Raw genomic sequence first — 57,671 nt, 5'->3', positions numbered from 1 at the left:
CCAGGCCGAGAATCAAATTGCCCCTGCGCCAGTGGCGGCGGGTTGCCATCGCCGAGGTGACAATCATCACGCAGGTCGAGGTCGCCACCGCAATGTGCATTGCCGCGTGGCCTATCGGGCTATCTGCGCCGTAGAGGGTAAGCAAGGTGCGATACAGCAGCGGCACGATGATGAAGCCACCGCCAAAACCAAATAATAGCGTGGTGATCCCGGCCAGAAAGCCGAACAGCGCCAGCGTGAAGTACAAGGTGAACATGAGGATAAGCCCGAAGTTGATAAACAGGCCTTACTTTAAGCAGTCGAGTCTTGTCCTGCTTTCGTTACTCAGTCAATAATGTTTGTGTTTCAGCCAATATGAGAACTCTGCGTGCACAACGTTTCGATTAATCAGCTGGATGCCACTCCGCGCCCGGTGGTTGCCATCCGCACAGACTACGCCTACGGTACTCAACTGGCCTGGCACAGCCATCGCCGTGCTCAGCTGCTCTACGGCGCGCCGGGCGTGATGGAGGTCTCTACGCAGATCGGTAGCTGGGTGGTGCCGCAGCAAAGCGCGGTGTGGATACCCGCCGAAACGCCACACAAAGTGGTGATGCTCGGCGTTAGCACGCGCAGCCTGTATATCGAACCTTCCGCCGCCCCCAGAAACGGCGAGCAGTGCGAAGTGATCGCCATTCCCCCGCTTTTGCGCCAGCTGCTATTGGATGCCGTGGATATGCCGTTGGAATACGCCACCTCTGGCCGGGACGGTGCGCTGGTCAACCTGATGATGCATGAGATCACTCGTGCGCCCACCCTGCCGCTGCATATCCCCTTTCCGCGCCAAACTGCGCTAGCGAAGCTGTGTCAGGGGTTTCTTCAGCAGCCGAATATCCACACCCTTCCCAGCCACTGGGCAGAGGTGCTGCACATCAGTGAGCGCACCTTTAACCGCCAATTTCGGGCCGAAACCGGCATGTCTTTCCTGCAATGGCGACAGAGGGTCTGCGTGGTGTTGGCACTTTCCAGGCTCGCCGCGGGAGTACCCATTACCACTATTGCGCTAGACATGGGTTATGACAGCCCGGCGGCTTTCTCAACCATGTTCCGCAAAATGCTCGGTCAGCCACCCTCGGCGTTTAGCCAGTTCTCTGGCGCGGTGTCGAAAACTTCAGGATAAATCACCCGATTATCTGGCTCATTTCTTAAGCTGTGCTAAACCTTATACAGACTTAACAACAAGGAGTGAGTTATGAAGAGACGTTATCTAGTTGCATCAGCGTTAGTTCTTACCGCCTTACTCGCAGGCTGTTCTAGCAATTACGCCATTCAAACCAACGATGGGCGAACGATAGTCAGCGAAGGCAAACCAAGAGTTGACCGGGATACCGGGCTAATCAAGTACAAGGATGCCTGGGGGAAAGAGCGCCAAATCGCCCAGACCGACGTGAAAGTCATGTCAGAAATTGGCAAGTAGGTTGTACTGAGTCTTAAAAAAAACCCGCTTCGGCGGGTTTTTTTGTGGATTTATGGAGAAGATAGCAATTTGGTAGAAAGTGTTTCTTTTTGGGAAACAGGTGTCATCATAGCCATTCTGGAAAACTTATTTTAAAGGATTATCACTAATGGCTATGCTCACCCCTCCGCATCCGGGCGGCTTGATCACTGAATATCTTGAGGATTACGGGATCTCGCTTCGCTCATTGGCGAAAGATTTGGGCGTATCTCCCTCAGCCTTGAGCAAGGCCGCGGCGGGTAAAACAGCAATTACTCCCGAAATGGCATTACGACTCGAAGTGGGGCTAGGTATCGCGGCCCGCCTTTGGCTGGCAATGCAGGCAACGTATGACCTCAGCAAAGCCCGGGAAAGAGTCGATCTTTCAAACGTTGTGCCGTCGTCCCACACTCAGGCGCAGACGGCACATTAGAAACAGCCCCCCAATGGGGCTGTTCTCATCACCAACCTTGAAGAGGGCTGCTCTGCTCAACCATGATCTTATGAAAACGATGGCCCGTCCCTGCTTTTAACGTGTACTACAATATCTCTACAGTTTTCATAAATAACCTTATCCCTGATTAGATGGCTGAAAGGAGAATCTATCAGATATGAAACACCCGCCCCACGCCTTCAGGCAATTCAACGGTCAGGCTCAACTTTCCGCCCATGGCCTCAATATATCGTTTGAGAGTAGCCAGTTTTACGTCATTACCTCTTTGCTCTATCTGGGTTATGGCGGGCTGACTGACGCCCATTAATTCCGCCAGTTTCTTCTGTGAGACCTGCATCTCTTCACGCAGCAGCTGCAAACCGGTTTCCAGAATCATTTCATCCGCTATCTCTTTAATGCGAGCCTGGCTCTCTGGCGAACGGGCAGCGATAGCTTCACGTAATGTTTTCATTTTTTCACCTCAAGGAGAGCTAAGTGGCGGTCAGCACAGGGCTAACGCTCACATTCAAAAGCAAAATATAAGCTACAACTTATAACATCAATCCTCCACTGCATAGTAAATAGACGATACTTGAAATGCGCTTTAGGTGGGAAAGCAGAATTACGAGGCAATAACTGGAGTTATATTGCTGATATTTAGCCCATTACCAATAAGGCTTGGAAATGGGTTAGGCATCAAACCTTACAGCACGTCAGTAAACAGTTGGTACATTTGAGCGAAGGCGCGGTGGGTGACTTTCTCATTGTACTGGCTCATGCCGGGAACGTTGGCGGTTGGGTCGGTGAAGGAGTGAACCGCGCCGCCGTAGTTAATGAGCTGCCAATCAACGTTATGGCCTTTCATCTCTTCGACAAATCCGGCGATCTGCTCTGCTGGGATCAGGGGATCTTCTGCGCCATTGAGCACCAGCACGGAGCCGCTGATGTTCTTCGCGCCGTCGGTGTCTTGGGTATCTAGCCCGCCGTGGAACGTCACGAAGGCGTTGAGTTTAGCACCGCTGCGGGCCAGTTCGAGCACGCAGTGGCCGCCGAAGCAGAAACCAATAGCCGCCACTTTTGCGACGTTCAATGGCGCATGTTGTTGGGCCAGCAGCGCGTCAAGCGCGCCTTGCATGCGTTGACGCTCGGCGGGCTGGTCTTTCACCGCCATCATCGCCGCGGCCGCTTCATCACCATTGGTTGGGCGAACCTTCGCGCCGTACAGGTCAGCGACGAACACCACATAGCCTTTTTCAGCCACGGATTTCGCGGCGTCGATAGCCACGTCGGCCACGCCCATCCAGTTTGGCGCTAACAAAACGCCCGGCTGGTTTTTGGCCCCTTTTGGGAACACCAGACAGCCCTGAAAATCCTGCCCTGCAACCTGATAATCGACATACTCAACGCTGATATTGCTCATTCACGACTCCAATAGATTTTGGTTTGGTTATCATTAAAAACTATCTCGCCATAAATGTATCAGTCAAATTGCGTATAAATATGAATGTCATACAGAATGTCGATGATGAAGAAGTTCCCAACCCTTCTCCCACGCCACCAGCCAATGGGTAAGTCCAAGCTGCGCCAGAAACGCCTCGTCGTGCGACACCACCAGCAGCGTTCCCTGATACTGATTGAGCAGCGCCTCAAGTGCAGCCAGAGAGGGAAGATCCAGATGGTTGCTTGGCTCGTCGAGCAGCAGGCAATCGGCGGATGGATCGGCATAAATCACCTTAGCCAGCGCGGCTTTGAGCTGCTCGCCGCCGCTGAGTTGCGCGCAGGGCAGTAGCACCCGGCTAGCGTCTAGCCCTAGCTGGGCGAGCTGCATACGCAGCTGAGATTCCCCGGCGATGCTATTCACCTCAAGTAACTGCTCGAGGATCGTTCGATGTGGATCAAGGCTGGAGAGCTGCTGGTCAAGATAAGCCATTTTCGCCCATGCCTCGCGCAGGCCAGAGACCGGCGGCAGCAGGCCCGCCAGCACTTTCAGCAGGGTCGATTTACCACAGCCATTCGGGCCAACCACGCCAATTCGCTGGCCGCCGCTAATGGCCAAGGTGATCTGGTCGAATGGCGGTGTGACAAAGGGCAGCGTGACCTCGGTCAGTGCAGCCACCTTTTGAGCAGTAGTAGCCTTGAGCGAGTCGGAATGCATGGCAATATGCGCCGCCGCCTCGAGGTGTTTCGCCGCCTCTTGGACCTGCTGGCTGAGGTGCGCCCGCGCTTCAAGTTGCTGCTTGTGTAACTTCCCCGCCGAAGCCTCGCTGCGCCCTTTTTGCCTCCCCAGCAATATCTTGGCTTGATTGGCCTCTTTGCCACGGCGATCGCCGCGTGACTGGCGTTTCTCGAGCTTTTCACGCTGGTCGCGCAAGGCCAATTCCTCCCGTTTTCGCTCGACTTTGAGCCTCTCCAGCTTCTGCGCGGCGGCGGCAGCCTCCTGCGCTTTCGCCTGCTGGTAAAAGGCGTAATTGCCGCCATAGCTGCGCAAACCCAGTGAAGACAACTCGACGATGCGCGCCATCTGCTGCAGCAGCGCGCGGTCGTGGCTTATCACCACTAATCCGCCGGTCCAGTTTTGCAATTGTTGCATCAGCACGCGTCGGCTGGGGCCGTCGAGGTGGTTGGTCGGCTCATCAAGAATGAGGAAATCGGCGTCTGAGAGCGTCGCCCCAATCAGCGCTACGCCGCCGCTAAGTTGGCTGACCGGCGACTCTGGCGAAAGATAGCCCAATCCGGCGGATTCCAGCTGGGTATGTAGCCGCTGGCGGATATCCCAGTCATCGCCGACCTGCTCGAAATCGGCTGGATCGACGCTTCCCGTCTCAATACGCAGTAACGCGGCAAGGGTGTTCTCAAAGCCCGCCAGCGCCGCGACATTGGCATATTTTTCAGGGGTAAGGTGCTGCGCCAGATACCTGACTTTACCGGAACAGTGGCACTGGCCGGAAGAAGGCGCGAGCAGCCCGGCCAACAGCTGCGCCAGCAGGCTTTTACCCACGCCATTGCGCCCCACCAGCCCGGTGTGGCGGTGATCAAATTGCTCGGTGATGTCGGTGAAAAGCGGCGTGCCGTTGGGTAAAACCAAAGAGACGCGGTCCAGCGTTAGAATAGGATTCGTCATGCGATAACCTTAAAATTAATGCACCAAAACAACGCCACGGGGGAGTTGCAAGAGAGCCGCCGAGGGTGGCGGTGGGCATTAATTGCGCATTGGACGAATACCTCATTGAGATGTGAAAAGACCGGGTGACTATAAAACAGGCGGTTTTCCGCTGTCAAATCTCCCGGTCAGTTTTGTGATTTTATAACTCAGCCGCGCCGGGGTTATCAAAGCCTACACGCCCGACAAAAGGCAGGCGCAGCGCCGGAGATTTGATATCAACGCCAAGGTTCAGCCCTAGCAGATTGACTTCAACCCCCTCTTCTACCCCCAGCGTAAAGCCGAGAACGCCGAGCACTGAGACCTGCAAGCCACGCCCCGACGGCGGCAAGCCGATCGGGTTAGTCAGACCACGGTAGTCTTTGCCGATGGCATTCGACGGCATATCTAGCTTGAGCGCCGGGACTTCGCGGCCAATGTGTGCCATGAAGGTGTTGCTGTTTGGTCCCGGCCAGGCGTGATAAGTGTGCGGATAAGGGTAGCTTTTTATCGCCGCCTCAATCTGTGGGATCAGCGTTTCAGCCAGTTCTCCACGGCGATCGGCCAGCAGTTTAGGCTTAGAACCAAACCAGTAGCCGTCGGGGATCGCGTAATCGCGGCGAACCACGTTGCTGCTACCCCAGCTCACCACGTCATAACGGGTGAACTGGGTATCGCCCGCCCGTTTATAGATGATCCACGGATGCACCGCCACCAGCCCGCGCCAGCCATAGGTCGGCGCGGCGTAAATCTGGATAATCGCGGTGCTTTTCAGCTGTACCGGGTTGGGGGCAATACCCGCAGAATCGCGGCGCGCGGTAGACCAATCGCCGCCCACCGCCTGCTGCTCTTTGCCCTGCGAGCTTTTAACGTAACTGCACCCCAACGACAGAAAGAGGATGCAGACAATACACAGGGGAACCCATTTAATCACCATCATGCCTTATGTACCTGTGGAAGCTAGCCCGCGCCCTGCGGGAAATTCAGCCTGATAAATTATCACATGTACTCGCCGACGCTATTGCTCATCCTGCTGTTTAGCACGTTCGGCTCGGGCGAGCTGTCGCCCCTGACGCCAGTTCAGCAGCGGGGTGACGGTCAACCCGTGTACCAGCACGCTGGCGACAATCAGGGTGAAGGCGATATCACCCATGCGCTCCGCCTCCAGGCCACCAATGCCGTGGGTGTAGGCATAGGCGATGTAGTTGATACTGCCAATACCGCGGATCCCCAGCCAGCCAATCATCAGCCGTCGGGCGCGCGGCGCGCCGCTGCCGATGGTCGCCAGATAGACCGACAGTGGGCGGATGACCACAAACAGGATCGCCGCCATCAGCAGGCCCGCCGGGTCCCAATGCTGGGAAAGGGTAATGCCCAGCACCACGATAATCGTGGCGGCGAACAACCGCTCAATGGTATCGCCGAAGGAGAGCGCGTCGCCCACCATCAGCCCCACTGACTTGGCCGGGCCACTGTCAGAGAAGGCGTGGCGGATGTGCGGGTTCACCAACTCTTCGGCCGGGCGATAACGCTGGTCTTCATCCATATTTTCCGGCGGATGCAGGTTCACAATCCGCAGCTCGGCGGCGCGCAGCCCGACCCCAGCGGCGAAGGCGGCGAGGAAGCCTGAGGCGTCCACGCTTTGCGCCGCGGCATAGCTCAGGGCAATTAAAGACAGCGCGATAAAGTCACTCGGCGCGATATCACCCTGTACGCTTCTCAGGCGCGTGGCGAGCAGGCCAATCAAGCGGCCGAGCAGATAGCCAATACCCAAGCCGCCGAGCAGCGCCCACAGTACGTCCACCAAGGCCCAGTGGCCGATTTGCAACCAGCTCAGCGGCTCGGGTGAATTCATAATGAGTAGCGCCAGCATCAAAATCGGCAGGGCTGAACCGTCATTCATGCCCGCCTCGCTGGACAACGAAACGCGCAGATTGTCGTCATCGCTGGCGTTATTGACTGAAATCAGGCTCGCCAGCACCGGGTCAGTAGGCGCGACGATGGCCCCGAGCGCCAGAGCTATCGGCCACGACAGGCCAAACAGGTAGTGCGCCACCAGCATCACGCCCGCAACGGTTATCAACATACCGGGGAACGCCAGCCTGACGCCCATTCGCCAACCGTGATTGCGAAACGGCATGCGCAGCTTCAAGCCGGTGATAAACAGAGAGGCCGCCATGGCGATTTCGGTCAATCGGCCGGTGAGTTCTGAATGCGCCACCATATCAATGTGCAGCAAATCCAGCACCCACGGGCCGCAGGCCACGCCAGCGGCAAGGTACAAACCAAAGGTGGTCACCGGGCTGCGATGGATCCAGCCCGATGCCAATGACATTAGCAACAGCAGTCCACCCACGGCCGCTGTCCATCCTAGAAAACTCATGGACTCCTCCAGTAAAAGCGGGGTTGAGTGAAAGTTTAGAAATTTGAAGGGGATATAAAAGGTTAGACTAATTCGAAGATTCTTCAATATAATCAGATTATTCATTCACCAACGAAATATAAGGAGGATTGCCATGCTGACCCGTGAAATGTTTTTCATTTCGCTCGTCCTTAGCGATCGTCACTGCTCAAGCGTTACCGGTATCGTGCTGCGATAACCTGCTTGAGCGAAGCTAACTAACAACCTGAGAACTTCCCTCCGGCTTACCGGTTATCGTCAGCGATTTTTGACGATAGGCATTTCTATGCCTAAAAATCTGAGTAAGCATCATGAGCACACTACTTTCCGCACAATCTGTCGGCTACGACAATTCCTTCGGCCCATTGCTGGCTGAGATCACCTTTAGCCTAAAAAAAGGCGACCGCATCGGCCTGATTGGTCACAACGGCTGCGGCAAAAGCACCCTGCTGAAGATCCTCAGCGGCGCGTTATCCGCCAGCTCCGGCAGCATCACCCTTGCCAATCACTGTTTGATGGCCACCGTCGAGCAGCACTTGCCCGCCACCTTGCAGCACTCCACACTGCTTGAGGCGGTACTTAACCATTTGCCGGACAGCCTGCATCAGCCCGAGCGCTGGCAGGCCGAAGTGCTGCTCGCCACGCTAGGCTTTGATGAATCGGCGTGGGAACTGACGGCGGGAACCCTCAGCGGCGGGCAGCATACTCGCCTGCTGCTGGCCCGCGCGCTGATCCGCCAGCCGGATTTACTGCTGCTGGATGAACCGAGCAACCACTTGGACCTGCCCACGCTGCTGTGGCTCGAGCAGTTTCTGCAAAACTGGGGCGGCAGCTTTGTGCTGGTTTCCCATGACCGCAGCCTGCTAGACAGCGTCACCAACTGCACCTGGATCCTGCGCGACAAAACGCTGCAATTCATTCGCTTACCTTGCACTCAGGCGCGTCAGGCCCTTGAAGAGAAGGACGCCGCCGATGCTCATCGCCATCAGGCTGAACAGAAGGAAATTGACCGGGTGGCGAAAAGCGCCAAACGGTTAGCCATCTGGGGCAGCGTGTATGACAACGAGAAGCTGGCGCGCAAGGCCAAGCAAATGGAGAAGCAAGTGGACCGGATGAAGGATGATCAAACTCAGCTCACCGCAGGCAACCAGTGGCAGTTGAAGTTGATGGGTGAAGCCCTGCCCGCCGACCGGGTTTTGGCGCTAACCGACCTGAAAGTTCGCCCGGACCACGATGCGCCGGTGCTGTTCGAGCTGGACGAAATCCGCGTAAAAAGTGGCGATCGCGTGGCGCTGGTGGGCCGCAACGGCTGCGGAAAATCCTCCCTGCTCCGCAGCCTGTGGCAAGCCTTCGAACACCCTGAAAGCCCGCAGCCGGGGATGGTCTTCCACCCCAAGGTGCAGATGGGTTATTACGACCAGAGCCTGCATCAGTTGCGTGACGACGACTCGCTGAGTGACGCGCTGGCTCCTTTCGCCCCTCTGACTGAGGACCAGCGAAAAATGGCGCTAATTGGCGCGGGTTTCCCTTATCTTCGCCACCAGCAAAAGGTCAGCACCCTCAGCGGCGGCGAGCGTTCGCGCCTGCTGTTTATCGGCCTGACGCTGGCAAACTACTCGCTGCTATTGCTCGATGAGCCGACTAACCATTTAGATATGGAAGGCAAAGAGGAGTTGGCCGAAACGCTGAAAACCTTCGAGGGCGCTGTGCTATTGGTTTCCCACGATCGCACCTTGATTGAGCAGAGCTGCAACCGATTCTGGCTTATCCACCAGCAGCGTTTAGAGGAGTGGCACGATCTGGCCCCTGTCTACGCCATCTTGGCGGACAAGCCGGTGCCTGTGACAAGCGCGAGTGGTGATGAAAAACCAGAGGCGACACCTCTCAAAGCAGACAGCGAGGAAGAGCGCCTGCTCGCCACCCTAGTCGAACTCGAAACCAAGCTGGCCGAGGACTTGGCCCGCAAACCTAAGCATCAAAAACCCGCCCTACAGCGGGAATGGCAACAGCAAATCGAGCAGTTGAATCAGTTGTTAGATTTGGCGTAAACGGAGGGCCGCAGGGATGCGGCCTGACTTCAAGATGGGAATAAAGAGGAGTTATCTCTACAGGGAGGACTTAAAAATGCGTCCTTATTGTAGACTTAATGCCAGTCACTTAATCACATCTTGGCGCTCAATTATAAAATCCTTTTCTGCCTTTTCATGTTTTGAAAGTGAGGTCCAGCTTGGCTTAGCAGGTTGTGGGATCAGGACCTCATCATTTGGTTCATTTTTCAACTCAGTCTCGAGGTTATTACCTTTTTTGGAAACCAATAGAGTGCGCATTATATTTCTCCTTGTTTTCACTCATGTGCGCTGTGCACCGCTCTCTCCTTACCCTGACCGACCCACCAGCCCCATAATCGTCTCCACTAACTCATTCTTAGCTTCTTCGGCGCTGATTTGTTGGCGCACTGCGGCGTTGGACAGGGCTTCGGCGGCGCCGAGCATTGCCCAGAGTCCGGCGATGGAGATCGCGCCTTGCGTAACGTAGGGGCTTAAAATCCCCCGGCACTTCTCGATAAAGCCGCACTCGTATTCACATTTGATCTTTTCCAGCTCGGGCGTGCCGCTCAGGGCAGAAACGATGCCTGAAATTTCCCGTCCTTGATTCAACACGCACTCCACATAAGAGTTGGCAATCACCGCCGCTTTATCTGCCAGCTGCTCGCCGCTTTCCTCCAATGCCTTGTCCATCACCAGCGTTTGGCGGTTGTCGTAATCCTGATACAGCACCGCCAGCAGGCCGGAGCGGGTGCCAAAATGGTCATAAACTACCGGTTTGGTCACGCCCGCTCGCTCTGCCAGATAGCCGAGAGTCAGTGCCTCGGTACCCTCTTCACGAATAATTGCCCATGCCACGCTGACCAATTGCAGATAGCGGTCCTCTCTGGACAGCCGAATGCGTGGGCGTGATGAGGCCACTTCTTTCCTGTTTTCGTCGCTTGACATGCTTATATACCAAAGGTAACTTACCAATAGTATATTATTTTACAACTCACCCAGATCATCTACAAGAAGGAATTTGCACCATACACACTCTGATTGTTGTTTCACACCCGATTGCCGACTCGCTAACCCACACCCTCGCCAAGCAGATTGCCGAGGGGATCACTGGCGCAGAGGGAGGTCACAGCGTGGAAATCGCCGACCTTGCCGCTGAAGATTTTGATCCTCGCTTCACCGCGACTGATATGAATGCTTTCAATGGCAAATCCGCCTTGCCCCAGGACGTGCTGGATGAACAAGGCCGCGTTGACCGAGCAGATGCGCTCATCTTGGTTTATCCGATTTACTGGTGGTCAATGCCGGGCCAGCTGAAAGGTTGGATCGATCGGGTCTTTGCCAACGGCTGGGCTTACGAAGACGATGGCTCGGGCAAAGTGGTGAAAAAGTTGCTTCACCTGAAGGTGCATTTGGTGGCGTTGGGCGGCGCGGATATGCGCACTTTCGCGCGGCACGGCTACTTTGGCGCGATGAAAACCCAGATTGACCACGGGATTTTTGACTATTGCGGCGCGCCGGTTCTGACCTCTGAACTGATTCACACGGCCAACCCTGCAGATTTCGAGGCAAACTTAGCCTTAGCCAAAAAGCTTGGTCAGAAAGTGGTCGCCGCGCCTCAGCGCGCCGAATCACTCTGCGCATAATGGCTCATTTGCCTTAAACAAAACCCGCTTTACCCCCTTATTCCTGCGTTTGATTGCCAGCGGCTGACGGTAAAATCACCACAATCGCCGATAGAGCATTATTTTCTGCCGCTGGCACCTCTTCAAGCACCTCCAATACGGGGCAATTTTTGCGTGGCAAAATCATTTTTACGCAGTGGAAGTTTGGACGATATTCAGGCACTTGGTGAAAACGGCCAGCCGGTTTACGCCTCTGCGCTGCAAATCCGCGAAACATTACGTCTTCGCAAGCAGCAGTCGATTGCCGACGTGCTGGCCATTCCCCAACCCAACGAAGCGGGCGACCGCATTGACTGGTATTCCCCTATCGCGGGCAAAGTCACCTCGTGGTTATCCGCCAGCGACAGCGAGCGCGCCTCGGCCATTACCCAGCTCGAACAGTGCCGCGCCGTGGTGCAGACGCTGTGTCAGGCGGCGCTGAAATCTAGCAAGCCGGGCCAGCAGCTGTTTGGCACCTTGTTGGCGAAAGCCATCCAGTTTCCAGACCAAAACCACGTTTATCTGGTGAATGGCAGGCCCGTTCTGACCTTCTGGGGCTTTGTTCATCTGGATAAAAAATCCCGTATTGATGCTCTTGATTGCCTGCGCCCGCCGGTGTTTAAACCGGAAAGCTCGCTAGTTGATCTGCCGTTACCGACCGTCAAACGCACTGAGCCACTGCCACCGTTGGTGGAGCCTAAACCTCAGGTTGAAGTCAAACCGCAGCCAGAAACCGCGCCTGCCGCCGCCGTGAAAAGCCCGGCCAATCGCGGCTGGCTGCGTTTTTGGTGGCTGATCCCCGGCGCGGCGCTGGCCGCCACGCTGGTGATGCAATTTACCGGCGCATTTGCCCCCGCCGAGCACCCGGCCCCGGTGGCACCGGCAGTTGCCGAGAAGCGCGCCCTGCCTGCCAGCGATGCCCCGGTGGTCACGGCCAAGGCCATCGAGCCAAAACCTGTAGTGGAAGATAAAGTGGAAGATAAACCGGCTGCCGTGGCCGCGACGCCCGCGCCGGAAGTCATTCCTGCTAAAACCACCGAGCTGCCATTGGCTCCCGCCGTCGCCACACCGCCAGTGGCGGAACCCGCTCCGGCTCCTGCCCCAGTGGCAGCCACGCCGACAGCGCCGGAAGATAAAACCGCGCTGACCATGCCGCCGGATGCCGTCAAAGTCGGCTCTACCAAGTTCCTTAATGGCAACTGGCGCGTGGTGCTGGACATTAAAACTCCGGTCACCGGCAAGCCGCCGAGCCTGAAATACCAAATCAAAAACGGTAAAGGCACGGCAAAAATCCAATATGGCGACGGCATGAGCTGCAAAGCAGACATCAGCGCCGGGCTGATGAGTTCAGGAAATCTGGTGATTAACAGTCGATTTAAAGCCAAATGCAGCGATGGTTCGAGGTATCAAATGCCAGAGATCGTCTGTACCCAACCTCTGAACGGCACCGCCGATTGTAAAGGCCGCTACGACGCCAACACCGTCATCCCGATGACCATGAAGCGCGAGAGTAAATAACCGATGCTGGCATCTATTCCTGATTATAAACAGCGTATTACGCTGATTAAGAACAGCGGCATCCAGTTTCTGGACTTCGCCCTGACGCCGCAGATTGATGAAGATCTGCCGTCCAAATTCGTCCGCAAAAGCGCCAACGGCCCGCTGCTGCGCCTCGACCACGATCCGCTGACCGGCAAATACTCCCTGCCAGTGCCGGGTGCGCAGGTTGAAGTGGTGCGCCCTGAATCCAGTATTTCGCTGGCCCAGTCCCTCGCGCTGCTGGAGAAAATCTGGCTGCCGTTGCCGTTCCTGCGTTTTACGCCGCCGCGCAACTTCTCCGGCGGGCCGGATAACTGGGCGCGGATGCAGGTGATTGCGCTGGATAAGCCGGATAACGAAGGCCACACCCATCGCATTATTTTGGCATTTGATACCAAGGTTTATGCTGACGCCGCTGAATTGGAAGAGGGCCAACAGCCCGAGCAGCTGACGCCAAACGACAATGACATCAAGACCGGCGCCAGTTTCGCCTTAGCTTTTTACAATGATGAGCTGAGTGACTTCCTCGACCTGACCTGGGTGGACGGCTGGTTGCGCGAAGCATTCAGCCAGCAGGCGATTCAGCGCGAAAACCGCAATCCGCGTGATATCAAAACCGCCCTGCGCGAATTTGAATATCAGGCGCACTACCTGAATTTGTTGGAAATGCTGGGTACCCAGCTGTCGATCCCTGAAATCAAAATCAGCACCAGCACGCTGCAAGAACCGGCGATCAATGTGGATCTGATTCTGGACGTCGGCAACTCCCACACCTGCGGTATTTTAGTGGAAGAAAGCCCTGACGAAAGCAACGGTCTGAAGCAGACTTACGAGCTGCAAATCCGCGATTTAAGTCAGCCGCATCTACAATATAACGAACTGTTTGAAAGCCGGATTGAGTTCGCGGAGGCGCATTTCGGCAAGCAAAACTTCTCGGTGGAAAGTGGCCGCGACGACGCCTTCATCTGGCCTTCTATCGTCCGCGTCGGGCGCGAAGCCAGCCGCATGGCGCTGACGCGTCAGGGCACCGACGGCTCCACCGGGCTTTCCAGCCCGCGCCGCTACCTGTGGGATGAAGAGAGCTACGCGCCGGGCTGGCGATTCAGCCAGAGTAGCGGTCGTTCCGCGCAGGAACCGGCGGCCACCGCGCTGCCGCAAACTTTCCTGTTCAATGACGAAGGCCAGCCACTGTTCACCGTGCCGGTGGACGAGCGCCTGCCAGTGTTCTCGCCGCACTACAGCCGCAGCTCGATCATGACCTTTATGCTTTCCGAGCTGCTGGCGCAGGCGCTGATGCAAATCAACAGCGCCGCGCAGCGTATGAAGATGATCCACTCTGCCGCGCCGCGTCGGCTGCGCAATATCATCCTGACGCTGCCTTCGGCGATGCCGAAACCCGAACGCGAAATTTTCCGTCGCCGCATGCTTGAGGCGATAGGCGTGGTGTGGAAAGCCATGGGCTGGCACCCGGCTGATGAAGAGTTCACCACGGCGGCTCAACGCGCGTTAAGCCAGGTTCCGGTGCCAGAGGTGCAGATGGAGTGGGACGAAGCCACCTGCGGCCAAATGGTCTACCTGTATAATGAATCTCAGGTGAATTTTGCCGGGCGTACCGAGGCATTCTTTGCCAGCATGGCGCGCCCGGACAAAGAGTTGGCCGAAGGAGAAACCGTAGGCAAAACTCTGCGCATCGCCTCGATAGATATTGGCGGCGGCACCACCGACTTGGCTATCACCCAGTATTGGCTGGACGACGGCGTGGGCAATAACGTGAAAATCCTTCCACGTTTGCTGTTCCGCGAGGGCTTTAAGGTGGCGGGAGATGACATCCTGCTCGACGTGATCCAGCTCTACGTGCTGCCTGCGTTGCAAGGCGCACTAAAGAAGGCCGGCATCGCCAACCCCGAGCCGCTAATGGACAAGCTGTTTGGTCATGAAGGCCGGATGGACGGCCTGTCGATTCTGCGCCAGCAGGTCACTTTACAGATCTTCATGCCGGTCGGCCGCGCGATCCTCGAAGCCTATGAAAGCTTCGACCCGTTAGACACCAGCGCCGAAATCGAAACGCGCTTCTGCGATCTGCTCGAGCAGCTGCCGACGCAAAAAGTTCGCGATCACATTAACAGCGAAGTGCAGCGCGAACTGCGCAACGACGCCGCGCCATTCGACATTCTACAAGTGCCGTTAATCCTCAATCTGAGCAAGCTGCACGCCGAGTTTTTGTCGCCGCGCATGCACATCACCCAGCAGCTGCGCTCGCTGTGCGAAGTAGTGGCGCTCTACTCTTGCGACGTGCTGCTGCTGACCGGCCGCCCTTCCCGCTTCCCGGGCATTCAGGCGCTGTTCCGCCTGCTCCAGCCTTTACCGGCCAACCGCATTTTGTCCCTTGATGGTTATCACACCAGCGATTGGTATCCGTTTAACAAGTTAGGCCGAATCGATAACCCGAAATCCACCGCCGCCGTCGGCGCGATGCTCTGCCTGCTATCGCTGGACCTGCGCCTGAACAGCTTCTATTTCAAGGCGGGCGACTTCCAGCCGTACTCGACTATTCGCTATCTCGGTATGCTCGACAGCAATAACGCGCTGACCGGGGAGAACGTCTATTACAGCGATATCGACCTCGACCAGCCGGATTTCCAACTCAGCCAAGAGGTGAGTTTCCAGATGCGCGGCCCGCTGTGCCTGGGTTTCCGCCAGTTGGACAATGACCGCTGGCCCGCGTCGCCGCTCTATACCTTGTCGATTAACGATCACAAACTGGCGCGACGCATCGCCGGAGATAACGTGCTGACCCTGAAGCTAAAAGTGAGCAAGCAAGGCGATGGCGACAGCCCCGAGCAAGTGGAAATCGCCCAAGCGGCACTTCAGGACGGCACGCCGGTGCCGACCGACCATCTGCGACTGAAATTGAATACCCTGGCGGCCAGTGGCTCAGGTGCCACTCACTACTGGATCGACAGCGGGAGCGTATTTAAGAAATGACTTCAACCCACACCGAACTTCTCAACAGCCAGCTGACCCAGATCGCCAGCGGCGTCACTCAGGCCATACAGTGGATTGAGAGTAACCGCCAGCAGTCGCCGCGCCTGAATATGGAAGCCGACCGCCTGAAGCTGAAGCTGCGCCGCCAACGCCACAAGGCCGAGAATCTTGCCATCTCAGCATCACAGAATCCTGGGATTGGGCTTTATGGCTACTCCCAGGCGGGTAAATCTTATCTGCTGAATGCCCTCACTGCCGGGGAAAACGGCAGGCTGGAAACGCTGCTGGGCGATCGCGTTCTCGACTATTTCAGCCATATCAACCCCAGCAGTCAGGCCACCACGTTGGTCACTCGCTTTACGCGTCTGTCAGAGAGCGCGGACTCGCAGTGGCCGGTGCAACTAACGCTGCTTAGCGAAGCCGAGCTGATAAAAATCGCCGCGCTGGATGCCGCGACCCAAGGCCCGCACGCCGAGTGGGATCAGCAACAGATCCTGACTCACCTGCACAGCCTCTCTTTGCATCGCCAGCCCGACGCCATTGACGGCCTGACCGGCGATGACGTGGTGGCTATCTGGGACATGTTGGCGCGCACGGATGCTAAAGCCGACCGGCTGCGCGCCCTGCACTTCTGGCCTGCGGCGGTGGAACTGGCGCCTTATCTGGGCATTGACGATCGCGCCCGCCTGTTTTCCATTCTGTGGAATGAAGCCAGCCACGCCACGGCGTTTTACCGCCATTTCGCCCACGTTTTGCAACAACTGGAGGGTGCGACGCAGGTTCTGGCGCCTCTCAGCGTGCTGGTGGATGACCACCTGCTGCCCGCCGATGGGATAATGAGTCCGATCACCCTAACCGCCGACTTTGAGACGGAATCGCGAGGTCAGAGCCTGTCGGTTCGCCCGGTGCACCAGGGCGTGGCCGGGCAGCCGGTTGAGATTTCTCTGGTGGAATTGACGGTGTTGACCGCCGAACTGCTGCTGCCGTTACTGTCCGCGCCGCAGGAAGCGCTGTTTGAACAGGTTGACCTGCTGCTGTTCCCCACTCAGGCCGATGCCCGCGAGTTGGGAACCACCCACAGTCTGCTGTCGCCGGGCCTGTTGCACGCCAAAAACGCCGGAATGCTGGAGCGATATACGGAAAATCAGCAGGTCAATTCGCTATTAGTCTGCACCGCCGCCGGGAACCGTGGCGCAGTGAAAAGCGTCAGCAAAGCGCTGGATAACTGGGTGAAACAGACCCAAGGCGAAAACGCGCAGATCCGCAGCCAGCGCAAGCCGGGCCTGATTTGGGCGCTGACGCCATTCGACCAGCGCATCACTCACAGCGAGCATTTCGATGAAACAGTGCAGCGCCACGTTGGCACCCCCGGCGATGCCTGGGGCACCATGCTGGCGATGGACAAACGAGGCATTGAGCGCATGGCCAGCTGGCTCACCGCCGAGGTGACTCCGGCCAACAAACTGGCGCGCCTAGGCGAGCAGCGCGACGAACTGCGCCGCGTGCTGACCGACAACCTGCTGGGAAGCTGGCTGCCCTCTTCCAATGAGCAAGAGTTAGAGCAGAAGCAGAAAATTGCCGAAAGCTTACTCAAAGCGCTGCAAACCCGCGCGGGCGTTCATGGCGAACTGCTCGAGCGCCTGCTGCCCGCCCGCGAGGATCTGCGCCGCCTCTACTTGCAGCAGTTCGACATTCAGCCCGCCGCCAACATCACCGGCGGCGGCGCGACTGCTCCTGTTCTGACGGAAACCTTTGGTATTGGGATCAGCATCGACCTGTTCAGCGACGAACCGCTGGATGCGCCGGTCGAGGATCAGCACGCCGCCCAGCCGCCTGTGGCCGAAACCGACTTTGCGCGCCAAACCCAGCATTACTGGATTAACCACCTGCGCGGCCTGCCGGACAATGCGCCGCTGGTGGATTTGCTCGGCATTGGCAAGCCGGGGGTCGAAATGCTGGTGGAAGAGGTGATCACCGCCGCGGTGCGGATGGACGTCGCGGGCATGCTATCTGGCGTGCTGGAAGAGACTCAGCAATCCGCCGCCGCCAGCGAAAGTCAGGCCGATCGTCAGGTGTCACGCGTGCTGACGGTGATGGGTGACTTTGTGGCCTGGCTGGGCTTCTTGCAGATTGAGGAGTCGCAGCGCCCGGACAGCCGCATTAACCGTGGCCACAAGATCTTCGCCAAGCCAGCGAAAAACTGGAGCACCTCCCAACGTCTAACCAAGCTGACGCTGGCACCCGCTAATAACACCGCGTTCTACATTTACGACTGGTTAGTGGCGCTGAATGACGTGATTATCCAAAACGCCGGATACTCCGCCGGGCGCGAAATTCCGCTAGCACAGCGCGAGAGGCTGGGAGAGATTTTGCAGCAGATACGCGACGAGTAACCTTACCCAAGATAGACAAAAGGCCTGCTTTCTCCAGCAGGCCTTTTTCATTATTAACGCGAGTGACATGATCACCTGCTGGCGCTGACGTTGATAACCGAGCTTACATACGTATTGGCTGATCCTTGAAGAATTACAATGAGTGGTATAGGTAACAATATAATCCCACACTAGAATTAATGAGTGTTATATGTGACAAAAATTGAGTTTTCCTCAGTTAAAGAGCACTATACTACTCATAGGGCTTTCTGGAGATCCGTATGGAATATTTAACGCTACAAGCTTTCCTGCAAAATCAATGGGTGGATATGGCGCACATCACCTTCCCAGAAAGTGAAAACAACGCTTTTCGAATCACTGAACTCCATTATGATTCAGACTATGCCATTGAAAATCTCGGCCGCGATGATAATCACGCGGTGTCACTGAATCACCCTGTTTCTCTATTTTTTGAGAACGAAGGCCCACGCGGCTGGCTGAAATTCCTTGATGATATTATTCCAAGCGGGGCCAGCAGGCGCTATTGGGCAAACTATCTGGATCTTGAGGGTATGGCGGCCGACCAGCAGGATTTTGTATTACTGCGCCACGGCACCATGTCGCCGGTCGGCAATTTAAGGATTAAAGAGTCACTCCCCGAATATCACCCTCTGGCTGAACAGCTATTTTTTACCCTCGACGATGTGAAAAATAGAGCTTCGGATTTTCTGGATTATGCCCAGCAGCGCGGAGCTGCCGCCGGGGGGGCGACAGGCGCGGGCGGCGAAGCACCAAAACTCTTACTAAGATGCAGTCAGGAAGGGCGAATTTGGATTGATACCTACCAGAACGATTCACTCAATCGAGATACCCACTATCTGGTGAAGTTCCCGCGCGGAGGCCGCAGTGAGGTTGACTGCAATATTCTGCGGGCTGAATTCCATTTCTATCACGAACTCGCGGCAATGGGTTTTGATACCATCCCAACTCAACATATGCGTCTTGAGGAAGGTCTAACCTACCCTTCTTTATGGCTACCGAGATTTGATATTTGTTTCGTAGATGATAACCAGATCAAACGCTTTGGCATGGAATCAGTCTATTCAGCATTAAGAAAAACACCCGGCACGACGCTGTATCATGAGGAAGCCATCAGGGCGCTTATCAATAAAATCACCCACGGCGACACCGTGATTGAACAGGGATTTGACTTTGATATTCCAGCCTTTGTGATTGAATGGGTGCGCCGCGATTTGCTCAATATTATCTTTGGCAATAGTGATAACCATGGGCGTAACACGTCGCTGCTGAAGGATGAACGCAGCATTCGTCTGGCGCCGATATACGACTTCGCACCAATGAAGGCTGACCCGGAAGGGATAGCCAGAACCACTAAATGGAGTGCGCCATTAGAAATCGGTGGTGAGTATGATTTTACGGGTATAGCGGCAGCGCTTAATGACCTTGTTCCAGCGGAAACGCTGTTAGAGGCTTTGAGGGAAACGGCTCAACAGCTCCTCGGCCTTAAAGCAAGGTTGGTGGACAGAGGCGTGCCTGAACAGATTATTAACATGCCGGGGATCGGCTTTGACTTTATTGCTGAAAAACTGCGTCGTTGGGGGCTGCTATGAAGGATCATGAATCGGCCCCGGTATCAGCTAAAGAGACCATTCGCAAAATTCGGGAAAGGCAGAAGCTTTTGCAAAATGCCTCTGAATCGTCTGTCGAAAGGCCAGCGGCAATAGAAGAGAGTTCTGGGCACACGCCTTCTCGGCAAAGAGTATCTAAAAGCTCATCAGCCGTAAGCACTCAAGACAGGCAAGCCGTGATGCATGGCATCATCAAACAGCTGCTACTGGGCGAGTTAACACAGGGCGGTGCATTGAAAAAGTTGCGGATCGAGGTGTTGAACCTAAAGCAGGATGCTTATGCAAAACTGGTTTCTGTCTCAAGGAAAACCTTGTCAGACGTCGAGAACGATAAAGGGAATTATACCTCTGACATCATCAACAAATTGTTCAAGCCGTATGGCCTGCAAGTTGGGTTGGTGCCTATTTCCAAACAGCTATTAACTACACTGCTGAAATGATCCCCTGCCATAAATTTGCTCCTAAAACTAACACGCCCGGTCATGGAAGGCCGGGCGTCGTTACGCGGAGTCTTAATCTGGAGTAAAAAGTTAGCTACACATGCAGCCGCTGCGTTCTGGCTGGTTGTGGAGTGTTTTGCGCCAGTCGCCCGGAGTTTGGCCGAATTGGCGTTTGAAACTGCGGTTGAAAGACTGCTGGGAATCGAAGCCCAGGGAGATCGCAACATTGACGATTGGCTCGCCGCTGTTTGCCAGTCGCTCGGCAGAAATATTTAATTTTTTCGCACGAATATATTCGCCCAACGCCGAGCCGGTATGCTCTTTAAACATCCGTTGCAGATACCATTTTGAGTACCCTGCTCGCTCGGCGACGGTGTTGATATCCAGTCGCTCTTCCAGATTCTTGTCGATCCAGTCAGTTAAATCGTGAATAAAATCAGCCGTTTTCATGTTATTTCTCCCGTCTCTCTGACGAAATGTAGTTTCTGGTCTGTTTTTAGACTGACGGGATTTGCGGATAAATGCAAGTATTATTGTTGCATTAAATCTTCGCTTTTCCTCCGTGACCGACTTCACAGATATCCGCTTTTGAAAACAGCACATAAAGTGCAACAGTAATTCTTGCTCTTTGTTAGGGACCTCCCTACAATCCCCCCGAATTAATGTATCTTTCATTGATACTTTAAATTTAGCAACACCTCTTTTCTCGCTGCAAAATTGTGTCATTGAACGACGCAAATCGGACAAAAGCCCGCTCAGGCAAAGGACGTTACCCGGATGACAGGATCCGGTTGTATTGCCTGACTGAGCTTACTCACTGGAAATAAAAATAATGGCAAGTCTGCAAAACCCAATGGTTAAACGGGGCCGCTCACTTCGCGCGCCTCTACTCGCTTTGCAACTCTCTTTGGTTGCGATCTTGGTCACCGTGCTCAGTGCTTGCGACAACAGCGCAGCAAAAAATGGCCCGCCACCGCCTCCGGGCGTCAGCGTAGCGGATGTCGTCGTCAAACAGATTAACCAATGGGATGATTTTAACGGCCGCATTGAAGCCGTGCAGAGCGTGCAACTGCGCCCGCGCGTTTCCGGTTATATCGATAAAGTGAACTACACCGAAGGTCAGGAAGTTAAAAAAGGCCAGGTTCTGTTCACCATCGATGACCGCACCTATCGCGCCGCCCGCGAGCAGGCTCAGGCCGAGCTGGTTCATGCACGCAATCAGGCGAATCTGACCCGCAGCGAGTCAGGCCGTACTGAGAAATTGATTGGCACTCAGGCCGTCTCAACCGAGATCTGGGAACAGCGTAAAGCCGCCGCGTCGCAAGCGCAGTCCGACGTTCTTGCCGCGCAGGCTCAGCTGGATGTGGCTCAGTTAAACCTCGACTTCACTCAGGTCACGGCGCCCATCGACGGTCGCGCCAGCCGCGCCATGATAACCGTGGGTAATCTGGTGACAGCCGGTGACAGCGCGAGTGTTCTCACCACGCTGGTGTCTCTCGACAAAGTCTACGTTTACTTTGATGTAGATGAAGCCACTTTCCTGCGTTATCAGTCACTTGCTCGCGATGGCCAGCACATTGCCGCGCCTGGCACCAAGTTGCAGGTCAACGTCGGTTTGGCGGGTGAGCAAGGTTATCCGCACACCGGCTATGTCGATTTCACCGACAACCAGCTGAACTCCGGTACCGGGACTATTCGTATGCGGGCCGTGCTCGATAACAGCGAACGCCGCTTCACGCCAGGCCTGTTTGCTCGCGTGCAAATGCCGGGCAGCCCACGCTTCGACGCGGTGCTGATCAACGATAAAGCCGTGCTGACTGACCAAGACCGCAAGTTTGTCTATGTGCTCGATAAAGAAGGCAAGGCGCAGCGTCGCGATGTCGAATTAGGCCGTCAATATTCAGGTCTGCGTATTGTGCAAAAAGGTTTAGTCAGCGGTGACAAAGTCATCGTCGATGGTGTGCAGAAGGTATTTATGCCGGGCATGCCGGTGAATGCCAAGACGATTGATATGGCTTCAACTGTCGCTTCTAACTAAGCCCTGAAAGAGAATCCTGAATTATGGACTTTTCCCGCTTTTTCATCGACAGACCGATTTTTGCCGCGGTGCTGTCGATCCTGATTTTTGTTGGTGGTTTAATCTCCATCCCGCTTCTGCCGATCAGCGAATACCCGGACGTGGTACCGCCGAGCGTGCAGGTACGCGCCGTGTATCCGGGTGCCAACCCGAAAGTGATCGCCGACACCGTGGCTACACCGCTGGAAGAGTCGATCAACGGCGTTGAGAACATGATGTACATGAAATCTGTGGCTGGTTCTGACGGCGTGCTGGTCACCACCGTGACTTTCCGCCCGGGTACTGACCCGGATCAGGCGCAGGTTCAGGTGCAAAACCGCGTGTCTCAGGCGCAAGCCAGATTGCCGCAGGACGTAATTCGCCAAGGGATCACCACCCAGAAACAGTCTCCAACGCTGACGCTGGTGGTGCATCTGTTCTCCCCTTCCGGCAAGTACGACTCGCTGTATCTGAGTAACTACGCCACGCTGAAAGTGAAAGACGAGCTGGCGCGTTTGCCGGGCGTCGGTCAGGTGCAAATTTTCGGTGCCGGTGAGTACGCGATGCGCGTCTGGCTTGACCCGAACAAAGTGGCGTCGCGCGGCTTAACGGCGTCTGACGTGGTCAACGCAATGCGCGAGCAGAACGTTCAGGTCTCTGCCGGTCAGCTTGGCGCTGAGCCGATGCCGACCAAAAGCGACTATCTGCTGTCGATTAACGCCCAAGGGCGTCTGCAAAACGAAGAAGAGTTTGGCAATATCATCCTGAAAACCAGCGATGACGGCACCGTGGTGCGCCTGCGCGACGTGGCCCGTATCGAGATGGGGTCAGGTAACTACGCGCTGCGTTCCCAGTTGAACAACAAAGACGCGGTAGGTATTGGTATCTTCCAGGCGCCGGGCGCCAATGCGATCAACCTGTCTGACGCCGTTCGCGACAAAATGGCCGAGCTGGCGACCCGTTTCCCGGAAGGTATGACCTGGAAAGCACCTTATGACCCAACGGTGTTTGTGCGTGACTCCATCAGCGCCGTCGTCCATACGCTGCTGGAAGCCGTTCTGCTGGTTGTGCTGGTGGTTATTTTGTTCCTGCAAACCTGGCGCGCGTCAATCATCCCACTGTTGGCGGTGCCGATTTCAGTGGTTGGTACTTTCAGCGTGCTCTATTTACTCGGTTTTTCGCTCAACACCTTGAGTCTATTCGGACTGGTGTTGGCGATAGGGATCGTGGTGGATGATGCCATTGTGGTGGTGGAAAACGTCGAGAGGAATATCGAGGAGGGCCTCACCCCGCTGGCGGCTGCCCATCAGGCGATGCGCGAAGTGTCTGGGCCGATTATCGCCATTGCTCTGGTGCTCTGCGCGGTGTTCGTGCCGATGGCCTTCTTGTCCGGCGTAACCGGCCAGTTCTACAAGCAGTTTGCGGTCACCATTGCCATTTCAACCGTGATTTCAGCTATCAACTCCCTGACGCTCTCCCCGGCGTTGGCGGCGCTGTTGCTCAAACCGCACGGCGCGAAGAAAGATATTCCGACGCGAATCATCGATCGCCTGTTCGGCTGGCTGTTCCGTCCGTTCAACCGTTTCTTCCATAAAAGTTCTGAACGCTATCAGGGAGCAGTTTCACGCACGCTCCACCGCCGTGGGTCAGTGTTCGTGGTCTATCTGCTGCTGCTTTGTGGCGCAGCCTTTATGTTCAAACTGGTGCCGGGTGGTTTTATTCCGACCCAAGATAAGATGTACCTGATTGGCGGCGTGAAGATGCCAGAAGGTGCCTCCCTTGAGCGTACGGATGCCATGATCCGCAAGATGAGTGAGATTGGGTTGAGCGTGGACGGCGTGAGTGATTCAGTCGCCTTCCCCGGCCTGAATGCGCTGCAATTCACCAACACGCCGAATACCGGCACAGTGTTCTTTGCCCTAAAACCGCTGAATGAGCGCACCCGCACTGCGGCAGCGATCAATGCGGAAATAAACGCCAAAATTTCGCAGCTTCAGGAAGGTTTTGCCTTCTCTATTATGCCGCCGCCAATTCTTGGTTTAGGTCAGGGTTCGGGCTATTCACTGTATATTCAGGACCGCGCGGGTCTGGGCTACGGCGCATTGCAAACCGCGATCAACACCATGTCCGGCGGCATCATGCAGACACCAGGCATGGGCTTCCCGATTTCATCTTATCAGGCCAACGTTCCACAGCTTGATGCCAAGATCGATCGCGATAAAGCCAAGGCCCAGGGCGTGTCGCTGGACGATTTATTCAGCACGCTGCAGACCTATCTCGGTTCGACCTACGTTAACGATTTCAACCGTTACGGCCGTACTTATAAAGTCATGGCGCAGGCCGATGGTCCCTATCGTCAAACCATTGAAGATATCTCCAACCTGAGAACCCGCAACGATAAAGGCGAGATGGTGCCGATTGGCAGTATGGTGAACATCACCACCACCTACGGTCCAGATCCGGTAATTCGTTATAACGGCTTCCCGGCGGCGGACATCATTGGTGATGCCGATCCGCGCATGTTGTCTTCGACCGAGGCTATGACCAAGGTGAGCGAGCTGGCGGATAAAGTCTTGCCGAACGGCATGAATATCCAATGGACTGACCTGAGCTATCAGCAATCAACGCAGGGCCACGCGGCGCTGATCGTCTTCCCGGTGGCCATTCTGTTGGCATTCCTGGTGCTGGCGGCGCTGTATGAAAGCTGGACATTGCCACTGGCGGTCATTCTTATCGTGCCGATGACCATGCTCTCCGCGCTGTTCGGGGTGTGGCTCACTGGCGGGGACAACAACGTCTTCGTGCAGGTCGGGCTGGTGGTGCTGATGGGGCTGGCGTGTAAGAACGCCATTCTTATCGTCGAGTTCGCTCGTGAACTGGAAATGCAAGGCAGAGGGATTGTTGAAGCCGCGCTCGAGGCATGTCGCCTGCGTCTGCGCCCTATCGTTATGACGTCGATTGCCTTTATCGCCGGGACTATCCCGCTGATTCTGGGCCACGGCGCGGGTGCCGAAGTACGCGGCGTCACCGGTATTACCGTGTTCTCCGGCATGCTGGGGGTAACGCTGTTCGGCCTGTTCCTCACGCCGGTGTTCTACGTGGCGTTGCGCCGACTGGTGACGCGTAAAGAACGTCAGGAAACCGTGGCGGTCTAACCGTAAGTAGCGGAAAGCAAAAAGGCCGGGTGAATAACCCGGCCTTTTTTATGGCTCAGTTTCAATCAACACTGAGCACTGGTGCTAAATGAAAGCTGTCTTGTGCTTATTTCTCGGCGGAAGCTTCTTCATCCTATTCCGTGCAGGCGTTTTTCTTATCGCTGCACCAGGTGCGGGTGTCATTACATTCAAACTCACTCAACGCATCAGCCACGGTGTGGCGAGCGAGCACGGCCAGCGAGGCTTCTTCAGCTTCGCTAACGACCGATTTGAAATACCAGCAGGCGTTGGCGCTGACCAGACACTTGGCTTCCACCTCGGGGCGCGACGCCCAAATGCGTTTGTCATCAATCACCGCGGTGTAAATGTCACGCAGCGTGATTTGATCTGTCGGGCGGCCGAGCGTAATGCAGCCTGTTCGGCCAAGCGTAGACACAATAATGCCGTTACGCGTCAGCGGAACCATCAACTTGCGAATAAAACTTGGGTTAGCTTCCAGAACCTTAGCCAAAACCGCACTGGTTGCACGTACGCCGGTTTTTTCGGCCACGGCGACGCTGAGTACCATTTGCATTGCAGTCGGAAAGCGAAAATCTAACATGTCATTGTCCTGAGCGACGAAGTTCTAAAAGTATATTGGCTTTAGTGAAATACGCCAAAATCCTGAACGTCAATTGGACAATAATATAACAAACACTGCTGCAATATTGAAGTTCAGCACCCTCGGAGCGCACAGATAGACTATGTTTCAGACGTTTTTACCCCAAAGGCACGCATAACTTCTATACAGTAGTCATTGTTAATTCAGGCTAAAGGATGACAAGTTGGCGCTTTCGTGGCATCGAGCGATAAACGCACAAATGGCTTACTACGGCTAAGGTTGTTGCTGGGGTGGGGATTCGCTGAGTATGCATTTTCCTGTGCCGAGCAAGTTGGCACTGGCGACAGGCTGGAAAGCAATAAATGCGCTTTTCACCAAAGCAGGATAAAAATCAGAAAATGGTTGTTCTAAATTTTTAGCTGACTGATAAAATGAGACATCCATCACACTAATGAAGCACCAATGTACAAAACCATCATCTTCGTTTGCTCCGCCTGCTTGTTGTTAAAATTAGCTCTGGACTGGCAAGTTATTCTGCAAGTCGCTGATAGCTAAAAACATATCCTTTAATCCCATAATCCAAGAATTATATAATCACAGGATTATGGGATTTCAAAATCATGAAATCACTGAATCATAAAACCTCAAGATTCAATGATTCCCCGACTGATACAGGGTCGTCACGGCCTGCTGGTTAGCACTCAGCACCTCCTCCAACGTCAACTTACCGTCCAGAAGTGCAGAGATATTTTTACCCACGGCGTCACCCATCTGGTCAAAGCCCGGAATACTGACATACTGCACGCCCTGATAAGGCACAGGGAACAGCGTTGGCTGCTCGGGTGTGGCGGTTTCTAAAGCCTGTTTCACCCGCGCCGCGTAAGGCGCCAGCTTCTGATAATGAGGTTCAGCATAAGAGGAATAGCGGCTGCCGGGAGGAATTGCGCCCCAGCCCACTGTCTGCGCAACTTGCTGGATATAGGCCGGCGACGTCGCCCAGGTGATAAAAGCCTGTGCCTGAGCCTTTTGACTGCTACTCTGCGGCACAGCGAGTGACCAGGCCCAAAGCCAGTGCGATCCGTTAGAGGAAATGGCTACCGGTGCTGGCGCAAAGTCAACCTTGTCCGCCACCATCGAGATTTGCGGATTAGTCACCATCCCAGCCGCTACCGTGCTATCGACCCACATTGCACATTTACCTTGAGAGAAGAGCTTGAGGTTTTGCCCAAAACTGTTCGATTTTGCATCCGGCGGACCATAGTTTTGCAGCATAAACACATAATCTTTTAAGACGTTACGCCATTCGTCGCTGTCCAAATGAGGCTTCCAGTCGGCGTCGAACCATTCGGCCCCATAGGCATTGGCCATGGTGGTGACTAACGCGACGTTGTCACCCCAGCCAGCTAACCCACGCAGGCAGAGACCGTAAATCCCCTGCGACTTATCAGTCAGTTCAGCGGCAAGATTTTTGATTTCATCCCAGCTTGGGTTTTCTGGCATTGTCAGGTGCTTAGCCGCGAACAGGTCTTTGCGATAATAAGTCATGCTGCTTTCACCATAGAAAGGTAAAGCATAGAGCTTGTTCTGCCAGGAAAGAGCACTACGAATGGGTTTCAGCAAGTCATCAACCTGATATTCAGCCGGCAGATTATCCAGCGGCGTGAGCCAGCCTTTTTGGCCCCACAGCGGGACTTCATAAGTGCCTACGGTGATGACGTCGAAGTTCGCTTTTTCGCTGCTCATATCACTGAGAACCTGCTTGCGCAGTTCGCCATCATCCATTACGTGCCACTCGAGTTTGATATCAGGGTGAGCCTGTTCATAACTGGTGGAAAGCTGCTGCATAATGGTCATATCGCCATTCGAGATGGTGGCAATCTTCAAGGTGGTCACGGCATGAGCATTCAGGCTTAACGCCGCCATCGCCACAGGAAAAAGCCATTTTAGCCCTTTTAAATCAGACATTAACCGGCTCCAGCGTTGAAGCCGTCGCGGGCTGATAGGCGTCTGCCACGGGTTGCTTAGTGACTTTGTCAGGAGCGGCAGGCGGTATTTTTTTCAAATGGAAGAAAGCCATTTTCTCCACCAATTTACCGGCGTGGGCATTTACCGTCTGGCTGGCAGCGGTGGCTTCTTCAACCAACCCCTCGTTTTGCTGAATCGCGCTCTCCATCTGCACGATTGCAGCATTAACCTGAGTAATACCGCTCGACTGTTGGTTACTGGCAACGGCTATCTCAGCCACAAAATTCACCACTTTCACCAAACCCTCGTTGATTACATTGAGGGTTTCACCGGAACGCAGAACCAGTTTGCTGCCCACATCTACCTTGCTGACGCTAGCCTGAATTAGGGTCTTGATCTCCTGTGCCGCTTTAGCTGAGCGCTGCGCCAACTGGCGAACTTCAGCAGCGACCACGGCAAACCCCCTGCCCTGCTCGCCTGCGCGAGCCGCCTCGACCGCCGCATTGAGCGCTAGTAGGTTTGTCTGGAAGGCAATCTCATCAATGACGCGGTTGATATCGCCAATCTTCTTACTCGACTGTTCAATATCTTGCATTGCCGTGACAGCGTCACTTAGCACTGAACTTCCCTTTTGCGCATGCTGTCGCACGGTTTGCACCAGTTGGCTGGCCTGCGAGGCGTTGTCCGCATTGAATTTCACGGTGGCCGTCATCTGTTCCATGCTGGCGGCGGTCTGTTCGAGGGAGCTTGCCTGAGAGTGAGTACGCGCAGCTAAATCATTGTTGCCCTCTGCCATTTGCTCCGCCGCCTGGCTTAAAGCTTTGGCACTCTCGCCAACATCGCGAACGATGGATGACAGCCGCGCGTCCATTTGGGCCAGCGCCTGCATCAGTCCCCCCATCTCATCCCCTGGAATATCGCCGATGTGATGATTCAAGCCACCCGCTGATATGGATTCGGCCAGACGTTTTGCCCGACTGATAGCCGCAGTTAAAGAGCGAATAAGCAGTCCCCCGGAAATCAGCGCGATGAAAATACCGGCGGCGAGAATGCCTAACATACTGTTACGCATAGTATTAAAAGCATTAGAACTGGCACTGTAGTTGGCTTCAGCCTGCTGACGCATCAGGTTATCCAAGGCGTCGATATCTTTTTGTAGAGCAAGACTGCCGGAACGAAGGCGAGTTTCAATAATGACTAAGGCTCCCGAAGGGTTACCCGATGCCAGTAAAGAACCGGCGTCACGCAGCGCGACCTGATATTTTGCTAAATCATTGAGGAAATTCTGGCGCAAAGCAGCACTGCCTGAAACTATGGACGTCGCCTGATAGGCTTGTTGTTCAGCGACGATTTGTTTGCGGTAAGTGTCGATTTGCTGCATCCGCTGGCTCACTTCGTCGCTGTCAGTCCAATAGCGCAGTGTTTCAAAAAGCGTGGCGGACTGAAGCTGGGTCAGTCGATAAAGTTTGGCGGAGTGCTGTAGAGGAAGCAGTTCAGTACGGTAAGTGGATATGGCTCTCTGGTCGGCTGCGCGTAATCCGATGATCCCCCAACCTGTGGTGATTGCTAGCAAAATGCACAACAAACCGACGATGCCTATCAGTCGCGCGCGAATGGTGAATCGCATAACTCACTCCATAACCAAAGATAAAAGCAATGAATCCGCAGGCTATCGACATCGTAAACCCACATGATGTCACCGCCCAGAGAACAACTTATCGGCAGTTAATGGATAATCTTTATGCAGAGAAATAAATAAGCTGCGTCAGTGGAAATCCTGAGATTTTGAAATCCCACAATCACAGGATTGCAGAATTCCATGACTTTATTCTTCTAACTACGCGTTCTAGGATCCTCAAATTTAAAGATTATGGGATTATAAGATTATAGAATCCCGAGACATCAGGTGCACAAAATCATAGGATTCTAGGATTAGAATCCCCTTTAGATAAAATCTAGCACTCCCCTCCCCCGTCGCTGAGGGGTCTCATCATAATATGTAACTCATTGATTAAACTATTATGATTATGGGATTATGAAATCTCAGGATTTTGTGATGATAGGATTTGGCAAGTTAAGGTTGGAGATTTCAGCATCCTGTAATCATAAAATCTCAGGATCCTAACAAATTATATCTTAGGATTTCAGGATTTTTAAATCCTAGGATTATGAATATAACGCCGCAGCAACAGTGCCACGCCTCTTGGCTTTCCTCAAATGGAAAACTCCATTCACTATCCAAGTAATAGTGGAATCATGAGATTTTGAGATTATAGAATCCTAGCACTGCGGGGTGAACATGATGATGCAATCCTCAAATCCTAACCACCCAAGATTCAAAGATTCAGTCATCTCGAGATCCCACAATCCTAAGATAATGGGAACATCAGATGTGGTAATCTCAGAATCCTAGGATTAGGGAATTATATGATTTACAAATCCTGAGATATTGAAATCCTAGGTATTGGACATTATAGTATCCCATACTCATGAGATTCGTGGATTTTATAATCACAGAATCCTGAGATTATACGATGCCAGACTTGGATAATCTTATAATCCTAGGATTCAAAGATGGTGAAATCTTATGATTCCATAATCCATCACTAAGAGGTTGCAATGGCAGCGAAAATAATTTCCTTCCTGAACGGGAAGGGCGGGGTAGGGAAGACCACAACGTCCATTAACATCGCAACCTGTCTCGCCAGACAAGGACACAAAGTTGTGATGGTCGATACAGACCCTCAGGGCAGCATCAGCAACTGGTATGACGAAAGCAAGTGCCAGTTCGACCTTGCAGAAGCGGCGTCGGAGAAAGAAGTCTACACCGTCAGAAAACAGCTGAAGGAATATGACTACGTAGTGATCGACGGAGCTGCCGCCATATCGGCTATTTCCTCCGCAGCGGTCATGGTAAGCGATTTGGTGTTAATTCCGGTTACTCCCTCACCTTTGGACTTTGCGGCCTGTGGCGCTATCCTGGCGGTCGTAGAAGCGCGTGAAAACCTGCAACCCGTGATTGCGCGTTTTCTGATCACCAAGAAGGTCGCTTCCGCTAAAATGTTAGAAGTGTTGAAAGAGTCGATTGCAGATACTGGCGTTCCAGCACTCAGAACAGGCACCTCTCAGCGTCAAGTTTATGTCCGCACCATGATGGATGGCGGCACGGTATTTGATACCACCGACGGGAATGCGAAAGGGGAGATTGAAATTATGACCAAAGAGATCATGGAGTTGCTGAAATGAAAATGAAATTAGGCCAGCATCGACAACTCAATACGGCTCTGGAAGCTGTATCTAAACCGCCATCAAGCGTCAAAAAACTGCAAACCAATATCGACGAAGATCTGCATAAGCGCTTTAAGACCAGCTGCTTTTTGCAGGATCGTGAAATGAAAGATGTTCTAACCGAGCTTATCGAAGGCTGGTTGATCCACAACGAACGCGTTTAATCTCCGGTCTGCATGCTGATCAGCGATGGTCAGCATGATCTTCCCGCTTTTTGCCAAACCCCCGCCAGACGCCTGTTTTAAGGGAAGGATCCAAAGATCTAATAACTCTTTTGTTTCTTTTTAACTTTAAACCTTTCTCTTTAGAGCGCCTTTTTCACTTTTAGTATCAACCAGTTACGAGTCTATATGTGGAGTGATTTCATGCTTCATGTGGAGATCATTCCTGTTGAATGTGGATCCTTTTCCTGTTCCATGTGGAGTAATTTCCTGTGGATAACTTTTGGGATATCATGATCTTACTTATGTGGAGCAATTTCCTGTTGATAACTCTGGACTGTTTGAGACTTTTAGTATTTTAGCAGGATCACCGGGACTAAGCGTTATGTGTAAAGGGTTTAACTACTGCATTAGCAGGGCAGAACATCAAAGGTGGAGGAATTTCCTGTTGGTGTTGACGCCTCATATGTGGAGATTTTTCCTGTTACCGCGTCACACATGAATCCCTTACTTGAACGACTAAATGTGGAAAGATTTCCTGTACGCGTTGTCGTAACTTCATGTGGAGACTTTTCATGTTCCAGCTCTGAAATTTTCTTAAAACGTCTGCCTTATACTTTTCACTAAATCATCCACTTATGTCATGTGTGACAGCGTCACATTGTTATATGTGGAAAGATTATCTGATCATTTAACATCTCTACATACGTGGAAAGATTTCCTGTTCGATTGTCTGGATCCCTTATTGGTAGCCGTTTCTCTAACAAGGGGAGGGCGATATGTGGAGAAATTTCCTGTTGCCTCGCATCAGTCCATATGTGGAAACTTTTCATGCTGTTTGGTGGAGGCTAATGTGGAAAGATTTCCTGTAATGGGCATCGGCACAGCTAAAAACCGGTAAATTGCGAGATGAGAGCTTGATCACACAACCCAATAACCCTGTCGAAAGTTCATATGTGGAGAGATTTCCTGATCCAAACCGAAAGAAATCTCACATTGGGTTGCGCGGCGAAGTGCGATCCTTATCGCTTAATGTGGAAGAATTTCCTGTTCGCTCTGCGTCACGAATCGCCAAGGATCTTATCTTGCGAGACATCTCGAAAAATCTTATGTGGAGAAATTTCCTGATCGCACTTTTTTGGAAGCCACATAACACAATGATATAAAAGAATTAATTAGTTAGTATTTTTGCTTTACGGCAGCAATTTATATGTGGAATAATTTGTCTACATTCCACCTATGGATCCTGCGACATGGAACTCAATAAACTAACCGTTGTTCAGGGAAATGATCTTCTCGAGGGGGCGTATAGCGTAACCCTTGATGAGATGCGGTTACTCAATTTGGCTTTAGCCCAAATCGATAGCAGGAAACCACAGCCAGACACTCTTTACCGACTTTTCCCTCAGGATTATCAGCGGATCTATGGCGTGAACCCCACCAGCAGCCACAGGCAGCTGCGCGAAGCCGCTGAAAGCCTGATGAAAAAGCCGGTCACTATCTACAAACCTGATGCTAAAACCGGCAAGATCCGCACGGTTCAGCTCTCCTGGTTCTCACGACTTGAGTATGTTAGCAGCGACGATCATAGCGCCGTCGTGCTGCGTTTCGGCCAAGACGTTGCACCCTATCTCTATGAATTAAAAGAGTCTTTTACTAAACTTAATTTCGCCAACATCGCCAAGCTAGATACGCCATTCTCAGTACGGCTGTATGGCTGGTTGATCAAAGCTAAAAACCTTTACGGCCGCCGTCCCGGTAAAGCCATTGAGGTGACGCTGGATCTTAACTGGATGCGTGAGAAGGCCGGGCTGGCCGGTAAATACGAGGATTACCGCGATTTCCGCCAGAAGCTGCTGGAACCGACCATCAATCGGATCAACGCCAATACCGATATCTCAGTGGTATGGGAGCCGGTAAAAAGCGGCAGAACCGTGGTTTCAATCAAATTTGCCTACATGGACGAGTCCACGCCAGAGGCCACCAAGCCTATGCGACCACGCTTACCGCGCCGTCCTCGCGCCGTGGCAGGTTCACAGTTAGAGGGGGAGTGGGCGCGTCGCTGCATCGCTATTTTCGAAGATTATCGAATTAAATTAGCCGCTTATGATGCTGACGAGAAATCAGCAGTGCCGGATCTTCGCAAGCTGGCTGGCTGGTACAAGATCATTGGCGATAAAAACAAACAGAAAGAAGTAATGGCCGAAGTGGGTTCGCGCAGTAAAAAAGCCGCCGCTAAGTGATATCGCAGCGAATACACAACGTCTTCTAATATCAATGTAATTACGCGTAATTAACTTCTGAATAACACCTTATTTTGGCGCTCTCCCTCAGGGGAGGGCGCTTGTAATATGGCCTTGTAAGTTAGTAAGCGCTTACTGGGTGAGAGCAGGAAATCATTCCACCTTTAGCACATCCGGGTGCTTTTCTGTGGCCGCCTCGTGGAAGATGTCGCCGAGGTAAGTGGCTATCTCATGCTCTTCTATAAAGTCAGGAATAGCGACCTGATGATTAAGTGAGTACTTCCTCTCTGGCAGCGTCACGTTAAAAACCTGCCAGCGACCGTCGATTTTCTTGACGCCCAGCAGGCGGCCGAACACGTTGTAAATCATCATCGGGACACTCCTCCGTTACATTCTTCATTGATAGTCGTTTTAGGCGTAAGTATAAGCTGCTGTCTGGTTCACCCTTACTAGCAGAGTGCCAGTACAAAATTGCTATAAGCCATACTTTTTCGTTGTTAGACAAGCCGAAAACCCGACCTTACTCTTTGTCACGTTTTGTAAAATTTAATGCAAATACCTTGATGAGGAACGTCTTTTGGCAAAGTCTCTGCACGATTCTAAAACCCGCGGCCTGCCGCGCTTTACGCCACTTAAGCTGGCAGTGCTCTGTGGCTCTCTTTTATTCTCCTCTCTGTCTGTTGCTGACGAGCAGCTAAAAGAAGGCATTACGCCTGCCACCGATGCCAGCCAGATCCCCGCTGCGGCTAAGTTACGCAAAGATACCGTGATCGCGGGTATCTCTGAACCTCAGGGTATTTTTAACCCTTACTTCTTCGTAAACGGTTGGGACGAAAACGTCACTAACGTGATTTTTGCCCGACTGATCGATTTAAACAGCCACGGCGAATCTGTCCCAGGTTTAGCTGAAAGCTGGACCGTATCCCCCGATGGCAAAACCTACACCATCAAGCTTCATCCTAACCTGACTTTCAGCGACGGATCGCCGTTAACCGCTGAAGACGTGGCGTTCACTCTGACCGTACTTTATGACCCGAAATATGATGGCGACACCGACATTTCATTAGCCCATATCGTCGGCGGTGATGACTACAAAGCCGGTAAAGCAGATAGCGTATCTGGCCTGAAGGTGATCGACCCGCAGACCCTGCAAGTGACCACCACAGAGGCGGGCGCCACGACGCTGCAAAAAATCGGCGGCCCGGTTCTGTCAAAAGCCTATTACGGCAAAGGCTATTCCCGCGGCAATCTCGATGAATTGAGAACCCTGCACGGCAAGCCGCTAGGCAATGGCCCGTATGTTTACGAAAAATACATTCCGGGACAGGAGATCCGTTTCCACGCCAACACCCATTACTATAAAGGCGTGCCGCCAACGCCGCGCTTTATCTATCGCGTGACCAACCCGTCGACTAACTTCCAGCTGTTCCAGACCGGTGACACTGACTACGACGCCTTTACTTCGCGGCCAGACGATATCGAGCAGCTCAAGCTACTGGGCTTCGCCAACATCAACCTTTATGGTTCCAGCGATTACAGCAAGATTGAGTTCAACTTCCGCCGCCCGGCCCTGCAAGATGTCAAAGTCCGTCAGGCGCTGATCTACGGTCTTGATCGCCAAAAATTGGTCGACGTGGTCTATCAGGGCTACGGTACCGTAGCCAATGAGCCGATCTCGCCAATCTCTTGGGCTTACAACGCCGAGGGCGTGAATCAATACAAATACGACGCGGCCCAGGCTAAGAAACTGCTGGACGAAGCAGGTTGGAAAGTTGGCTCTGACGGCATCCGTGAGAAAGATGGCAAGCGCCTTGAACTGACGCTGCTGGTCAGCAAGAAAGTGCTGAACGACGCGCTGATCCCGATTGCCAAAGAGAACTACCGCCAGATTGGCGTGCTGCTCAAACCACAGGTATTGGACTTCAACGCGCTGATGTCCCAACGCAAGGCGGGCAACTACGATCTGGCCTCCTTTAGCACCAGTACGCTGAACGATCCGCACGACGGCGTGTGGGATTTCTATAGCAAAGAAGCCGCCACTCAGGGTGGGTACAACAACCCGCAGGTGGATGAACTGATCCATCAGGCCAATGCTGAACTGGACATTGAAAAACGTAAGCCGATTTATCATAAGTTGTATCAGGTGCTGGCCAACGATCCGCCAGTCATTCTGTTGGCAAACCGTAAAATTCTCTCGGCCAGTAGCGCACGGGTCACAGGCTTCAAACCGGATATCTACAACGGTCTGACGGGAAGCCTGCCAGATGTGAAAGTGGTTAAATAATCAGAAATAACGCCACTGCCGGTCTTTGATTGGCAGTGGCAATGAGAACGTCATGAGAAATTTCATTCTGCGGCGATTGCTGCAAACCATCCCGATGCTGTTCCTCGCCTCGCTGTTGATCTTCATGCTGTTTGCGTTAACTCCCGGCGATTTCATTGATGGCAACGTGACGCTGACGGCGCAACGTGCCGCCGAACTCAAAGCGCTTTACGGCCTCGATCAGCCGGTGTTTACCCGCTATTTCCGCTGGCTGGGCCAGCTGCTGCAGGGCAACCTCGGCTTTTCGCTGCAATACCAAATTCCCGTCAGCCAGCTGCTCAATCAATATATCTGGAACTCCTTCCTGCTGGCCGGGATCTCCATGGTGCTCTATTGGGGCATCGCGCTGGCAGTGGGCATCGTTTCGGCGTTGAAACCTTATTCGCTGTTTGATCACGTGGTCAGCGTGGTGATCTTCGCCGCCATGTCTTTCCCCACCTTCTTCCTCTGTTTGCTGCTCATCAAATGGTTTGCCGTGGACTTACATTGGTTGCCGGTTGGCGGCATGACCAATACCGGCAGCGATGCGACAGGGTGGCCCTGGGTGATGCAGGTTGCGGCACACCTGATCCTGCCGGTGCTCGCGTTGGTCATGTTGCAAGCAGGAAGCCTGACACGCTATTTCCGCGCCAGCATGCTGGATGTCATTCGGATGGACTTCATCCGTACCGCCCGCGCCAAAGGGCTGCGCGAAAGAACGGTTATCTTCAAGCATGCCCTACGCAACGCGCTGTTGCCGCTCATTACCTTGATGGGCTTTGAGCTGCCGGGGCTCTTTTCTGGCGCGATCATCACCGAGAAGGTCTTTAACTGGCCGGGAGCCGGGCATATCAATATCGACTCACTGGCCGCCCGCGATTACCCGGTATTAATGGGATTCACGCTGTTTTTGGCGGTGCTCACCATCCTTGGCAACCTGATCGCTGACGTGCTTTATGCCTGGGCTGATCCACGTATTCGGGTGAAGTCATAATGTTAATTTCTCTGTTCTCCAGCCAGCGTCGGCTGCGTAAGGCGCAAATCCCCGCGCTGGCGCAGGCCACGCCTTCACCACTGCATCAGGCGTGGAAGGCATTACGCAGCAATCCGCTGGCAATGTTTAGCCTCATTCTGCTGACGGTTATGGCGCTGTGGTGCGTGTTTGGCCCGATGTTTTCCCCGTGGCGCGATGAAGCCACTGACGCCCTGATGATCAACAAAGCCCCTAATGCCCAGCACTGGCTAGGGACCGACTTTTTGGGCCGCGATATCTATACCCGCCTGCTACTGGCCGGGCGCATTTCGCTGGTTATCGGCCTGCTGACCATGCTGCTTTCGGTGACGCTGGGCTATCTGCTCGGGGCGCTTTCCGGCTATGTCGGCGGGTTGACCGACAAAATCGTCATGCGCCTTGCCGACCTAATGATGACCATTCCCACTTTGCCTTTGCTGTTGGTAATGGGCGCGATGCTGTCCGAGCTGGATTTCTCGCCGGACTCGCGCATCTATATGGTTATCGTGATGCTGAGCCTGATCGAATGCCCGAAGCTGGCGCGTCTGGTGCGCGGGCAGATCCTCTCATTGCGCGAGCGCGAGTTTATGCTGGCGACGCAGGTGCTGGGGCTCTCTTCCCGCCGTCGCGTGTTCCGTCACTTACTGCCGAACACGGTACCGATTCTGGTAGTAATGGCCACCATGGCCGTTGCCAACGCTATTTTGATGGAGTCCGCGCTGAGCTACCTCGGTTTGGGCGTGGTGCCGCCGATGGCCTCCTGGGGCAACATGATGGATGCCGCCAACAGTCTGATCGACTTCCAGCGCCGTCCGTGGCTGTGGATGCCGCCGGGCATTGCCATCTTTCTCACCGTGATTGCGATTAACGTGCTGGGCGACGGGCTGCGTGACGCCTTAGACCCAAAAATGAAGCGGGGTTAACGCCATGACGCAACCTTTAGTCAGTTTTAACAACCTGTCGCTGTCGTTTTCCAGCGAGCAGGGCAGAGTGCGCGCGGTGCAAGGCGTGAGTTTCGACGTGATGCCCGGCCAGACGGTCGGCGTGGTCGGTGAGTCCGGCTGCGGCAAAAGCGTCACCGCCATGTCGTTGATGGGGCTACTGCCGCCGCAGTCGGCACGCATCGACTCCGGCGAGATCTGGTTCGAGGGCACCAATCTGCTGACCCTGCGGCCTTCCCGCATGGCGGATCTGCGCGGCAACGAGCTGGCGATGATTTTCCAGGAGCCAATGAGCGCGCTGAACCCGGTGCTGACCATCGGCGAGCAGCTGGTCGAACCCTTGATTCGCCATCTCGGGGATAAACCCAAAGCCGCATGGGCTAAGGCCACGGCTTTGCTGACGGAAGTCGGCTTAGCCCGCGCCGCAAGCCTGATGGAAAGCTACCCGCACCAACTTTCCGGCGGCATGTTGCAACGCGTGATGATTGCCATGGCGCTGAGCTGCAAGCCTAAGTTGCTGATTGCCGACGAGCCGACCACCGCGCTGGATGTCACCGTGCAGGCGCAGATCCTCACCTTGCTACGCGAACAGGCCCAGCGCCAGCACATGGCGCTGATGCTCATCACCCACGACTTGGGCGTGATCGCCCAAATGGCTGACCACGTGGTGGTGATGTACGCCGGGAAAATCGTCGAGCAGGGGCCGACCGCCGACGTGCTGCGCAACCCGCTGCACCCTTATACTCAGGGGCTGATTGCCTCAAGGCCGGTGCCCGGCGAACGCCGCCGCCGCTTATATTCCATCCCCGGTCAGGTGCCGAGCCTTACCGCGCTGCCGCCATATTGCGCATTTACCGAGCGCTGCGCCAAAGCCACCGAACGTTGCCGTCAGGGCATTCCGGCTTTGGTGGGGGAGACCCGTCAGGCCGCCTGTTTCTACAGTGGTTTGCCCGCCAGCGGGCTTGCCACCGCGTCGCCATTAGAGGTACAGCCGTGAACACAGAATATTTGGTCGAAGTGAAAGACCTGAAAAAGCATTTTCCAATCCAAAATGGCGTGTTCGGGCAGGTGACCGGCCAGCTTCGCGCGGTGGATGGTGTGAGTTTCAACATCCGCAAAGGCTCTATCTTTGGGCTGGTGGGGGAGTCGGGGAGTGGCAAAACCACGGTCGGCAGAACCCTGCTCGGCTTATATGACAAGACGGCGGGCAGCGTGAAGTTTCGCGGCGAAGACCTCTCGGCACTGAAGCCCAAACAGCTGAAAGCCCTGCGGCCAAAAATCCAGCTGGTATTTCAGGATCCCTATAGCTCGCTGAACCCGCGAATTCGCGTGGGTGATGCCATCGGCGAAGCGATGCTTGAGCACAAGCTGTGCGCGCCGGGCGAGCTGCGCAGCAAAGTGCTGGAGGTGATGAAGATTTGCGGCTTATCCGAGCTGCACTACAACCGTTTCCCACACGAGTTTTCCGGCGGGCAGCGTCAGCGCATTGGTATCGCCCGGGCGCTTATCCTGCAACCAGACTTTATCATTGCCGATGAACCTATCTCGGCGCTGGACGTGTCGATTCAGGCGCAAATCATCAATCTTTTTTCAGATTTGCGCGATGACCACGGTGTCACCTTCCTGTTCATCTCCCACGACCTTGGGGTGGTGGAGCACCTGTGTGATGACGTGGCGGTGATGTACCTTGGGCAGATTGTCGAAACGGCCGATCGCGACACGCTGTTCCGCCAGCCGCTACATCCTTACACTCAGGCTCTGCTGGCTGCGGTGCCGACCTTGGACCCGGGCAGCGTGCCGGTGGCGATGGCCAAGGGTGAGATCCCCGACCCGTCGCAGCCGCCGTCAGGCTGTCGCTTCAACACGCGCTGCCCGCTAGCCACCGAGCGTTGTCGCCAGGAAGTGCCCCTGCTGCGCGCCATTGGCGAAGCGGGGCATCGAGTGGCCTGTCACTTAGTGTGAATCTTGGGATGCGATAATCTCAGGATTTTGTGATTCTGAGATTTTATCGCCTCTTACCACCAGCATATAAGTCAGGGTAAATGACAGCACTAGCGCGATAGTCACCCCCATCAGGATGTAGATAAAGTAAGGGCCGATGTAGGCCGGCAGGCTGAAAATGCTCGACAGGATATAGCCATACAGCCGCACGCCGAAGAAAGCGATGAAGGCCGAGGCAATCGAACTGCTGATGGTGGTAGCGATAAAGGCTTTCTTATAGCGGGTCAGCACGCCAAACAGCGCTGGCTCGGTAATTCCCAGTAAGCCAGAGACGGCGGCGGAAATTACCAGCGTCTTCTCCTCGCGAGTTTTCACGTGGAAGTAGATGGCGAAGGTGGAACCGGCAATCGCCATGTTGGCCATGAACATCATCGGCATCAGCATATCCCAGCCCTGATCGGTGAAGTTCTGCAAGGCAATCGGCGTCATGGCATGGTGCATGCCGGTCAAAATTGCCACTGGCCGGATGGCACCGACAATAAAGCCCGCGAACACCGACGAGACGTCAAACAGCCCCTGAATGAAGAAAGCCAGCAGCTTGCCGAGGTAAATGCCCGCCGGTCCAATCACGGACAGCGACACCAGCGCGGCGATAAACAGCGTCAGCGTTGGGGTGAACACGGTCTTCAGCACGTCCGGCATAAACCTGTCTACCCAGCGGTGAATGTAGCTGAGCGCCAGAACCGAGAAAATCACCGGGATCACGCTTGCCGAGTAGTTAAACACCGAGACCGGAATGACATCCATAAAGTAAATCGCGCTGGCGGCGCCCGGCGTGTGGCTGGCCAGTGCCTTGGCGGCGTCGATAAGCGTTGGGTACATCAGGCAGGCTGCTACCGCCGCGGCTAAATATTCATTGGTTTTAAAGATTTTCGCCGCAGACACCGCGAGGAAGAAGGGCAGGAAGTAAAACACCCCGCTGGCGATCAGGTCGATAACCATCACCGTGTCGCTCTTGGCTGAAATCACTTTCAGCGCGATCAGGCCGGCCAGCAGACCTTTGATCATACCCGCGCCCGCGATGGCCGGAACGATTGGGCCAAAAACGCCGGAGACGGTATCCATAAACAGCGACACCAGCCCTTTACGCGCTTTCGGTTTATCGGCTTTTTCCAGCGTCACTGGCTTAAGATGGCTGACTATCTCCTCATACCACTCATTCACCTTCGGGCCGATGATGATTTGCACCTGCTCACTTTGGCTTTGCGCACCTAATACGCCGGGCAGGGCTTTTATTTCCTGCCACGCCACTTTATTTTCATCAATCAGATCAAAACGCAGCCGAGTCATGCAGTGCCAGACTTTATTAATATTTTCTGGCCCACCCACAAGCTGGATAATTTTCTGCATTGCTTCTGTTTTTGCCATAAAAACCCCACTGCGAACAGTTATTATTATGAAGTCGAAAATAATGACGTGAATAGCATGGAATACTAATGTTCCATGCCGACAAAAACAAACCAATAAAACATGATACAACTCACAAAACCACCCTGAACGGCGGTGATTTGTGGAGGTTATAGCAAATTGGTATGGTTTTTACTGGTCTTCGATGCTGAATGCCAAACCATTTAAAATGAATTAAATTTAAGGTTTACAACAGGGTTTAAAATAGGGTGAAATTGATGAAATCAGATTATTTCCGTCCATCATGGTTACTCGATAAATAGCTTTTTAAGAGCAGTTTTATGTGAGCCACCGAGGAATAAATTATGCAGCCCACCCTTATTACAAATATTGAATGCCAGATAACTCGCCCCGATCGCCATAATCTGGTGGTGGTGAAGATTGAGACAGATAAAGGCATTCGCGGACTGGGTTGCGCGACCTTCCAGCAGCGCCCGCTGGCGGTAAAACTGATGGTGGATGAGTACCTTAAGCCGCTGCTGATAGGCCGCGACGCCAACCATATTGAAGACCTATGGCAGATGATGATGGTCAACGCTTACTGGCGCAATGGCCCGGTGATGAACAACGCTGTGGCGGGAATAGATATGGCGCTGTGGGACATTAAAGGCCAACTGGCGGATATGCCGCTCTACCAACTGTTTGGCGGGAAATCTAAAGACGCGATCACCGCTTACAGCCACGCGGCCAGTGACACGCTGGAAGGATTGTATGCTGAAGTAGATCGCCTGCTGGCGGAAGGCTATCGCCATATTCGCTGCCAGCTGGGGTTTTACGGCGGCAACGCGCAGGACTTCCACGGTACCAAAAATCCGACCGAGGGCGCGTACTACGACCAAGATCAGTACATGGACAACACGCTGGCGATGTTCAAAGCGCTGCGCGAGAAATACGGCAATCGCTTCCATATCTTGCACGACGTCCATGAGCGCTTATTCCCGCAGCAGGCTTTGCAGTTCGCCAAACAGGTGGAAGCCTACCGCCCGTACTTCATCGAAGATATCCTACCGCCGCACCAAAACGAATGGCTGGAGCAGATCCGCAATCAAACGGCCGTGCCGCTGGCGACCGGTGAGTTGTTCAACAACCCGGCCGAGTGGAAAGATTTGGTGATCAATCGCCGCATTGATTTTATCCGCTGCCACGTTTCACAGATTGGCGGTATCACCCCGGCCCTCAAGCTGGGGAGCTTCTGCCAAAGCTTCGGCGTGCGCCTTGCCTGGCATTGCCCGCCGGACATGACGCCGATCGGCGCGGCGGTGAATACCCATCTGAACATTCATCTGCACAACGCGGCGATTCAGGAGTTCGTGGCCTATCCCGCTAACACCCAGCGCGTGTTCCCGGACGCAGTGAAACCCGAAGGTGGCTACTTCTATCCAATTGAAAAGGCAGGGATCGGCGTCGGCTTCGATGCTAAAGCCGCAGAGGAATTCCCGGTGGTCTATCGCCCACATGAATGGACCCAAAGCCGTTTGCCGAATGGCGCGATCCATACACCGTAAAGCAGAGCGGTTAAAGGCGAAAGTGAGGGTCAAAAGGCGGGAGGTTCAAGCCTGATGACTCTTCCTGCTGAAGCTATGGTTGATGGGCGATGGGCAATAATGATTCGGGTAATGTGCAGCGCTGAGATCGCCGCGTTAATACAGGCTTCGTTATCAAGATCGAGATGGCTGGTGGCTTCGTCCATAAAGAGGATGCTCGGGCGGCGATGCAAGGCTCGGGCAATCAGCAATCTCTGTTTCTGGCCTCCGGACAAACTTCCTCCCAGCTCGCCAATTAAGGTTTCATAACCCATCGGCATGGCAATGATCTCTTCGTGAATATTGGCGTGCTGCGCGCACTCTTCAATCCACCGTATATCAGCAGACGACGTAAATCCGGCGATATTTTCCGCAATTGAACCGGCCAAAAGTTTATCGTCTTGCAACACACAGGCGATGCATTTGCGATAATTATTAATACCTATGGCATGTATATCTACACCATCAACCCGCAGCGTTCCTGATGTCGGTACTAATAATCCGCACATCAATTTCATTAATGTTGTCTTGCCAATGCCCGACGGACCGATTATTGCCACGCTTTCGCCGGAATGAATATGAAAACTCATATCCCTAATTAATGGCTTTGAAATGTCGTCATATTGGTAAGACAACTGGTGGACATCGAAAGAGAGCGCTTTTCCGACATGAAATACAGCCTGGCTGGGCATCTGTTTTTCTTTATCAGAAAGCACGATGTCTGAGACCCTTTCGTTATGCAAGCTGAGCATTCGCAGGGCCAGCAGCATACCGATGAGGCTTGAGGCGCGCTCAGAGAACTGACCACGGTAGGCGTTGAAGGCCACAAACATGCCTAATGTCATCTGATTTTCAATCACCAGAGAGGCCCCTAGCCACAGAATAACCACCTGATCGAGAGTGGCTATTAGTGAGCTTATGCCGCCAAAAAGCATATTCATTTTGGTGAGTTTGATATCGGCATTCACCGTATCGGCGTTCAGGTTCATCCAAAATTGAGAGCGCGAACCCGCCAGATCCAGAGATTTAATGGTGCTGATGCTATATAAGGTTTCCATAAAATGAGAGTCAGTCTTGGCTCCTTTGACTAACTGCTCTTCTGAGAGTTGGCGATAATAGTTGTAGGTTGATAAACGTAAAATGATATAGAGGGTCGTGAAACCCAGTACCACCCACACTAACCAGCCGCCATAAAACAGCATCATGATAAATACGCCAACGGTCATGATGGTATCGATAATGCTATTTACTATGCTGGTGGTGAAAGTGGTTCTAATAATTTCCAAAGAGCCAAACCGAGAATGAATATCCCCAAGTTTGCGTTTCTCGAAATAGGAGAGGGGAAGCTTGATCAAATGGTCAAAAACACCGGCTACCCATTGGATGTCAATAACCGCATCCATCACTATTGATGTCCACGACCTCAGCATTGAGATAACAGTTCGGAACAAAATAAAAAATAGCAGCCCGATGCAAATCAGAGACAGCAGGTTGTGGTCACTCGCCAGAATCACGTGATCCATAATGAGCTGGGTGCCGACCGGCATGAGCAAATTAATACTTTCAATCACTACCGACAGCGCGAAAATCTTGAACAATGCGCCTTTCAAGCCGCCAATATTGGATAACAGAAGGCGAAAACTCAGTTTGCTCCGCTTGGTGGCGGGAGTGAATTCGCTATCTGGCCACAGCTCTAACGCCATGCCGGTGAAGTGTTTCGACACCTCCTGAATACCCAAGACTCTGCGACCAAACGCCGGGTCATGAATGACCACCCGCCCGCGACGCACGGTGATAAGCACCACAAAATGGTTCATATCCCAATGTAAAATGCAGGGGGTTTTCAAGGCATTAAGCTCTTCAAGATCAAGAGATAAAGCTCGGCTTTTCATTTTTAAACTGCTGGCTGCGTCTATCAGCATCGACATCGTGGCACCCCGAGAAGAGAGCCCAAACTGCTGGCGAAGATTGAAGAGATCGATACGCGCGCCGTAGTAGTGGCACACCATGGCCAGACTCGCTAACCCGCACTCCGCGGCCTCGGTCTGCAATATCTGTGGCACTTTGCGCCGCCAGGATAGATTCAGCTTTGCACTGAGATCGTTAAAAAAGCTTTTATCCATTTACCGGCCCAGCGACACTTTTTCGAATGCCGTAAAAGGGCGAAAACATCCATTGATAGAGCGGCCTTTTCTCCAAAAACAGGGTGGATTCGGCCTTCATGCCGCTCGAAAGCGCCAAGGTTTTATTCTGATGGCGAAAGTGAGTTTCCGTTAAAGCCACCATCACTTTGTAGTAAGCCTCGCCCTGTCGATTGGGCTGGCCGATAGGGGAGTTGCTATAGGTTGCCATCTCTTGGGCTGAAGCCGGCACGTAGGCAATGCTCTCAATTTGGCCATGAAACTGACCAAATTTCTCAAACGGGAAGGCTTCATAGCGAATATTTACGCTCTCTCCCTGCGAAATATAAGGCACGCTAGAGTTTGGCAGCCACAGCACTAAGTAGTAGGTCGAGTGGGTGCTGGGTATAAGCTGTGCCAGACTGTCGCCCAGATTGACCATCTGCCCGCGGGTTACGCTCAGTGACTCAATGCGGCCATCCGCCGGGGCTTCAATGATCCGCGTGCTGTTGGCGTCAGATTCGGCAAGTTGGCGTTGCAGGCTACTATGTTCAAGCTGGTACTGAGAGATTTGGTTATCGAAATCTGCCGCGCGCGTGACGATTTCCGTATCAAGGTTGGTAATTTGTAATGACTCTTGAATTCGCTGATTGGAGAGGTTCTGGACGCTGTTCTGCTGCTGATAATAACTATAGGTTTGCGCGCTCAGTTGGTCTTTCGTGGTAAGCCCTCTTAGATGGTAATCCGAGTAATTCTTCATGGTCTCTTTAGCGAATTGCGCGCCCTTGCGGGCATCCATGAGGAACGATAAGGATTGGCTATGGGCCAATTCGTATTGCTGTTTCTGCGTTCGTAAATTATCGACGGTCAGCTGCTTATTTTTTTGCAGTTTGTCGATAATCTTTTCTATTTGAACCAGCTGCGACTCTATTGCTTCCCGGGTCTTAATGCTGAAATTGCCACCGTGGGTAACTTTGCTAAAATCGATCTGATAGAGACGATCTCCCTTTTTAACCACATCACCGACCTTTACAAAACGGTCTGAAATAAACCCTTGCTGAGTCGCGAAAATGTTCACTGAGCGAGGTTCGCTGGTTATCTCACCAAAGACGTTTATACGGCGGGTGTAGTTGCAGAGGGTTAACGCTGCAATGAAGATCGTTAAAAAGAGAAGTGACAATCCCAAAACTAGCCAAGCTGGGGCAGAGGGGGTTAATAATGCTTTACCTATCCACTTAGTCTGCTGGTGTTCTATCGATTCCTTTCGAAAAGAGAGCTTCATTTAGTGGTCTATTCTGGTTTAACAAAGAAATAGGTTAATGTTTTGAATGCTATCCACCTTATTCCCATAAAGGAGGATGCGCTTAAAAACGCATCTGCAATGCTATTTCCATTGGACACAATATTTAAGTTTGATGCGTAGGCTAAAATAATACTCAGTGTTAAGGCGAAGATATTCGCTGCGGCGTGTATCCACTTACTGCGGGTCATCATTAGATTCCATTCTAAGTGTTAACGAAAAACCGCGCCCTTAGACGCGATTTTTCAGGCTGGAGTTAATAATATGGCTATCGACGGCATTGCCCATTCACACTATTGCTATTATTATTGCCGCCAAATGCACCTTGATTGCGGCCCCCACTTGAGCCATTTCTAGAGCAAGAAACGGCAGTCGATAAACTAGCTAATGCAGCGGCTGCCGCCATTCCAGGAGGGCCTCCTGGTATACCTGCCATTGCTCCAAGAATACCATTTACGCCTGCTTGATTGGCGCAGGTGTCAGGTGCTCCGCGACTATTTTTATTTCGATCTGAGCGATAATCACCGGTATTACCGCCACGGCCACCAGATATGTATTCCACTAATAAATTGTCAATAACTTTCATAAACGGCCCCTTGTTTTTGGAAACTGCATATTTAAATAATAATATATTTCTTATCGTGAGCTAGATCTCATTATTAAACCTGTCGTTTAATTTTTTATCGAATTTTTAGTTAATTAAATTAGTCGGGCTACTATAAAAATCACTTTTCAATATGTTGTGTTGTTTTTTTGATTTTATTTGAGATTTTTGTAATAAAACCTATTAGGAACTATGATTTTCATGAATTCATCAAGCTTCCTGCCAAACAATAATATATAAATTTCTGTTTTACAAAATAGCCTTATGATCATTAAATTCCTACCAAACACCTTCAAGCATGTCTAAGGAACCCTGTACGATGGTAATGATAAAGCGGAAAGAAAGTATCAATGAGGTAGATTGGCAGGCGTTGGTCGAGCTGATTGATACCGCCGGTCTAGGTCTACGTGAGTTGGGCGATTTAGAAAATGCCTTTCGCCACAGCGCTTTCTGCTGGTTTGGCTATGAACAGGGCAAGCTTATTGCTGTGGCGAGAGCAATCAGTGATATGACTTGGTGCAGCTATCTTTCCGACGTAGCGGTGGCACCTCATCAGCAAGGCAAAGGTTATGGTCGGCAGCTCATGGAGGCGGTGCGAGAAGAGTTGCTGCCCTTCGGCAAGATCTTCATCTATGCCGCGCCGGATAAAATAGGTTTTTACCAGAGTCTCGACTTTGAATTACTGTCGACCGGCATGGTCTGCGCCAAAGGGGAGACCTTAGATAAAATGCAAAAGCAGGGCTATATCAGGTCTGCCTAAAGGCCAAATTATCCTGATTGAAGGGGATGACATAGGTGCAGGAATAATCGATATCGACAATATCGCTGAACGCATACACCTGGCCGTCGCGCAGAATTCCACGGTTAAGGATATGCATCGCTGGCGCGCCTTTCTTACAGCCGAGCAGCTCGGCCTGCACTTTATTAACTATCACGGCGTCGTAATGGGTGAGGGAGTGGGAAATCTGATAGCCCTTGCCCAGCACATATTGTTGAATAGAACTCTCAATCACCCTCTGGTTTAAATCGGTAAACAGGCTGAAGGGCATTCTGGCCTGTTCAATCTGCACGTTGTGCTGATTCACCGCGCGCAGCCGGGTAAAAGCCCAAATAAAGTCATCCGCCGTCAGGCCAAAAATCTGCTGCTCTTCCTTGTCCGGGCGGCGTTTGTGCAGATTAAGCATGCGAAAGCTAATTTCAGCGAATTTCTTCTCGGTGATGGAGTTGTAAACCAACGGATTACTACTGATGCCGGGATTAATAAAAATCCCAGAACCCTGAACCACCCGCACCGCGCCGATATCCACCAGCTTCTCCAGCGCCTTGCGGATGGTGAAGCGAGATGCGCCGTACTCCTCGGCCAGCTGGCGTTCGGGGGGAAGCTTGGTCGGGCGTTGATCTTCCGGCAGGGCGCTGCGTTGGTAAATTTTACTCAGCAAGTCCTGAGCAATAAATTCCTTCTTTTTCATCAACAACGCCCCGATTTAATCATTCTATTTCGCCAACTTTATCATTAAACAGAGCTTATTTAGCATCATGATGCTGGGTGAAGAGCGCCAGCAGGCTGTGCGGCGCGTCCTCCCCAAAGCACAATTCTAGATTTCGCGCGGCTTCTTCTGCCGCTGCCGCGCTGCGCGGGAAGAGTTCCTTTTCATAGGCGGCCAGCGCCGCTTCTATATCGCCGAGGTGCGCGACGATGGCTTTTGCCAGTTCAGCACCGTCGAACATGGCCAGATTTGCGCCTTCACCGGCGAAGGGCGACATCAGGTGCGCCGCGTCGCCGAGCAGCGTCACGCCTGGGACCCGTTGCCACTGATGCTCCACAGGCAGTACGGAAATGGCACGTACTACGGCGTCTTTTTCGCTTTCGGTGATAAGTGCAGTAAGCTCCGGTGCCCAGTCGGCGAACTCGGCGGCCACCTGCGCCTTAGCGCTCTGCGGAACGGAAAAATCAACAGTAGCGAGCCAAGCCTCAGGCTGTCTCAGGGCCGCGTAGGCATGTAGCGTGCCATTACCTTCACAGTGCGCCAGAATGCCCCGGTTTGGTTCGAGAGCAAACAGAGTTCCGCCGCCCACGGCTGCCGCACTTTCCGGGTGATCCTCATTAGCATTGTGCAGGTAGGTTTCAATGAAGGTCACTCCGGCATAGCTTGGCTTGGCGGGGGAGAGGAGAGGGCGGACCTTCGACCATGCGCCGTCAGCACCCACCAGAATATCCGTCACCAACGTCGAGCCATTGGCGAAGGTCAGCTGATGCTGCCCAGAGCCTAGCGGCGCGACTGACGTGACTTTATGCCCCCAGCGGATCATGCCCTCAGGCAGTGAATCCAGCAGCAACTTACGCAAATCGCCGCGATGCACTTCTGGCCTGCCACCATCGCCATCGTCCGGCTCATCAAGCAGCACCTTGCCGTGTTTATTCAGCACCCGCGATGCCTGAGCGCCGCGCTGGATAATTGCCTGAAACTGCTCGAAAAGCCCCGCAGCCTGAAGCGCAAGCTGGCCATTATAGTCGTGAATATCCAGCAAACCGCCCTGCGAACGCGCATCGGCAGAGGCTTCGGCTTCAAAAACGGTGGCGTTAATGCCGTGCAGATGAAGAACCCGGGCCAGCATTAAGCCTCCCAGACCTGCGCCCACGATGGCGATTGATTGGTTCATTCTGGGTCCTTTGCAGCTAATGGCAATTGTATTAACTGGTTGTTAGCATCGCTGTTTTTCAAGCAAAAATCAGCAGAATCTTATTATGTGGGGAGATGACGTGGGATTGTACTACTCTATAGAAAAGGCCACATTTTTATGTGGCCTTTATTTAAAGGTAACTATGGATATTAGTAATGTGGGCAACCAGAGGTAATAGCTGGTGGGTTGCAAAGTTTAGGGGCGGGACTTCCCCAGCTTGGTCTCATTGGAACTTGTGGCATTTGCACATTAACGCTTCCATGTTTATAAGCTCCTTGAATTACTGTTTGTAAGGCTCCACCAGCACCGCCAGCTAAAGCACCCATCGGGCCACCTATGAGACCCATTCCGGCGCCCCAAGCAATATTACTAGAAATGTCATTTAATAATTGTGAGTTCGCATTGTTAATATCGGATTGTGCTCCAGATATAACATTAAGTTGGGACCATTCTAACTCTTTCATTTTCTCACCTTTTTATATAAATAAAGTAGTGTAATGTTAAATGCTAACGATGCTAGAAGTGTTCCTAAAAAATCGAACAAAAAAACCTTCCATAATAATGGGTTGTTATTAAAAAAAAGAACTGTAAGGGGATGGAAGAAACAAATAACAAAGGTCGCAAACAAAAGGAAAAAAAAGCAATTGATGTTGCTAAGATTCTTCCCTCTGGTTTTGAGAAATATAACATAAGACATAATACAGATAAAAAAAGACGAAAAATTAAATCCTAATGAGTCCATGAAATAGATCCTTAAGAAAATTATCCCTTGTTCTTTTAATACCTCAAATTCTTATTATACTCAATATTTATTTTTTATTATTTTGATGAATGAATTTATTTATTCCATTAGTTAAATAAATATATAAATAAAAATACGATTAATTAATCGTCAGGCGGATTACCCGCATTGAGCATTCTCTCGAACACCTTATAGGCCTCGGTTTTGGATTCATAGGCGCGTTTTGTTTTTTCATCATTCACCCACGCAAAAACAATCGCTTTGTGTTTATCACTACAACGAAAAAATAAGCGATATTGCTGAAGGAATTTAGCGCGAAACCAATGCTTGTTTTCTGGCCCTAAGGTACTTCCCTGCCTGAATTGCGCGCCCAGTGGGTCTGAAGCCACGCGCTCGATGACTTGCATAATTGCCGCCAGCAATTTCGTCGGGCGCTTGTTAAAATAATCATGCGGATTAGACGCTTTGAGCGCGTTGACTTCCTGCCGAAGTTTTAAAATTTGCTCGGTAAAACACGCATTAAAATAAATTTTCCAGCCATTAATTTCTAAAGATTCCACTGCAATCTCCCACTAATCGTCCGTAAGTGGCGCGTCCAAATCAATCTCAACGCCAGCAGTGAGTTCCTTAATGTCAGACCACAACGCCTCCGGCACAGCATGGATATGCTGCGGATTTTTCGCCATGTCGTTTTCAAGGAATGCCAGGAATTGAGCCACGACAGGATCGTCCTGATTGTCGTCCTTTCTTGATAAGATAACTTGCCCGCCGGGCAACAGGGAATACTCGATGTGTTTACCGGCTTTCAGATTCAGTGCATCACGAATCGACGCAGGGATCGTGGTCTGGCTACGTTCGGTAAGTCGAGACTCAGCACGCAGAGACACGTCAGCCATTTTCAAAGTCACCATGTTTCGTTCTCCCGCTCTCAAAGATCCGCAAGGTTGTTGGTTAAAGCATGGTCAAAGTGTAATGCACTTGCATTGTACAATGCAAACGCATTACCTTGAAATTGCTTAGTTACAACATACTAATACGTGGAAGAATTTCCTGTAAGTGCAACCTGTAAGTTTAGCGGCTGAAATAGCGCCAGAGCCCCTTTGGAGCAAGCTTTAGCAGGGCGGATGTGTTGGCGAGGCGTGGGCAGTGACTTAGCGAATAATCAGCTAAATAATTACGTAATGATCATTACGTAATTTATTGACGCTTGGCCCTGAATGCCGTTTCATAGCCCCGATATCTAGCTTCCCTCACTTTAAAACCTTCAGGATCCTTTTATGACTGAGTGCACTTCCCTGGACGCCCAGCCTAACGCTTCTGCATTTAAACGATGGTTGAGTGTTATCTCGCTCGGCTTCGGCACCTTTGTTTTGATTAACACTGAATTCTTGCCTATAGGCTTACTGACCCCCATTGCGCATTCGCTGAATGTCAGCGAGGGGCGGGCAGGGCTGGCGGTGATGCTGCCGGGGCTGGCGGCCGCAGCCTCGGCGCTCCTGTTGATACTGTTTTCCCGCCAGCTGAATCGCCGCACTCTGCTGTTGTTCTTGTCTGCGCTGGTGATTTTCTCTAACGCGGCGGCGATGCTCGCACCCTCTTTTGGAGTTTTGCTGATCGGTCGTATCATTTTGGGAGTCGCCGTTGGGGGATTTTGGTCTTTTGCCATTCCTGCGGGCCGCCGCCTAGTGCCTGAAGAGCAGGGAGCAAGAGCCACTTCGCTGATTTCGGCGGGCGTGGCGGTGGGGACTGTCGCCGGGGTGCCCGCTGGGGCATTTATCGGCGATATTCTTGGCTGGCGGATGGCATTTACCCTCAATACGGTGTTGGCCATCGGAGTCTTTCTGCTGCAATGGGCGACGCTGCCCTCGCTCCCGGCCAGACAGTCGATAAAAGCCAGCACCCTATTTAGCGTGGCGAAGATCTCCGGCGTGCGTTATGGGCTGATCATCGCGCTGTTCATGGCCGCCGCGCAGTTCTCGGCTTATACCTACCTCGAGCCGTGGCTGCGTTTTCAGCTCGGGTTATCGGCGTCAGATCTCTCTCTATTACTCATGGCTTATGGTCTTGCGGGACTGGTCGGGACTTTCCTGACGGAAGTGATGGTGAAGAGCGTCGGCGTGAAGCACACGCTTTTGGCCTGTTTGCTACTCATGGGTGTGGCGGTGGTCGGCGCTTCCCAGCTTAGCGACAGCGCGCTGACGGCATCCTTCCTGATTGTTATGTGGGGGCTGGCGTTTGGCGCTATGCCAGTATGTTTGAATATCTGGGTTTATCAGGCCGCGCCTGAGCAGTTTGAAACCGGATCCTCATTGATCGTATTTATTTTCCAGATTTCACTGGCGAGCGGCGCGTTCTTCGGCGGCGTGCTGGCTGACAGTATCGGCACCAGCAGTGCCTTTATGCTCGGCGGAGTTCTTGCCCTGCTGGCCTCGGTCATTGTGCTTTTCACCCGGCCGCGGCCCGCCGTGCGGGTCTGATAGGTCGCTGCTTGCTGCGTCAGGGGGCATCTTTTAGAATCGGAGTTATGAACACAGATAAATCTTCCACATTAAAGAAACGCGGCAGACCTAAGTCTTTCGATCGCGAAGACGTGCTGGAGCAGGCCATGCGCCTGTTCTGGCTGCATGGCTATGAAACGACGTCGATGGCCGAACTGCTTGAGGCGATGAAAATCACCACGCCGAGCGTCTACAGCACCTTTGGAGATAAAGAGCGGCTGTTTCTTGAGTCGGTGGATCGCTATATCAAAGGGCCGGGCAATTATCAGGTGGAAGCCTGTAAAGAAGTCACCGCCAAGGCCGCCATTGAGCGCATTTTACGGCAAGCCGCCGAGCGATATGTCAGCCCAGGAAACCCGCCGGGCTGCATGCTGGTGGTCTCGACGGTGAATTCCTGCCCGTCCACCTCGCCAGTACAAAGGGCTGTTAAGGCCGCGCGCTTTGAAACCGAATGCGCTCTCATAGGCCGCATAGAGCTGGGAATGGTCGACGGCGATGTGCCGAAAACTGCCGATCCCGCCGCCTTAGCCAGCTTCTTCAGCACCCTGCTGAATGGCATGTCGATCAAAGCCAAAGAGGGCGCGTCGAAAGAGGCCATGATGGCGCTGGTCGACAATGCTATGCGCGTTTGGCCCGAGTAAACTGCTGCTCAGTGATAGTGCTTCCCCACTGATCGCCTTGCCACTCTTTCGCCAGTTCAAAGCCAAAGGACTCATATAAACGCCTAGCGGCGGTGAGTTTGTTGAATGTCCACAGCTGTACCGCCGGGAAACCTTGTTCATCGCAGAATTGCATCGCGGCGGCAATCAACTTTCTACCCGCGCCGCTGCCGCGACAGCCGTCATCAAGGATGAACCAGCGCAGGTGGGCATCGTCATTCGCCAGATCTTCACCATCAATCGCCACCGAGCCGACAATGCGTCCATTTTGCATCGCCAGCCAAATCTGATTGCCCGGCTTATCCAGACGTCCGGTGAAATCCGCCAGACCCGCCGCCACTTTGGCTTCAAAAAAGCTGCCGAAATTATGTTCTCTGGCGTAATAACTGCCGTGCATTTCAGTGATGCGGCCAATCATTCCGGGCTGGTAGCCACAAATGACTTTTACCTGATCTTTGCTTTCCGGCTCGCTCTCTTGGCGACAGGCTTTTAGCGCCTCGGCATAAAATCTCAACCCTTGTGAGACGGTCTGCTGCTGGTGGGGATTCATCTTTTGCAGGGCGGCGATCACCTGTTGGCTGCCGTAACTATTGATTTTTTCGACGGTTTTCCTGCCCTGCGCCGTCAGGGTAAGCTGCTTGATCCTCGCGTCGTCGGTAGATGGCGTTTCTTCCAGCTCACCGGCGCTCACCAGCTTAGTCAGCATGCGGCTGACGCTCGACTTCTCAAGCCCGAGGATTTGCACCAGCTGCGCCGCCGTCATGGAGCCATGGTTTTCCACTTCGAGCAGGGTGTGGACCACCGACGGGGAGTATTGGGTGGCGGCCAGCGTGTTATGCATAAAACCCAACTCTCGCACCATTTTGCGGGAAGCGACGCGGATTTCTTCAACTATTTGGAGGGCTGAACTCATGGAAATCGATCTCTGAAATATGGTTGTATTATACAACCATATAGCAAAGGAGTCGTCAATATCGTTTGGGAATGTCTCACCTAAAGGCTATTGCAAATCGCACTCGGCGAATTTGAAAATCTTTTACCGTGCAATTTTTTACAATCCAGCTCCTTTTACCCGCGCCATACTCAGGTTTGCAGTTAAAAAATCACCAATAAAAACCAGAGGAACATCGCATGACGCGCATTTTAAGCCGGACTCAACCTGAACTTATCACCTGTGAAAGCCCAATCTTGCACACCGGCGAAGATGAAAAAGGGCGCTATTTTGTGGTCGAGCAGACGGTTTTTTATCCTCAGGGCGGCGGGCAGATGTCGGATCACGGCAGTGTGACCCAGCATGGCCAAAGCCATTTGGTGCGTCAGACGCTGAATCATGGCGGGGAAGTGCGCCATTACTTGGCAGATCCCCAAGTCAGTCTCGACATCGGTCAGCTCGCGACCTTAACTATTGACGCTGAGTTCCGCCGCAGGGCGTCGCTGGCCCATACGGCAGGGCATTTAATTGCCCACGTGGTGGAAACTCTGATGCCCTCTTTGGTGCCAGCTAAGGGCCACCACTTTTTGCCGGGTGCCTATGTGGAATTCACTGGAAACAGTACCTTAGCCGCCGATCAGCTGCTGGAGCAGGTGCGCAGCAAGGTGGCGGAGGCAATTGAGCAGGATTTGCCGGTTACCATTGAAAGTATGTCTTTTGATGAAATCGCCCGCCTGCGGCCAGAGCTGGCGGGGTCTATACCGCAAAACGAAGAGATGCGCATTGTGCGTCTGGGCGACTATGTGCCGGTAGCCTGTGGTGGCACACATGCCGCCACCACCCAGGCATTACGGGGGTTGGAACTGCGAAAAATCAAAGCTAAAGAGCGGATTAAAATCAGTTACGAATTTGCCTGAACACCCGTGCGGCTTGGCTTTTAGGCGTCTTTTAGTGGCTGGTGGTGAGTGTTTCTAATGCGGCTCAGGCTAACAATAATCGCCAGACCCGTGGCTATCACCGCCACCCACAAACTGAAATGAATCGCCTGAGCTTCGTGCGCCGCATCACTCAGTGAAATCGACAAAATCACGCCCACCAGTGCCGTTCCCAGACACTGCCCGAAGGTGCGCATAATCGCCAACACGCCAGAGGCGTAGCCACTGTTTTCGCGCGAGGCGTTGGCCAGCATTTCGCGGTTATTGGGGCTTTGGAAGCAGCCAAACCCGATGCCACATATCAGACTGCGCAAACAGATATCCCACATCGCCGCCTGTTCTGGCAGCAAAGAGAGCAGAATCAGTCCCAGCGCAAATATCCCCAGCCCAATGGTTGAAATTACCGCTGGCGAATGGCGGTCGGCCAGCCTCCCGGCGTGCGGCGCGGCGAGGATAATGCCAATCGGCCACGGGGTGAAAAGCAGGGCCGAGGTAAAGGCGCTATAGCCATAAACGTTTTGGAACAGAAACGGCAGGGCGACGAAGGTGATGCCCTGACTGACAAAGGACGCCAACGAGGTGAGCGCCGCCAGAGAAAAGCGCGATGAGGCGAACATGCCCAGAGGCAGCAGCGGCTTAGGTGCCCGGCGCTGACGCCAGACAAAGGCTATCCCGGCCACAATGGCGGCCACGGCGTAGGCCAAAGCGTCCAGCAGAGTTTGCGATGAAAAATGGCCGTTGTCCGCATGGGAAAAGCTATTCGCGGCCATGATCAGCGCGCCGAGCGTGATGGCAGACAGCGCCCCTCCGGCGACATCAAAGGGGTGGCGAACCGTGCTGGTTTTGCCCGGCACCACGCGCAAAGCCAGAAGCAGCGCCACGACGCCCAGTGGGATATTAATCGCAAATAGCCATTGCCAGCTTAGCGCGGCGAGGATGGTGCCGCCGAGCATCGGGGCAACGGCCGTACTGGCGGCGATCAGCAGGGCATTCGCGCCCAGCACTCTTCCCAGCAGGCGATTAGGGAACACGGTGCGCAAAATGGCCGGGCCGATACTCAAGGTGGCGGCGCCGCCAATCCCCTGTAGCAGCCGCATAGCGATCAGCATGTCCAGCGAGGAAGAGAACACGCAGCCCACCGACGCCAGCGTGAACAGGATCAGGCCGCCGCTGAACAGGGCGCGAAAGCCAATATGGCTGCCGAGGGCGGCGAAGATAGCCAGCGACATCGCCGCAGACAGCAGGTAGCCATTCGATACCCAAACGGCGGCGGCGGCGGAAACCTCGAGCGAGCGCGCGATTTGCGGCAGGGCGATATTGACCATCGAGCCGTCGAACACCACCATCGCCGCCATGGTCATCACGGTTAGCATAGCGAAGAAACGGTCGCGGCCGGGCAGGCCGTCGTCACCGGGTCGGTTGGAGAATAATTCCATAAATAGCCTTTACCACTCGTATTAAGTTGTCGATGAAGCAAATATACTCGTCGCTGAGATAAGGCGGAAGGCGCAGCATTTGCACTTATAACCTGCACCAGACGCCTTCTCACTTTGACTGACTCTGGAGTAAAACGCGCGTCATGACTGAACCCGATCTCAATTTACTTATCGCCCTCGACGTGCTGCTTAATGAAGTCAGCGTCGCCGCCGCCGCTCGCCGCCTGAGTCTCAGCGCCTCGGCGATGAGCCGCACCCTCAGCCGCCTGCGTGCCGTCACCGGCGACCCGCTGCTAGTAAGGGCCGGACGGCAGATGGTGCTCACGCCCTACGCCGAAGAGATCCGCGAACGCGCGCAAAACGCCGCGTTGGAAGCCCGCGCCGTGCTGCGCCCTGCGGCCACCGCGCTCAATGTTGCCACGCTAAAGCGTACCTTTACTCTACGCTCCAATGACGGTTTTATTACCGCGTTCGGCGCGGCGCTGATTGCCGCTGCCGCCGCAGAAGCGCCGGGTGTCTGTCTGCGCTTTCTGCCTAAGCCGGAGAAAAGCGCCAAACCGCTGCGGGAAGGGCGGGTAGATTTAGAAATTGGCGTGCTGGGCGAAATGGGGCCGGAGATCCGTTTGCAGACGCTATTTCGCGATAAGTTTGTCGGCGTGGTGCGCAAAGGCCACCCGCTGGCCCAAGAGGAGAAGATGAGCGTGGCGCGCTATGCCTCTTTCGGTCATGTTTTGGTGTCGCGCCGCGAAGGCATCACCGGGCCGGTGGATCAGGCCTTAACCGAACTAGGCTTTACCCGCAAAATTGCCGCCGTGGTGCCGGGCTTCTCCGCCGCGCTGGCGATTGCTCAGTCCTCAGACCTGGTGGCTCACGTCCCGGCATCATTCCTGATTAATCAGTCCGTTAATCAAACTGACGGCCAGCTCGCCAAACTCTGCTCTTTCCCACTGCCGGTGCAAACGCGAGAA

51 protein-coding genes (2 of these 51 only partly in view) are annotated in these 57,671 nt (G+C 53.4%); 27 read left to right on the top strand and 24 right to left on the bottom strand.

The genetic code is table 11. The features are described 5' to 3' along the window. Positions 1–256 carry the start of a sulfite exporter TauE/SafE family protein gene (locus V2154_RS23495; RefSeq protein ID WP_353504266.1) on the bottom strand. Its footprint begins 563 nt before the window's first position, so only the first 256 of its 819 coding nucleotides appear in the window; its start codon is at positions 254–256; its stop codon lies off the left edge, out of view. A 111-nt stretch (positions 257–367) separates the two neighbouring features. Here V2154_RS23495 and V2154_RS23490 point away from each other — a divergent pair, with 111 nt between their 5' ends. The 3 genes from V2154_RS23490 (at position 368) to V2154_RS23480 (ending at position 1,907) form a co-directional block, all read left to right on the top strand. Continuing rightward, positions 368–1,159 carry an AraC family transcriptional regulator gene (locus V2154_RS23490; protein WP_353504265.1) on the top strand — a complete coding sequence of 264 codons (792 nt, stop codon included), beginning with the start codon at positions 368–370 and terminating at the stop codon, positions 1,157–1,159. Between the two features lie 72 nt (positions 1,160–1,231). Next, positions 1,232–1,456, top strand: coding sequence for a YgdI/YgdR family lipoprotein (locus V2154_RS23485; RefSeq protein WP_353504264.1), 225 nt, complete (start codon positions 1,232–1,234; stop codon positions 1,454–1,456). A gap of 148 nt (positions 1,457–1,604) precedes the next feature. Further along, on the top strand, positions 1,605–1,907 hold the full coding sequence (locus V2154_RS23480) for a HigA family addiction module antitoxin (RefSeq protein WP_353504263.1): 303 nt from the start codon (positions 1,605–1,607) through the stop codon (positions 1,905–1,907). 172 nt (positions 1,908–2,079) lie between these two features. Here the strand turns inward: V2154_RS23480 and V2154_RS23475 are convergent, their stop codons facing one another. From V2154_RS23475 to V2154_RS23455, 5 genes are all read right to left on the bottom strand, one after another. Beyond that, positions 2,080–2,379: a helix-turn-helix domain-containing protein gene (locus tag V2154_RS23475; RefSeq protein WP_353504262.1), complete on the bottom strand. Its 300-nt coding sequence runs from the start codon at positions 2,377–2,379 to the stop codon at positions 2,080–2,082. A 231-nt stretch (positions 2,380–2,610) separates the two neighbouring features. Beyond that, positions 2,611–3,327 (bottom strand): dienelactone hydrolase family protein, encoded by a 717-nt coding sequence (locus V2154_RS23470; RefSeq protein ID WP_353504261.1) that lies wholly within the window; start codon positions 3,325–3,327, stop codon positions 2,611–2,613. Positions 3,328–3,414: 87 nt separating this feature from the next. After that, complete coding sequence (locus tag V2154_RS23465; RefSeq protein ID WP_353504260.1) at positions 3,415–5,028, bottom strand: ABC-F family ATP-binding cassette domain-containing protein; 1,614 nt, start codon at positions 5,026–5,028, stop codon at positions 3,415–3,417. Between the two features lie 181 nt (positions 5,029–5,209). Next, a complete protein-coding gene (locus V2154_RS23460) occupies positions 5,210–5,986 on the bottom strand; it encodes a DUF3750 domain-containing protein (protein ID WP_353504259.1) in 777 nt (258 codons plus the stop codon). 78 nt (positions 5,987–6,064) lie between these two features. Further along, on the bottom strand, positions 6,065–7,429 hold the full coding sequence (locus V2154_RS23455; RefSeq protein WP_353504258.1) for a cation:proton antiporter: 1,365 nt from the start codon (positions 7,427–7,429) through the stop codon (positions 6,065–6,067). A 329-nt stretch (positions 7,430–7,758) separates the two neighbouring features. Between V2154_RS23455 and V2154_RS23450 the strand changes: the two genes are divergently transcribed. Continuing rightward, positions 7,759–9,495 (top strand): ABC-F family ATP-binding cassette domain-containing protein, encoded by a 1,737-nt coding sequence (locus V2154_RS23450; protein WP_353504257.1) that lies wholly within the window; start codon positions 7,759–7,761, stop codon positions 9,493–9,495. Positions 9,496–9,600: 105 nt separating this feature from the next. Here the strand turns inward: V2154_RS23450 and V2154_RS23445 are convergent, their stop codons facing one another. Together V2154_RS23445 and V2154_RS23440 are read right to left on the bottom strand one after the other, a co-directional pair. Further along, on the bottom strand, positions 9,601–9,774 hold the full coding sequence (locus tag V2154_RS23445; RefSeq protein ID WP_353504256.1) for a hypothetical protein: 174 nt from the start codon (positions 9,772–9,774) through the stop codon (positions 9,601–9,603). A 48-nt stretch (positions 9,775–9,822) separates the two neighbouring features. Continuing rightward, on the bottom strand, positions 9,823–10,413 hold the full coding sequence (locus V2154_RS23440; RefSeq protein ID WP_353504255.1) for a TetR/AcrR family transcriptional regulator: 591 nt from the start codon (positions 10,411–10,413) through the stop codon (positions 9,823–9,825). 107 nt (positions 10,414–10,520) lie between these two features. Between V2154_RS23440 and V2154_RS23435 the strand changes: the two genes are divergently transcribed. The 6 genes from V2154_RS23435 (at position 10,521) to V2154_RS23410 (ending at position 20,141) form a co-directional block, all read left to right on the top strand. Further along, a complete protein-coding gene (locus tag V2154_RS23435) occupies positions 10,521–11,138 on the top strand; it encodes an NAD(P)H-dependent oxidoreductase (RefSeq protein ID WP_353504281.1) in 618 nt (205 codons plus the stop codon). 153 nt (positions 11,139–11,291) lie between these two features. Beyond that, entirely contained in the window at positions 11,292–12,674 is a 1,383-nt protein-coding gene (locus V2154_RS23430) for an SrfA family protein (protein ID WP_353504254.1), read from the top strand. Positions 12,675–12,677: 3 nt separating this feature from the next. Next, positions 12,678–15,680, top strand: coding sequence for a virulence factor SrfB (locus V2154_RS23425; protein WP_353504253.1), 3,003 nt, complete (start codon positions 12,678–12,680; stop codon positions 15,678–15,680). Next, on the top strand, positions 15,677–18,073 hold the full coding sequence (locus V2154_RS23420) for a virulence factor SrfC family protein (protein WP_353504252.1): 2,397 nt from the start codon (positions 15,677–15,679) through the stop codon (positions 18,071–18,073). The genes V2154_RS23425 and V2154_RS23420 overlap by 4 nt, the downstream gene beginning before the upstream one ends. A gap of 260 nt (positions 18,074–18,333) precedes the next feature. Further along, positions 18,334–19,683 (top strand): type II toxin-antitoxin system HipA family toxin, encoded by a 1,350-nt coding sequence (locus V2154_RS23415; RefSeq protein WP_353504251.1) that lies wholly within the window; start codon positions 18,334–18,336, stop codon positions 19,681–19,683. Next, positions 19,680–20,141, top strand: coding sequence for a helix-turn-helix transcriptional regulator (locus tag V2154_RS23410; RefSeq protein WP_353504250.1), 462 nt, complete (start codon positions 19,680–19,682; stop codon positions 20,139–20,141). The genes V2154_RS23415 and V2154_RS23410 overlap by 4 nt, the downstream gene beginning before the upstream one ends. A 90-nt stretch (positions 20,142–20,231) precedes the next feature. On the opposite strand, the gene V2154_RS23405 is transcribed toward V2154_RS23410, so the two are convergent. Then, on the bottom strand, positions 20,232–20,591 hold the full coding sequence (locus V2154_RS23405) for a helix-turn-helix domain-containing protein (RefSeq protein ID WP_353504249.1): 360 nt from the start codon (positions 20,589–20,591) through the stop codon (positions 20,232–20,234). Between the two features lie 403 nt (positions 20,592–20,994). Between V2154_RS23405 and V2154_RS23400 the strand changes: the two genes are divergently transcribed. After that, positions 20,995–22,179 (top strand): efflux RND transporter periplasmic adaptor subunit, encoded by a 1,185-nt coding sequence (locus V2154_RS23400; protein WP_353504280.1) that lies wholly within the window; start codon positions 20,995–20,997, stop codon positions 22,177–22,179. A gap of 23 nt (positions 22,180–22,202) precedes the next feature. Continuing rightward, positions 22,203–25,352, top strand: a complete 3,150-nt coding sequence (locus tag V2154_RS23395; RefSeq protein ID WP_353504248.1) for an efflux RND transporter permease subunit — start codon at positions 22,203–22,205, stop codon at positions 25,350–25,352. 133 nt (positions 25,353–25,485) lie between these two features. On the opposite strand, the gene V2154_RS23390 is transcribed toward V2154_RS23395, so the two are convergent. The 3 genes from V2154_RS23390 to V2154_RS23380 form a co-directional block, all read right to left on the bottom strand. Next, positions 25,486–25,953 (bottom strand): RrF2 family transcriptional regulator, encoded by a 468-nt coding sequence (locus V2154_RS23390; RefSeq protein WP_353504247.1) that lies wholly within the window; start codon positions 25,951–25,953, stop codon positions 25,486–25,488. A gap of 651 nt (positions 25,954–26,604) precedes the next feature. After that, entirely contained in the window at positions 26,605–27,918 is a 1,314-nt protein-coding gene (locus V2154_RS23385) for an ABC transporter substrate-binding protein (RefSeq protein ID WP_353504246.1), read from the bottom strand. Beyond that, the gene (locus V2154_RS23380) at positions 27,911–29,545 is read right to left on the bottom strand and encodes a methyl-accepting chemotaxis protein (protein WP_353504245.1); all 1,635 of its coding nucleotides are present in this window, start codon (positions 29,543–29,545) and stop codon (positions 27,911–27,913) included. Before V2154_RS23380 ends, V2154_RS23385 begins: the two co-directional genes overlap by 8 nt. Before the next feature lie 992 nt (positions 29,546–30,537). Between V2154_RS23380 and parA the strand changes: the two genes are divergently transcribed. The 3 genes from parA (at position 30,538) to V2154_RS23365 (ending at position 33,610) form a co-directional block, all read left to right on the top strand. After that, positions 30,538–31,164 (top strand): ParA family partition ATPase, encoded by a 627-nt coding sequence (gene parA / locus V2154_RS23375; RefSeq protein WP_034796139.1) that lies wholly within the window; start codon positions 30,538–30,540, stop codon positions 31,162–31,164. Next, a complete protein-coding gene (locus V2154_RS23370; RefSeq protein WP_154147395.1) occupies positions 31,161–31,370 on the top strand; it encodes a plasmid partition protein ParG in 210 nt (69 codons plus the stop codon). Before parA ends, V2154_RS23370 begins: the two co-directional genes overlap by 4 nt. A gap of 1,250 nt (positions 31,371–32,620) precedes the next feature. After that, a complete protein-coding gene (locus tag V2154_RS23365; RefSeq protein WP_353504244.1) occupies positions 32,621–33,610 on the top strand; it encodes a replication initiation protein in 990 nt (329 codons plus the stop codon). 153 nt (positions 33,611–33,763) lie between these two features. On the opposite strand, the gene V2154_RS23360 is transcribed toward V2154_RS23365, so the two are convergent. After that, a complete protein-coding gene (locus tag V2154_RS23360; protein WP_353504243.1) occupies positions 33,764–33,982 on the bottom strand; it encodes a DUF7661 family protein in 219 nt (72 codons plus the stop codon). A gap of 271 nt (positions 33,983–34,253) precedes the next feature. Between V2154_RS23360 and V2154_RS23355 the strand changes: the two genes are divergently transcribed. The 5 genes from V2154_RS23355 to V2154_RS23335 are packed head-to-tail and all read left to right on the top strand — an operon-like array spanning position 34,254 to position 39,827. Then, on the top strand, positions 34,254–35,894 hold the full coding sequence (locus tag V2154_RS23355; RefSeq protein ID WP_437342052.1) for an ABC transporter substrate-binding protein: 1,641 nt from the start codon (positions 34,254–34,256) through the stop codon (positions 35,892–35,894). A 52-nt stretch (positions 35,895–35,946) separates the two neighbouring features. Next, a complete protein-coding gene (locus V2154_RS23350) occupies positions 35,947–36,906 on the top strand; it encodes an ABC transporter permease (RefSeq protein WP_353504241.1) in 960 nt (319 codons plus the stop codon). After that, positions 36,906–37,847, top strand: a complete 942-nt coding sequence (locus tag V2154_RS23345; protein ID WP_353504240.1) for an ABC transporter permease — start codon at positions 36,906–36,908, stop codon at positions 37,845–37,847. The genes V2154_RS23350 and V2154_RS23345 overlap by 1 nt, the downstream gene beginning before the upstream one ends. Before the next feature lie 4 nt (positions 37,848–37,851). Next, on the top strand, positions 37,852–38,862 hold the full coding sequence (locus V2154_RS23340; RefSeq protein WP_353504239.1) for an ABC transporter ATP-binding protein: 1,011 nt from the start codon (positions 37,852–37,854) through the stop codon (positions 38,860–38,862). Then, on the top strand, positions 38,859–39,827 hold the full coding sequence (locus V2154_RS23335; RefSeq protein WP_353504238.1) for an ABC transporter ATP-binding protein: 969 nt from the start codon (positions 38,859–38,861) through the stop codon (positions 39,825–39,827). The genes V2154_RS23340 and V2154_RS23335 overlap by 4 nt, the downstream gene beginning before the upstream one ends. Here the strand turns inward: V2154_RS23335 and V2154_RS23330 are convergent. After that, a complete protein-coding gene (locus tag V2154_RS23330) occupies positions 39,819–41,234 on the bottom strand; it encodes a PTS transporter subunit EIIC (protein WP_353504237.1) in 1,416 nt (471 codons plus the stop codon). The two genes, V2154_RS23335 and V2154_RS23330, sit on opposite strands and share 9 nt — an antisense overlap. A gap of 344 nt (positions 41,235–41,578) precedes the next feature. On the opposite strand from V2154_RS23330, the gene V2154_RS23325 reads away from it, so the two are divergent. Next, positions 41,579–42,778, top strand: coding sequence for an enolase C-terminal domain-like protein (locus V2154_RS23325; protein ID WP_353504236.1), 1,200 nt, complete (start codon positions 41,579–41,581; stop codon positions 42,776–42,778). 29 nt (positions 42,779–42,807) lie between these two features. On the opposite strand, the gene V2154_RS23320 is transcribed toward V2154_RS23325, so the two are convergent. The 3 genes from V2154_RS23320 to V2154_RS23310 form a co-directional block, all read right to left on the bottom strand. After that, positions 42,808–44,919, bottom strand: coding sequence for a peptidase domain-containing ABC transporter (locus V2154_RS23320; protein WP_353504235.1), 2,112 nt, complete (start codon positions 44,917–44,919; stop codon positions 42,808–42,810). After that, positions 44,912–46,198 (bottom strand): HlyD family secretion protein, encoded by a 1,287-nt coding sequence (locus tag V2154_RS23315; protein WP_353504234.1) that lies wholly within the window; start codon positions 46,196–46,198, stop codon positions 44,912–44,914. The genes V2154_RS23320 and V2154_RS23315 overlap by 8 nt, the downstream gene beginning before the upstream one ends. A gap of 286 nt (positions 46,199–46,484) precedes the next feature. Continuing rightward, a complete protein-coding gene (locus V2154_RS23310; RefSeq protein WP_353504233.1) occupies positions 46,485–46,802 on the bottom strand; it encodes a hypothetical protein in 318 nt (105 codons plus the stop codon). A 337-nt stretch (positions 46,803–47,139) separates the two neighbouring features. On the opposite strand from V2154_RS23310, the gene V2154_RS23305 reads away from it, so the two are divergent. Continuing rightward, positions 47,140–47,580, top strand: coding sequence for a GNAT family N-acetyltransferase (locus tag V2154_RS23305; protein ID WP_353504232.1), 441 nt, complete (start codon positions 47,140–47,142; stop codon positions 47,578–47,580). Here the strand turns inward: V2154_RS23305 and V2154_RS23300 are convergent. From V2154_RS23300 to V2154_RS23290, 3 genes are all read right to left on the bottom strand, one after another. After that, positions 47,567–48,289, bottom strand: a complete 723-nt coding sequence (locus tag V2154_RS23300) for a GntR family transcriptional regulator (protein ID WP_353504231.1) — start codon at positions 48,287–48,289, stop codon at positions 47,567–47,569. The genes V2154_RS23305 and V2154_RS23300 overlap by 14 nt on opposite strands. Before the next feature lie 55 nt (positions 48,290–48,344). Next, positions 48,345–49,481 (bottom strand): FAD-dependent oxidoreductase, encoded by a 1,137-nt coding sequence (locus tag V2154_RS23295; protein ID WP_353504230.1) that lies wholly within the window; start codon positions 49,479–49,481, stop codon positions 48,345–48,347. A 170-nt stretch (positions 49,482–49,651) separates the two neighbouring features. After that, positions 49,652–49,966 carry an E492 group microcin gene (locus V2154_RS23290; protein ID WP_353504229.1) on the bottom strand — a complete coding sequence of 105 codons (315 nt, stop codon included), beginning with the start codon at positions 49,964–49,966 and terminating at the stop codon, positions 49,652–49,654. Positions 49,967–50,097: 131 nt separating this feature from the next. On the opposite strand from V2154_RS23290, the gene V2154_RS23285 reads away from it, so the two are divergent. After that, positions 50,098–50,235, top strand: a complete 138-nt coding sequence (locus tag V2154_RS23285; RefSeq protein ID WP_353504228.1) for a hypothetical protein — start codon at positions 50,098–50,100, stop codon at positions 50,233–50,235. A 152-nt stretch (positions 50,236–50,387) separates the two neighbouring features. On the opposite strand, the gene V2154_RS23280 is transcribed toward V2154_RS23285, so the two are convergent. Both V2154_RS23280 and V2154_RS23275 read right to left on the bottom strand, forming a co-directional pair. Next, positions 50,388–50,804: a type II toxin-antitoxin system YhaV family toxin gene (locus V2154_RS23280; RefSeq protein WP_353504227.1), complete on the bottom strand. Its 417-nt coding sequence runs from the start codon at positions 50,802–50,804 to the stop codon at positions 50,388–50,390. Between the two features lie 12 nt (positions 50,805–50,816). Continuing rightward, complete coding sequence (locus V2154_RS23275; protein ID WP_353504226.1) at positions 50,817–51,155, bottom strand: type II toxin-antitoxin system PrlF family antitoxin; 339 nt, start codon at positions 51,153–51,155, stop codon at positions 50,817–50,819. A 366-nt stretch (positions 51,156–51,521) separates the two neighbouring features. Between V2154_RS23275 and V2154_RS23270 the strand changes: the two genes are divergently transcribed. Together V2154_RS23270 and V2154_RS23265 are read left to right on the top strand one after the other, a co-directional pair. Next, a complete protein-coding gene (locus V2154_RS23270) occupies positions 51,522–52,721 on the top strand; it encodes an MFS transporter (protein ID WP_353504225.1) in 1,200 nt (399 codons plus the stop codon). A gap of 47 nt (positions 52,722–52,768) precedes the next feature. Then, positions 52,769–53,383, top strand: a complete 615-nt coding sequence (locus tag V2154_RS23265) for a TetR/AcrR family transcriptional regulator (RefSeq protein ID WP_353504224.1) — start codon at positions 52,769–52,771, stop codon at positions 53,381–53,383. Here V2154_RS23265 and V2154_RS23260 read toward each other — a convergent pair. After that, on the bottom strand, positions 53,361–54,314 hold the full coding sequence (locus tag V2154_RS23260; protein ID WP_353504223.1) for a bifunctional helix-turn-helix transcriptional regulator/GNAT family N-acetyltransferase: 954 nt from the start codon (positions 54,312–54,314) through the stop codon (positions 53,361–53,363). The genes V2154_RS23265 and V2154_RS23260 overlap by 23 nt on opposite strands. 218 nt (positions 54,315–54,532) lie before the next feature. Between V2154_RS23260 and V2154_RS23255 the strand changes: the two genes are divergently transcribed. Continuing rightward, entirely contained in the window at positions 54,533–55,249 is a 717-nt protein-coding gene (locus V2154_RS23255) for an alanine--tRNA ligase-related protein (RefSeq protein WP_353504222.1), read from the top strand. Between the two features lie 20 nt (positions 55,250–55,269). Here V2154_RS23255 and V2154_RS23250 read toward each other — a convergent pair whose 3' ends face one another. Continuing rightward, positions 55,270–56,703: an MFS transporter gene (locus tag V2154_RS23250; RefSeq protein WP_353504221.1), complete on the bottom strand. Its 1,434-nt coding sequence runs from the start codon at positions 56,701–56,703 to the stop codon at positions 55,270–55,272. Between the two features lie 143 nt (positions 56,704–56,846). Here V2154_RS23250 and V2154_RS23245 point away from each other — a divergent pair, with 143 nt between their 5' ends. Beyond that, positions 56,847–57,671, top strand: partial view of a LysR family transcriptional regulator gene (locus V2154_RS23245; RefSeq protein WP_353504220.1) — the 5' portion only. Its footprint extends 105 nt past the window's final position; the window shows 825 of its 930 coding nt (coding positions 1–825); the start codon lies at positions 56,847–56,849; its stop codon lies beyond the right edge, outside the window.

It is taken from the genome of Ewingella sp. CoE-038-23 (assembly GCF_040419245.1).
Classification (GTDB): domain Bacteria; phylum Pseudomonadota; class Gammaproteobacteria; order Enterobacterales; family Enterobacteriaceae; genus Ewingella; species Ewingella allii.
This window is presented reverse-complemented; position numbering and strand designations above follow the sequence as displayed.

Excerpts from the sequence above, each read along its gene's own strand:
- V2154_RS23470 (WP_353504261.1), bottom strand. The coding sequence starts at position 3,327 with ATGAGCAATATCAGCGTTGAGTATGTCGATTATCAGGTTGCAGGGCAG.
- V2154_RS23265 (WP_353504224.1), top strand. The coding sequence starts at position 52,769 with ATGAACACAGATAAATCTTCCACATTAAAGAAACGCGGCAGACCTAAG.
- V2154_RS23320 (WP_353504235.1), bottom strand. The coding sequence starts at position 44,919 with ATGGATAAAAGCTTTTTTAACGATCTCAGTGCAAAGCTGAATCTATCC.
- V2154_RS23270 (WP_353504225.1), top strand. The coding sequence starts at position 51,522 with ATGACTGAGTGCACTTCCCTGGACGCCCAGCCTAACGCTTCTGCATTT.
- V2154_RS23385 (WP_353504246.1), bottom strand. The coding sequence starts at position 27,918 with ATGTCTGATTTAAAAGGGCTAAAATGGCTTTTTCCTGTGGCGATGGCG.
- V2154_RS23475 (WP_353504262.1), bottom strand. The coding sequence starts at position 2,379 with ATGAAAACATTACGTGAAGCTATCGCTGCCCGTTCGCCAGAGAGCCAG.
- V2154_RS23365 (WP_353504244.1), top strand. The coding sequence starts at position 32,621 with ATGGAACTCAATAAACTAACCGTTGTTCAGGGAAATGATCTTCTCGAG.
- V2154_RS23455 (WP_353504258.1), bottom strand. The coding sequence starts at position 7,429 with ATGAGTTTTCTAGGATGGACAGCGGCCGTGGGTGGACTGCTGTTGCTA.
- V2154_RS23350 (WP_353504241.1), top strand. The coding sequence starts at position 35,947 with ATGAGAAATTTCATTCTGCGGCGATTGCTGCAAACCATCCCGATGCTG.
- V2154_RS23295 (WP_353504230.1), bottom strand. The coding sequence starts at position 49,481 with ATGAACCAATCAATCGCCATCGTGGGCGCAGGTCTGGGAGGCTTAATG.
- V2154_RS23450 (WP_353504257.1), top strand. The coding sequence starts at position 7,759 with ATGAGCACACTACTTTCCGCACAATCTGTCGGCTACGACAATTCCTTC.
- V2154_RS23310 (WP_353504233.1), bottom strand. The coding sequence starts at position 46,802 with ATGAAAGTTATTGACAATTTATTAGTGGAATACATATCTGGTGGCCGT.
- V2154_RS23405 (WP_353504249.1), bottom strand. The coding sequence starts at position 20,591 with ATGAAAACGGCTGATTTTATTCACGATTTAACTGACTGGATCGACAAG.
- V2154_RS23275 (WP_353504226.1), bottom strand. The coding sequence starts at position 51,155 with ATGGTGACTTTGAAAATGGCTGACGTGTCTCTGCGTGCTGAGTCTCGA.
- V2154_RS23420 (WP_353504252.1), top strand. The coding sequence starts at position 15,677 with ATGACTTCAACCCACACCGAACTTCTCAACAGCCAGCTGACCCAGATC.
- V2154_RS23390 (WP_353504247.1), bottom strand. The coding sequence starts at position 25,953 with ATGTTAGATTTTCGCTTTCCGACTGCAATGCAAATGGTACTCAGCGTC.
- V2154_RS23460 (WP_353504259.1), bottom strand. The coding sequence starts at position 5,986 with ATGATGGTGATTAAATGGGTTCCCCTGTGTATTGTCTGCATCCTCTTT.
- V2154_RS23250 (WP_353504221.1), bottom strand. The coding sequence starts at position 56,703 with ATGGAATTATTCTCCAACCGACCCGGTGACGACGGCCTGCCCGGCCGC.
- V2154_RS23445 (WP_353504256.1), bottom strand. The coding sequence starts at position 9,774 with ATGCGCACTCTATTGGTTTCCAAAAAAGGTAATAACCTCGAGACTGAG.
- parA (WP_034796139.1), top strand. The coding sequence starts at position 30,538 with ATGGCAGCGAAAATAATTTCCTTCCTGAACGGGAAGGGCGGGGTAGGG.
- V2154_RS23480 (WP_353504263.1), top strand. The coding sequence starts at position 1,605 with ATGGCTATGCTCACCCCTCCGCATCCGGGCGGCTTGATCACTGAATAT.
- V2154_RS23305 (WP_353504232.1), top strand. The coding sequence starts at position 47,140 with ATGGTAATGATAAAGCGGAAAGAAAGTATCAATGAGGTAGATTGGCAG.
- V2154_RS23415 (WP_353504251.1), top strand. The coding sequence starts at position 18,334 with ATGGAATATTTAACGCTACAAGCTTTCCTGCAAAATCAATGGGTGGAT.
- V2154_RS23410 (WP_353504250.1), top strand. The coding sequence starts at position 19,680 with ATGAAGGATCATGAATCGGCCCCGGTATCAGCTAAAGAGACCATTCGC.
- V2154_RS23315 (WP_353504234.1), bottom strand. The coding sequence starts at position 46,198 with ATGAAGCTCTCTTTTCGAAAGGAATCGATAGAACACCAGCAGACTAAG.
- V2154_RS23330 (WP_353504237.1), bottom strand. The coding sequence starts at position 41,234 with ATGGCAAAAACAGAAGCAATGCAGAAAATTATCCAGCTTGTGGGTGGG.
- V2154_RS23345 (WP_353504240.1), top strand. The coding sequence starts at position 36,906 with ATGTTAATTTCTCTGTTCTCCAGCCAGCGTCGGCTGCGTAAGGCGCAA.
- V2154_RS23300 (WP_353504231.1), bottom strand. The coding sequence starts at position 48,289 with ATGAAAAAGAAGGAATTTATTGCTCAGGACTTGCTGAGTAAAATTTAC.
- V2154_RS23395 (WP_353504248.1), top strand. The coding sequence starts at position 22,203 with ATGGACTTTTCCCGCTTTTTCATCGACAGACCGATTTTTGCCGCGGTG.
- V2154_RS23465 (WP_353504260.1), bottom strand. The coding sequence starts at position 5,028 with ATGACGAATCCTATTCTAACGCTGGACCGCGTCTCTTTGGTTTTACCC.
- V2154_RS23380 (WP_353504245.1), bottom strand. The coding sequence starts at position 29,545 with ATGCGATTCACCATTCGCGCGCGACTGATAGGCATCGTCGGTTTGTTG.
- V2154_RS23285 (WP_353504228.1), top strand. The coding sequence starts at position 50,098 with ATGGAAGAAACAAATAACAAAGGTCGCAAACAAAAGGAAAAAAAAGCA.
- V2154_RS23290 (WP_353504229.1), bottom strand. The coding sequence starts at position 49,966 with ATGAAAGAGTTAGAATGGTCCCAACTTAATGTTATATCTGGAGCACAA.
- V2154_RS23360 (WP_353504243.1), bottom strand. The coding sequence starts at position 33,982 with ATGATGATTTACAACGTGTTCGGCCGCCTGCTGGGCGTCAAGAAAATC.
- V2154_RS23325 (WP_353504236.1), top strand. The coding sequence starts at position 41,579 with ATGCAGCCCACCCTTATTACAAATATTGAATGCCAGATAACTCGCCCC.
- V2154_RS23370 (WP_154147395.1), top strand. The coding sequence starts at position 31,161 with ATGAAAATGAAATTAGGCCAGCATCGACAACTCAATACGGCTCTGGAA.
- V2154_RS23425 (WP_353504253.1), top strand. The coding sequence starts at position 12,678 with ATGCTGGCATCTATTCCTGATTATAAACAGCGTATTACGCTGATTAAG.
- V2154_RS23340 (WP_353504239.1), top strand. The coding sequence starts at position 37,852 with ATGACGCAACCTTTAGTCAGTTTTAACAACCTGTCGCTGTCGTTTTCC.
- V2154_RS23260 (WP_353504223.1), bottom strand. The coding sequence starts at position 54,314 with ATGAGTTCAGCCCTCCAAATAGTTGAAGAAATCCGCGTCGCTTCCCGC.
- V2154_RS23255 (WP_353504222.1), top strand. The coding sequence starts at position 54,533 with ATGACGCGCATTTTAAGCCGGACTCAACCTGAACTTATCACCTGTGAA.
- V2154_RS23400 (WP_353504280.1), top strand. The coding sequence starts at position 20,995 with ATGGTTAAACGGGGCCGCTCACTTCGCGCGCCTCTACTCGCTTTGCAA.
- V2154_RS23485 (WP_353504264.1), top strand. The coding sequence starts at position 1,232 with ATGAAGAGACGTTATCTAGTTGCATCAGCGTTAGTTCTTACCGCCTTA.